Source organism: Streptomyces albicerus, assembly GCF_008905045.1.
Classification (GTDB): domain Bacteria; phylum Actinomycetota; class Actinomycetes; order Streptomycetales; family Streptomycetaceae; genus Streptomyces; species Streptomyces albicerus.
In genome coordinates, this window is record NZ_VWMY01000035.1 from 64,566 (window position 1) to 121,218 (window position 56,653).

Below are 56,653 nucleotides of genomic sequence, written 5' to 3' on the forward strand. Positions count from 1 at the left end.
TGACGGGCATCAGCCCGTCGTCCGGTCCCGCCTACTCGGTCTTGACCTTGATGGTGCCGTCGATGATGGCCGCCTTGGCCTTGGCCACGTCGTCGGTGAGGCCGGCGATCTCCGCCATCTTCGGGTTGCTGTCGGCGAGGCCGACGCCGTTCACCTTCAGGTCGAAGGTCTGCACACCGGCCAGCGGCTTGCCGTCCTCAACCGACTTGGCGAGCGAGTACACCGCACCGCCGACGTCCTTGAGCGCCGAGGTCAGGATGTAGTCCTTGTACGCGGCCAGCGCCTCCTGCTTGTACTGGTCGGAGTCGACGCCGATCGCCCACTTCTTCTCCTTGGCGGCGGCCTCGATCACGCCCTGGCCGGACAGGCCGGCGGCCTGGTAGATGACGTCCGCCTTCTTCTCCAGCTGGCCCTCGGCCGCGGCCTTGCCCTTGTCGGGGCTGGAGAAGCCGCCCTCTTCGGCGGTCTGCGTCAGGTACTGCGACAGGACCTTGACGCTGGGCTTGGTGTCCTTGACGCCCTGCGTGTAACCCGCCTCGAACTTGTGGATCAGCGGGATGTCCACGCCGCCGACGAAGCCGACGGTGTTGGTCTTGGTGGCCTTGGCGGCGGCGACACCGGCGAGGTACGAGGCCTCCTGCTCGGCGAAGACGAGCGACGCCACGTTGTCGCCCTCGACCACGGAGTCCACGATGCCGAAGGTGACCTTCGGGTACTTCTTGGAAGCGGCCTCCAGCGCGGGACCGTAGGCGAAGCCGACACCGATGACCGGGTTGTAACCCTGCTTGGCCAGCGAGACGAGCCGCTGTTCCTTGTCGGCGTCGGTCTCGCCCTCGGTGGGCTCGATGTCGGCGGTCTCGTAGCCGAACTCCTTCTTCGCCTTCTCCAGACCCGAGTACGCGGCGTCGTTGAAGGACTGGTCGCCCTTGCCGCCGACGTCGTAGGCGATGGCAAGACCCTTGCCACCCTCAGTGGTCTCGCTGCTGCCACTGCCCTCGTCACTGGTGCCGCCGCAGGCTGTAGCCGCGAGTGCGAGCGACGCGACCCCCACCGCGACGCGGGTCAGGCTGGATATCCGACGCATCTGAAGTTCCCCATTCTCCAAGCCCCGCAGTGGGTGCTGAGTTCGGCGCACATTAACGCGCGTAGACCCGTGAGGGAACGGGGTTACGCGTTGCCGTTATCCATTCGTGCCGATGGCCGGTTACGTCCTTGTGAACCACGGGACCGAAAGGTGCACTTGGGGATACAGCGCCCACGACGGATGTCACGCTCCGCAGTGAGACGGTGGAGTCTGCGTGACGACACAGGTGGTTGATGACAGGGCACCACGCTACTGGGGAGGGGTGCGCGGCGCGACCCGAGCGGCCTGCCGCGCCCGCCTTCAGACCCCGGCGTCGAGGAGGGCCGCCGCGGTGAAGAGCTCCACCCCCACGGTGATCGCCGACTCGTCCGCGTCGAAGTCGCCCTGATGCAGATCCCGCACGGTCCGCTCCCCCGGCGTACGCACCCCGAGCCGGGCCATGGCACCGGGCACGTGCTCCAGATACCAGGAGAAGTCCTCCCCGCCGAGACTCTGCTCGGTGTCCTCGACGGACTGGACCCCACGCCGAGCGGCCATCGCGTCGCGCAGCAGATCGGTCGTGTCGGGGTCGTTCACAACCGGCGGCACGCCACGTACGTAATTGATCTCGGACTTGGCCCGATAGAGATTGGCGATCTCGTCGATGGCGGCATGCACCAGATCGGGCGCGGCCCGCCAGGAGGCAAGATCCAGACACCGCACGGTCCCGGAGAGCTCGGCATGTTGCGGAATCACGTTGCAGGCATGCCCCGACTCGATCCGCCCCCAGGTCACGGCAAGCCCGCTGCGGGCGTCCACTCGCCGGGCGACCAGCGCGGGTACGTCAATGGCGACCCGGGCGGCGGCCGTGACCAGGTCCGTGGTGAGGTGAGGGCGCGCGGTGTGGCCGCCCGGGCCGTCGAGCGCGACCTCGAGCCGGTCACAGGCAGAGGTGATGGGCCCGTGCCGCAGCCCGATCCGCCCGGCATCGACCTTCGGATCGCAGTGCACGCCCACGATCCGCCCGACGCCCTCCAGCGCCCCGCACTCGATGACATCCGGAGCACCACCGGGCAGCACTTCCTCCGCAGGCTGGAAGATCAGCCGCACGGCCCGCTTGAGCAGCCCTTTCTCATGCAACTGGGCGAGGACGAGCCCGGCCCCCAGCACCACGGTCGTATGCACGTCGTGCCCGCAGGCATGGGCCCGGTCGGGCACGGTCGACCGATAGGCGCACTCGGTCTTGGTGTCCGGGATGGGCAGACCATCGATATCGGCACGCAGGGCGAGCATCGGATGCGCGGGGTCCGGCTCGCCGATGTCACAGATGAGCCCGGTCCCGATGGCGAGCACACGGGGCTGAAGGCCGGCCCGCTCCAACCGCGCCTTGATCGCGGCGGTGGTACGGAACTCCTGGTTGCCCAGCTCAGGGTGCATGTGCATGTCGCGTCGAAACGCAACGAGTTCGGCGCGCAGCGCCTCGGGCAGCGCGCCGGGAAGCACGGCTTCTCCAGGCGTATCGGCCTCGGGCTCTCGGGACATCAGTTGGTTCACCCTCTGAAGGGTAGGGCGACGCGACGGCCAACTGACCCACGATCAACAAAACTTCAACCCGTTTGGGGAAGAAATCCTGGCCGCGTGGCGCATAGTTTTTGACTGTGATGGGTACACTCGCCCGGCTTTCCGACCGACTGGCCCTCAACCCGACGGACTGGACACTGCCCCAGCTTGCCGACCCGAGATCCAGGCTCACTCGAGAGAACCTCGGATCGACGACACCCATTCCCGCCTCACCAAAGACAGGCTCTCTACGCATACCACGCATACGCACCCCCGGCCGGTTCTACTCACCAACCGGACGACCGCGGTCGAGGCGGGGCCGGGCGGGGCGGGGCGGGGCGGCAGCGATTGGAAGGTTTGGGACACCTCCTCAGACCCGGACCTGGCCCTCTCGACCCCACCCCTGTCCCAAACCTTCCACTCACCCCCACAGGCGCCCCCGAGCGACCGCGGCTCACCCGAGCGCGCCCACCCACCGGCCACCACGCACCCACCGTCCGCCAGCCGTCAGCCGTCAGCCGTCAGCCGTCAGCCGTCAGCCGCCAAGCCGACCCGGCGTGCAGGCGAGACGCGACCGCGCCCGCAAGCCCCGGCCCGCCGCCAAACCCACCCCCACCCGCAGGCCCACCCCAGGACCCCACCCTTCCGGGCCGCCCGCTCGCTTCTCACCCGTGCTGGAGCGGGCCGAGTCAAGGGTGGAGCGCAGCGGAATCGGCGTAGCCGACGCGACCGGAGGGAGTGCCCTTTACTCGGCCCGCGGAAGCACGACACTGACCAAGAAGCGGGCGGCCCGAACTCGTACGGGCTGGCGGTCCGAACTCGTACTGAACGGCGGTCCGAACCCATACGGAATAAGGGAGAGGTCAACCTGCAGCCGACAGCGACCGCGACCTCCGTCAGGTCGCCGAAGAAACCGCCGAGAGCCGATGCACATCCCGTGCCGTCCCCGTGACCCCCGACAGGAACCCCTGAGCCCGCGGTGAGGCGCTCGCCGTCAGCCAGGCCGGGTCGATGTCGCAGACGGCGACCTTGACCTCCGTACCGGCCAGGGCCAGCGGCAGCGTGTGTACGACGGTCGACGGGAAGCTCAGGATCGTCCGGCCGATGGGGCCGCGCCGGGCGATCAGCTCGAGAGGAAGATCGGGCCGGACGATTTCCAGCCCGGTCTCGACGGCCAGCCGGTGCAGCTTCTCCGGGCTCTCCCTCCGGTGGGCGAAGTACCGGGTGGCACCGTACGTCCGGGCGAGCCCTTTCACCGCCTCCAGGTACCGGTCGGGGTCCACGACTCCCGTCTCCACCAAGGACGTTCCGACCAGGTCGGCGCCCTTCGTGAGGCGGGGCGGACCGAACCGGGCCCGGGTCCAGGCGAAGTCGTTGGCCGTGATGCGGACGCCCTCGGGCGTCTCGCTTATCGGCATGGAGGAGAAGACCTCCACACGCCGTCCGGCCCCGGGGGTGAGGCGGCGCCGGGCCCGGGCGGAGACCGGCGCGAAGACCAGGTCCCGGGCTCCGGGACGCCCGCCGCGCCGGTGCCAGCGCACCAGCCGTTCACCCTTGGCGAGCTGGGAGACGAACTCCATCGTCGCGGTCCCGTCGTCCACGACGACGAGATCGCGGGCCCGGGTGATGGTGAGCAGCAGTTGTACGTAACGCGAGAACGGGTCGCCCATCACGATCCGCTCGGCCCGCCGCAGCAGCGGCGCGAGCCCGCCGACCGTGTGGAAGGGCGCGGTCGTACCGCCCCGCGCCTCCTCCCACCGCACCTCGTACCCCTCGTCACGGGCCAGCTCGGCCATGCGCCGCAGCTGCCCCCGGGTCATCGGGTCGGTGGGCGAGAGCACGACGAGCGTGAGCCCCGCACCGGCCCTGGACCCACCGGACCCGCCGGGCCTACTGGGCCCAGCGGACATTCCGGTACCAGCGGAGACTCCGGACCCAGCGGACGCTCCGACCCCGCCAGACCCCCCGCCCCCCAGCTCCGGACCCGGTGGTCCGGAGGACTCCCCGGCACCCCCGGCCGTCCTGAGGGCATGGGCATGCGCCCACTCCAGGACGTTGAGGAGCTGCACCGGGCTCTCGACGAAGGCCAGAGTGGCGGGTGCGGGTGACTGGGGGCCGGTGGACCCGGCGCGGGGACTCATCGACGTACGACCGTCGCTTCCCTGGATTCGGAAGGGTTGGAGTGGCTCAGACCGCGACCGGCTCGCCCGCCGCCGCCGCGATCTCGGCCTCGGCGACGACACCCTGAACGCGGCGCAGCTTCTTCATCGGGCCGAGCTCGGACTCGTACACCTTCTTGACGCCGTCGCCGAGCGAGGCCTCGATGGTGCGGATGTCACGGACGAGGCGCGTGAGGCCCTGCGGCTCCACCGACGCGGCCTGGTCCGAACCCCACATCGCGCGGTCCAGCGTGATGTGGCGCTCGACGAACGTCGCGCCGAGGGCGACCGCGGCCAGCGTCGTCTGCAGGCCGGTCTCGTGACCGGAGTAGCCGATCGGGACGTTCGGGTACTCGGCCTGGAGGGTGTTGATGACGCGGAGGTTGAGCTCCTCGGCCTTCGCCGGGTACGTCGAAGTGGCGTGGCAGAGAAGGATGTTGTCCGAGCCGAGGACCTCGACCGCGTGGCGGATCTGCTTCGGCGTCGACATGCCGGTGGAGAGGATGACCGTGCGGCCGGTGGAGCGCAGCGAGCGCAGCAGCTCGTCGTCGGTCAGGGACGCGGAGGCGACCTTGTGGGCCGGGACGTCGAACTTCTCGAGGAAGGCGACGGCCTCGGTGTCCCACGGGGAGGCGAACCAGGCGATGCCCTTTTCCTTGGAGTACTCGTCGATCTGGCGGTACTCGTCCTCGCCGAACTCCACGCGGTGGCGGTAGTCGATGTAGGTCATGCGGCCCCAAGGGGTGTCGCGCTCGATGTCCCACTGGTCGCGCGGGGTGCAGATCTCGGGCGTGCGCTTCTGGAACTTGACCGCGTCGCAGCCGGCCTCGGCGGCCGCGTCGATGAGCTTGAACGCGTTCTCGAGCTCGCCGTTGTGGTTGATGCCGATCTCGCCGACGACGTAGACGGGGTGGCCCGGGCCGGCGGTCTTCGAACCGAAGGTGCGCAGACGGGAGTTGGTGCTCATGGTGGAGAAGTTCCTTACTTGTCGAGGGAGTCGAGAGAAGGACCGAGGATCCAGCTGGCGATCTCTCGGATCGCGCCGTCGCCACCGGGGACGGTGGTGACCGCGCGTGCGGCGCCGCGCACGACGTCGTGGGCGCTCGCGACCGCCACGGGCCAGCCCACGAGGGCGAAGCACGGGAGGTCGTTGACGTCGTTGCCGACGTAGAGCACGCGCTCAGGCGCTATGCCCTGCTCCTCGCACCACTGCTTCAGTGCGAGGTCTTTCCGGTCGATGCCGTGGAGCACCGGGATCTGCAGCTTCCGGGCTCTGGCGGCGACGACCGGGTTCTGTTCCGTGGACAGGATCAGCATCGTGAGGCCGCTCTTGCGGAGGGCCGCGATGCCGAGTCCGTCGCCGCGGTGCACGGAGACGAACTCCCGTCCGTCGGAGTCGATCAGCACCCTGTCGTCGGTCTGGGTGCCGTCGAAGTCGAGGACGACCGCGTCGATGTCGGCGGCGGTCGGGAGGGCGCCGGGGCGGTTCGCGTCGAACAGCGGCGCGAGGGCCCGGGCGCGGGCGAGGTCGTGCGGGTCGTCGATCTCCAACACCCGGGCGGGGTCGGTGCGGACGAGCTCCGTACGGCCGAAGAAGCGGTGCTTGTGCTCGCGCAGGCCGGCGGCGTCCATGGCGTACGCGGCGCCGGTCTCCAGGAGGTCCTGGGGGCGGTCCTGGCGGCGCGGGCGGAAGGACTTGTCGTGGTTGACGCCGTAACCGCCGTCCGTGGCCGTGGTGTTGGCGACGGCCGTGCCACCGCCGACCGCCCGGGTGCGCTCTGTGTCGACCACGGCCGGGTCGTCGTCGGCGTCCCGCCAGATGAAGCCGTGGAAGGGCGCCACGGTCAGCGCGGTGTCCGCACCGTTCTCCACGACCGCGCCCGCGACCCCGTCGATGTCCTCGCGGACGATGAACGGGCTGGTGCACTGCACGAGGAGTACGGCGTCGACGGCGGAGCCGTGCAGCGCCTCGTGGGCGTCCATGGCGTGCAGGACGGCCGCCTCGGAGGTGGCGGTGTCGCCGGCGATGGCGGCGGGGCGGAGCACGACTTCCGCGCCGGCCTCTCGGGCGGCGGCGGCGATCGCCTGGTCGTCGGTGGAGACCACGACGTCCGTCACCAGCCGGGCAGCGCGGCACTCGCGCACGGCGCGGGCGACCAGCGGTACGCCCCCGACGGGGAGGAGGTTCTTGGCGGGGACGCCCTTGGAGCCGCCCCGCGCGGGGATCACCGCGAGCACGCGGCGCACCGGCTTCACCCGGCCCGCTGTCGCTTGGTCCGCTTCCGAGTTGGTCATTGGCTGTACTCCTTGATTAGCGGTCGCGGGGAAGTGCGGGTGTGTTCCCGCGTCGTTCGGTGCGTGCTCTCGGCGTGCCGGACGAAGGTCCTCGTAGCGGAGCTACCTGGGCCTTTGGCCGGTGCGGCGAGAGTGCGTGCCGGGCGGCGTGGGGGCGTGCCTGCACTTCCCCGCGACCGCTCAGGGTTCGGGACGCCCGCGGCTCGCTCGTCCGTCGGGAGGGCACTCACAGCTCGCCCATGCGCCGGATGACGGGCGCCACGCGCTGCACGCCGTGCCGGTAGGCGCCGCGCGCCGCCCGGCGCACGATCTGCCGGACCGGGCCCGGCTCCTTGTCGGCGTCGGGGGCGCCGGGCAGCGGGCTGCCGTCCGGGCCGAGGTGGTGGCGGGCGAGGATGCCGGGCAGATAGCCGGGCGCGGTGGCGGGGGTGTAGTAGGGGGTGAGGGCGGGGAGTTCGCCCCGGCCGAGCAGCTTCGCGATGCGCTCGCGGGCCGCGTCGAAGGCCGTCTCGTACGAACCGTCGGCGGCGACGCCCTGCCGGGCCACCCACTGCTCGTCGGGCAACGGCCGGTGCCCGGCGTCGAGTTGGTCCCAGGAGGCGAGGCACCCGGAGCCGACGAAGTGGTGGTTGCCGAGCGACTCGCGCACACCCAGGTCGGTGAGGACGACGGTGGGGATGCGGCGGTGCAGGGACTCCAGGGCCGCCGTGGAGCTGATGGTGACCAGCAGGTCCGTACGGTCGAGGACCTCGCCCATGTGGCCGTACACGAGGCGGAAGTTGGCGGGCAGCCCGCCCGGGATCCGCTCCGCGAGCCGCTGGTACGGCTGCTCCTCGATGTGCGTGGTGTGCTCGCCCGGCTTGGAGCGCAGCTTCAGCAGGACCTCGCAGTCCGGGTGCAGCCGGGCGTGCTTGACCAGCCGGTTCAGCAGGTAGGTACGGTCCTTGCGGCTCTCCGGCACGGAGGGCTGCGCGGCGAAGACCACCGTGTACGGGTCGTTCTCGGTGTAGGCGTCCCCGCCGAGGAACGGCAGCGCCACCTCCGTCACCGACGAGGCGTCGGCGCCCACTCCCTCGTACACGGCGGTGAACCGCTCCGCGTCCTGGCGGGAGTTGGCGAGGACGAGATCCGCGCCGTGCCGCAGCAGCAGCCCGTCGGCGAGCTTCTCGTAGACGACGCCGACATAGCCGGTGACGACCACGGGCCGCTCCGAACGCCCCGGTCCGAAGCGCTCCCGCCACTGGTACGAGAGTCCGTGCAGCATCGCCTGGACGGCACCGCCGACGAGGGAGAGCACGACCACGTCGTACGTGGTCTCCTCGCGGGACATCTCCCGCAGGAATTCGACCGCGGTGACCTCCCGCAGGGAGTCCGCGCGCACGCCGACTTCTTCGAGCTGACGGGCGGTGGGGGTCGCACGGCCGCGCAGGAGATAGCCGTCGAGCCGGATGTCCGAATCAGCCGGTGCGATACGGTTCGCGGTGAGCGCGCCCCATTTCCACCGGGTATCGGAATCGGCGAGTACGGCAACTCGCAGGGACTTCGTGGTACTTGCTGGCACGTCCAAGACGCTAGGAAGCGATTCGGATGCGCGGCCCAACCAGAAAGCAACAAAGGGTTAACAGCACATCTCCGAATGGCGAATCAGGCTCGGATCGGCGCACAATAAGGCTGGGTTCACGAATCCGCCACGTGTCGTTCACCTGACATCTCACCGGCGGTCAAGACGAATGACGGGCCGCCGCCTAACGTCACGTGGGTGGTCAAGCTCTCCGTCATCGTGCCGTTCTACAACGTGCAGCAATATGCGCCCGACACCCTGAAGAGCCTGCGTGCGAACGCACGCGAGGACTTCGAATTCATTCTCGTCGACGACTGCTCGCGCGACGAGACACCGGACATCCTCGCGCGCGCGGAGCGCGAGCTCCCGGGTGCGGTGCATGTCAGACACGAGACGAACGGGGGGCTGGCCACCGCGCGCAACACGGGCATCGACGCGGCGCGCGGCGAATACCTCACGTTCCTCGACGGGGACGACTGGCTCGCCCCCGGATACTACGAGCAACTTCTGGGCGCCATCGAGGACTTGGGGTGTGACTTCGTGCGCACCGACCATGTCCAGTGCACCGCGCGGGCCCGGTCCATCCACCGAGTGCCGTACGGCAGGCGCGGAGTCGTGCTGAATCCGCGCGAGGCGATCCTGCCCGCCGACCGTTCCACCTCCGTCGACTACGCGTACGCCTGGGCGGGCATCTACCACCGGCGGCTGGTCGACCGGGGTCTGCTGCACTTCACCGACGGGCTGCGCACGGCTGAGGACCGGCCGTGGATCTGGAAGCTGCACCGGGAGGCCGAGTCGTTCGCCACGGTGGGGCTCCTCGGGGTGTTCTACCGGCGCGGCGTCTCGTCCTCGCTGACGCAGATCGGCGACGTACGGCAGCTGGATTTCATTCGCGCGTTCGACCAGGTGGTCAGGGAAACGGCGGAAGACCGGGAGGCCGATAAACTCCTCCCGAAGGCCGTGCGGACTTACTGTGCGATTATTTCCCATCATCTGGGATCCATCGAAAGGTTCGAGCCACCCGTGGCACGGAAACTGAAGTCGATGAGTGCCGTCGCATTGCGGCGTATGCCGCAGGACGTCCTCGATGACGCCCTCGACTCCATGGACATACAGCGCGCGACGCGACTGCGCCGACTGCGCCGCCGTCCGGTCGCCGCGGGGGTGACGGCGTGACCACCCAGATCTTCATGGCGTCGACGCTGTACGGCACGGCCACGCTCGCCGCGGCCGTCGACGCCGACTGCTTCCGGCCGGCCGCCCGGCGCGTCCTGCTGGTCTCCAACAACTCGGCGACTCCCGAGACGACGCCCGCCGTGGACGAGATGCCCGGGTTCGAGCAGCTGCGCGGCCGGTTCGACGACGTGATCTCGTGGAACGACACCATCTCCCCTTTCCACCCGGGCGGTTGGGCCCCGCGGATCGACGACGTACCGCTGTGGGAGCGGCATCTGCGGCTCGCCTGGGGCCTCGGTGACGACGACGTCGAGCTGGCCGTCGAGTCGATCCAGGTCAACCCGGCACTCGGCCTCACCCAGATCTTCACGGGCGCGCCCGTCACGGTCTACGCGGACGGCCTGATGAGCTACGGCCCGACCCGCAGCAAGATCGACCCGCTGGTCGGCACGCGCATCGACCGCCTCCTCCACCTCGACCTGGTGCCGGGCCTGACACCTCTTCTGCTCACCGAGTTCGGCGTCGAGCCGGAGATCGTGCCGACGGACGCCTTCACGAAGGTCCTCGCCGAACTCGTGAAAACGGGCGACGAGTTGCCCGCCATCGACGAACCTGCCCTGCTCCTCGGCCAGTACCTCTCCGCCCTGGGCATCCTCTCCACCGAGGAAGAGGAGGACATGCACGTACGGATGCTCAAGGGTGCTGTCCAACTCGGCCACAACCGCGTGGTGTTCAAGCCCCACCCCAGCGCCCCGGCCCGCTGGTCGCGCGCCCTGGAGAAGGAGGCCGAGAAGATCGGCGCCGACCTCACGGTGCTCGACACACCGGTCCTCGCCGAGGTGCTCTACCAGCGGATGCGTCCCGCGCTGGTCGTCGGCTGCTTCTCCACCGCACTGCTCACCGCCTCCGCGCTGTACGGCCTGCCGGTCGCCCGCATCGGTACGGAGTCGCTCCTCGAACGCCTCACGCCGTACGAGAACAGCAACCGCGTCCCGGTCACGATCGTGGACGCCCTGCTCCCCGAACTGTCGGACCGGGTCGCGGTCACCGAGCAGCGCCAGGGCATGAGCCCGGACGAACTGACCGAGCTGGTACGGGCCGTGGGCTACGCCATGCAGTCCAAGATCTACCCGGACATGCGGCCGGCCGCCGAGCGGTATCTGACGCGGCATCTGAACAACCGCACCTGGCGCTACTTCAAGCGCCGCCGCCTCACCTCGCTGGCCCTGCCCGGCGCGGTGCCGGCACAGCTCTCCTTCATCCCCCGCAATGCGACCGTACGCCGCGTGGCCCGCCGCGCCCGATCCTTCAAGAGGGCCACACTCGGATGAGTTCTGTGCAAACGACGCCCGTTCCGACATCCACACCGGAGGCGGGCGCCGGTGGCACCCCGCCCCGGATAATCCCCCGAGCGCACGCGCCACGCCTGCGTGCGCTCGACGGGCTGCGGCTGATCGCCGCACTCATGGTCGCCGCGTACCACTACGGCGGCCGGGGCGGGGAGGTCACCGGGTCCTGGGGCAGCTCCGCGAAGTTCCAGTTCCCCACACTGCACGAGTGGTTCGCGTACGGCTGCCTGGGTGTGCAGGTCTTCTTCGTCATCAGCGGCTTCGTGATCTGCATGAGCGGGTGGGGGCGAACCCTGCGCTCGTTCTTCGCCTCGCGAGCCTCGCGGCTGCTGCCCTCGTACTGGGCGGCGGTGATCATCGTGACGGCGGTCTTCGCACTGCCGGTGGTCGCCTACAAGGCCGTCTCGCCCAGCGACGCGCTGGTGAACCTGACCATGCTGCAGCAACCGCTGGGCGCGGACCGGGTGTTGGGGGTCTGCTGGACACTCTGGGCGGAGGTCCGCTTCTACGCGCTGTTCGCGCTGTGCATCGTCATGCCGGGCGCGACCCGGCAGCGAGTGATCCTCTTCTGCGCCGGCTGGACGCTGGCCGCGGCGATCGCCCAGGCGGCGAACGAGCCGCTGCTCGACCTCGTCCTGATGCCCGAGTACGCGCCGTTCTTCATCGGCGGCATCGGCCTCTACCTCGTCCACCGGGACCGGAGCGACTCGTACGCCTGGGGCATCGTCGGTGTCAGCTGGCTGATCGGCCAGTACCAGGCGGTGGCGCAGCTGTGGCACGCGCCCAACCCCGACTTCTTCTCGTACCGCACCTCGAGCGGCATCATCCTGGTCGTCACCTTCGGCTTCGTCGCGGTCACCGCGATCGCCCTGGGCTGGCTGAACTGGGCGAACTGGCGCTGGCTGTCGGTGGCCGGAGCGCTGACATACCCCTTCTACCTGGTCCACGAGCACCTGGGCTGGGTCGCCATCGAGGCATACCACCAGGAGCTGGGCCTCTCGGCGTACTCGACGCTCCTGCTGACGGTCGCGACGATGCTGGCTCTGGCGTGGCTGCTGAACCACTACGTCGAGGACCGGCTGGCCCCACGGCTGCGCTCGGCACTATCAAAACCGCGCTGAGCGCTCCGCTGGAAGCACAGTGATGAACCCGCGGGCCGGTGGGGGCTGGTCGCGCAGTTCCCCGCGCCCCTACGGGGCGCGCCGGACCCCGCGTCTGCGGCATGATCCGCCGGACCGGTCCTAACCCCGCTGACCTCGCTGAACGCCTTCCAGGATCTCGCCCAGCGCCTCGCCGGCCTCCTCGATGAGGTCGGCGAGTTCGGTCATGCGGCGGGCGAGTTCGGCGCGGGCGGCGGGGTCGGTGACGAAGCCGGTCAACGGGTCGGCCTGCGCGTCCGCGTCGGCTGATTCCGCGTCGGCTGATGCCGCTCCGGCCGGTTCCGTCTCGGCCGGTTCCGGCTCAGTTGATTCCGGCTCAGTTGATTCCATTCCGGTCTGTTCCGGCTCAGTTGATTCCATAGCGCGCCTCGATTCCGGTCAGCACCACCAGTAGCCCTTCCTCGAAGCGCTCGTCGTAGTCCTCGAAGATCTCCGGTCCGGCGGCCGCCGACAGGGGGAACTCGGCGAGCAGTTCGGCGCGTTCGGCCACGTCGTAGCCCTCGCGGCGCTCCCCCGGCACGGGCTGCACGCCCTGCTCCTCGGTGACGAAGCCGAGCGTGAAGAGGTACGCCGTCGTGGTGGCGCGTACCGCCTGCTGGAGGGTGAACCCGGCGGCCACGAAGGCGCGCAGGTTCTCCTCCATCTGCACGGCGTGCTCGGTGCCGGTGAAGCGGGAGCCGCTGAAGACCTTCGCGCCGTCGCGGTAGCTCAAGAGCGCGGCACGCAGACCGCGGTTGGCCACGAGGAGCCGCTCCCGCCAGGTGGCGTCGGGCTCGATCGGGGCACCTGCGACCATCCGGCGGTACATCTCCGTCGCCATCTCGTCCAGCAGCGCCTGCTTGTCCTTGAAGTGCCAGTACAGGGCGGGCGCCTTGACGTCCAGCTCCTTGGCGATGGCACGGAGGGAGAGGCCTTCGAGGCCGACCTCGTTCAGCAGGCGCAGCGCGGTGTCGGCCACCAGCGCTCGGTCGATCTTCCCTACAGCCACGGTCGCACCCTATCCGGCGGTTTTCCCTTGACAACTTAACACCGTTAAGGAGACTCTCGAGGCATGGAACTTAACGACGTTAAGGAAGCGGTGACCGTGGACACGGATGGCACCGGCACAAGGGCCGACGTCCTGATCGTGGGCGCCGGGGCCACCGGGCTCACCCTCGCCGTCGACCTCGCACGGCGCGGGGTGCGCGGGATGGTCGTCGAGCGGGCCGACGGGCTCTTCCCGGGCTCGCGCGGCAAGGGGATCCAGCCCCGGACCATGGAGGTCTTCGACGACCTCGGCGTGCTGGACGCGATCCGGGCGAAGGGCGGCACGTATCCCGTCGGGATGATCTGGCAGGACGGGCGGCGGCAGGGCGAGCACCGGATGTTCGACGAGACCGAGGCGACGGAGGCCGAGCCGTACGCGGGCGGTCCGTGGATGGTGCCGCAGTGGCGGACGCAGGAGATCCTGTCCGCGCGCCTGGAGGAGCTGGGCGGGAGCGTCGAAATCGGGCGGGAGCTGGTGGGCATCGCGCAGGACGCCGACGGCGTGAAGGCGAGCTTCGCCTCCGGCGCCCCGGTCCGCGCCCGCTACGCCGTCGCCGCGGACGGCGGCCGCTCGGCCGTGCGCCGCGCGCTCGGCATCGGCATGACCGGGGAGACCGTGGACCCGGCTCCGACGCTGGTCGCGGACCTCCGTATCAGCGGGCTCGACCGCGACAACTGGCATGTCTTCCCGCCCACCGACGGCCAGGGCTTCCTGGCGATCTGCCCGCTGCCGCACACGCAGGACTTCCAGCTGGTGGGCAACTTCACGGACCCGGCAGCGGAGCCGGACCTGTCCCTCGACGGCATCCGGAAGCTGGTCGCCACGCGGACGCACCTCACGCCCGACGACGTGACCGAGGTCCGCTGGGCCTCGGACTTCCGGCCACGGGCCGCGATGGCGGACCGCTTCCGGGAAGGTCGGGTCTTCCTCGCGGGTGACGCGGCGCACGTCCATTCACCGGCGGGCGGCCAGGGTCTGAACACCAGCGTCCAGGACGCGTACAACCTGGGCTGGAAGCTCGCGGCCGTGCTGCGGGACGGCAGCCCGGACTCCCTCCTCGACTCGTACGAGGAGGAGCGGCTGCCCGTGGCCGCCGCCATGCTCGGCCTGTCGACCCGGGTCCACCGGGGCGAGGTCCGGCGCGGCACGGCCACGCAGCAGTTGGGCCTCGGCTACCGGGACTCCACGCTCACGGTGGAGACCCGGGAGGACCTGCCGTCCGACGCCCTGCACGCGGGCGACCGCGCCCCGGACGGCACCCGCGGCGGCGTACGCCTCTTCGACGCGTTCCGGGGCCCGCACTGGACACTGCTGACGGTGGGCAGGGACGCGGACCCGGCAGACCTGTCGGATCCGTCGGACCTGGCGGGCTTCTCCGCCGTCCGCACGGTCCGGATTCCGTCGTACGAGGCGTACGGCACCGGGGTCTTCCTCGTACGGCCCGACGGTTACGTGGGCTGGGCGGGCGAGTCGGTGGAGGGGCTGGCGGGGTACGCGGCCAATGCGGGAATCGCTTAGGCCGAACTCGACAGCGACAGCTTCACGGCGAAGCCGAGAAAGAGGGCGCCGGCGGCGGAGGTAGCCCCCGCGGAGAGCCGCCTGCGTCGTCGGAAGGCCGCCGCCAGTTTCGTACCGCTGAATATCAGCGCGCTGAGGTAGAGGAAGCTCGCCAGCTGGGCGAAGGTGCCGAGCACGACGAAGGAGAGGGCGGGATACGCGTACCCCGGGTCCACGAACTGCACGAAGAAGGCGACGAAGAACAGGATCGCCTTGGGGTTGAACAGACTGATGACCAGTGCCCGTCGGAAGGGCCGCTCTTCGGTGACCGACGATGAGGCTTCCTCGGCCTCGGCCCGCTCCCGCCGGGTCCGCCACATCGCCCACGCGGCCCGCAGCATCCCGATCGCGAGCCAGGTCAGATAGCCGGCCCCCGCGTACTTCACGATCCCGAACAGCAGCGCGTTCGCCTGCAGCAGCGAGGCGACTCCGGCCGCGGAGAGCGTCATCAACACGGCGTCACCACACCAGACGCCCGCGGCGGCCTGGTAACCGGTCCGTATGCCTCGCCTTGCGGCAACGGACAGCACGTAGAGGGAGTTCGGCCCGGGCAGCAGGACGATCAGGACCAGGCCGACGAGGTAGGTGGGGAGGTCGGTTATGCCAAGCATGAGGTGGAGTGTCGCACGGGGGTACGACACTCCGCCTCGTGGTTTTCAGAGGGCGGGACGGTCAGTCGTCGTCACCGTCGAGGAGACGGTCTGCCGAGAGTTCCACGGTGACGCCGATGGATGAAGGCAGGGGCACAGTGGTGCCTCGTTTGTACGGCGTGACTGTGGCGTACTTGTCGCCTTCAGGGCCCGAGTGCACCACTACCAGGTCGTGCTTACGATCCACGACGACGTAGGCAGGGATTCCCGAGTTGGCATAGCACTCGACCTTCATGAGAGTGTCATCGGCCCAGTTCGAGGAGGTGACTTCCAGCACCAGGCGGAAGACATTCGGCGCGTAGCAGTTCTTCTGAACGTGGGCATCCATGAAGTCGGCGTCGACCACCGCGAAGTCCGGGACCGCGTAATCATCTGGCCCCGAAGACAGCCACAGCCCGATGGCCTGCCCATACCGGACACCCGCCCGCCGCGCTCCCGCGTCGTGGAACTCACCCATGAGCCAGGTCAGCGACATGGCATGCGCACCATCAGGCGGCGGCGTCACAATCATGCTCCCCTTGAGGATCTCCACGCGGTGCCCGGGCAACCAGCTGGAAACGCGATCTGCAGCGTCGGCAATCGTCATCTCGTCCTGTATCACAGCCACGGCAACCTCCTTTCGGGAGTCCACTGTCCACGAGCGTAACCGCCACCGCCGATGTTTCGCTCGTGATCACTCGTTCGGGGACAAGACCTCAGAACGCATCGCTAGGAACATACGTCCCCCAAACCTCCCGCAGCGCGTTGCACACCTCGCCCACCGTGGCCCGGGCCCGCAGCGCGTCCTTCATCGGGTACAGCACGTTGTCGTCACCCTCGGCGGCCTTCTTCATGGCGGCCAGGGCCGCGTCCACCGCCGGCTGGTCGCGCTCGGCCCGCAGCTTCGCCAGCCGTTCGGCCTGCTGGGCCTCGATGGCCGGGTCGACGCGCAGCGGCTCGTACGGCTCCTCCTCATCCAGCTGGTAGCGGTTGACGCCCACCACCACCCGCTCGCCGGAGTCGGTCTCCTGCGCGATGCGGTACGCGCTGCGCTCGATCTCGCCCTTCTGGAAGCCGTGCTCGATCGCGTTGACCGCGCCGCCCAGGTCCTCGACCTTGGCCATCAGCTCGATGGCGGCCGCCTCGACGTCGTCCGTCATCTTCTCGATGACGTACGAGCCGGCGAACGGGTCGACCGTCGCCGTCACGTCGGTCTCGTAGGCCAGCACCTGCTGGGTGCGGAGGGCCAGGCGGGCGCTCTTGTCCGTCGGGAGCGCGATCGCCTCGTCGAAGGAGTTCGTGTGGAGGGACTGGGTGCCGCCGAGGACCGCGGCCAGGCCCTGTACCGCGACGCGGACCAGGTTCACCTCGGGCTGCTGGGCCGTCAGCTGCACCCCGGCCGTCTGCGTGTGGAAGCGCAGCATCAGCGACTTCGGGTTCTTCGCGCCGAACTCGTCCTTCATCACACGGGCCCAGATCCTGCGCGCCGCCCGGAACTTGGCGACTTCCTCCAGCAGCGTCGTGCGGGACACGAAGAAGAACGACAGCCGCGGCGCGAAGTCGTCCACATCCATCCCCGCGGCCACCGCGGTGCGTACGTACTCGATGCCGTCCGCCAGCGTGAACGCGATCTCCTGCGCCGGCGAGGCACCCGCCTCCGCCATGTGGTAGCCGGATATCGAGATGGTGTTCCACTTCGGGATCTCGGCCTTGCAGTACTTGAAGATGTCCGCGATCAGCCGCAGCGAGGGCTTGGGCGGGAAGATGTAGGTGCCGCGGGCGATGTACTCCTTGAGCACGTCGTTCTGGATCGTGCCGGTCAACTGATCGGCACGCGCGCCCTGTTCCTCGCCGACCAGCTGGTACATCAGCAGCAGCAGTGCCGCCGGCGCGTTGATCGTCATCGATGTGGAGACCTTGTCCAGCGGGATCCCGCCGAACAGGATGCGCATGTCGTCGATCGAGTCGATGGCGACGCCGACCTTGCCGACCTCGCCCGAGGCGATCGGGGCGTCGCTGTCGTGGCCCATCTGGGTGGGCAGGTCGAAGGCGACCGACAGCCCCATCGTGCCGTTCGCGATCAGCTGCTTGTACCGGGCGTTGGACTCCACCGCGGTACCGAACCCGGCGTACTGCCGCATCGTCCACGGCCGGCCCGTGTACATCGACGGGTAAACGCCCCGGGTGAAGGGATATCCGCCGGGCTCCCCCAGCTTCTCCGCCGGGTCCCAGCCCTCCAGGGCGGCCGGCCCGTAGACCGGTTCGATGGGCAGTCCGGACTCCGACTCGCGCGCCATGGTGTTGTTGCCTCCCGCTGAGCTGTTACTCGCCAGTACAGACCGACCCTCGCCACGGACTGTAGCGGCGGCCGTGCGGCCGGTGGAGAGGCCCCGGCTGGGAGCTTGCTCACAACCCGGACGAGACCGCGCTCACAACAATGCCGCGTAGTTCGCAACCAGGCACGTGCGGGAAACATCTCAGGGGCACTACCGGACATCGGGGATCGGTGAGCAACGGGGGATTCGGATGCGTACCACAGCCGTGTGGAGATCAGTCGCAGCGATGGCGGCGCTCGCCGCGGTCAGCGGCTGCACCGTCCAGGTCACGGGTACGGCGCCCGGGAAGGCGCCCGCCCGTACGTCACCGGCGCCGAGCCGTGCCCCCGACGACGCCAAGCCCTCGGCCAAGTCGTCGGCCGAGCCCACGAAGCCCGCCGAGCCGCCCGCACCCGCGCCCGAGGTCCTGTGGTCGAGGGGCGACCGCGGCAAGGACGTACGGGAGCTGCAGGCCCGGTTGCGCCAGGTCCTCTGGCTCTTCGAGGGGCCGACCGGGACGTACGACACCCCGACGGTCACCGCGGTGAAGGGTTTTCAGGGCAAGCGGGGGCTGCCGCAGACCGGGAAGACGGACTCCGTGACCTGGCAGCGGCTGCTGAAGATGACGCGCGAGCCGGGCAAGTGGGAGCTGTACGCGTCGGGCGGCCAGCCGGCCGCGAAGCCGGACCCGCGCTGCATGACGGGCCGGGTGCTGTGCGTCAGCAAGACGAGCCGCACGCTGCGCTGGATGATCGACGGCCGGACGGTCTCGACGATGGACGTGCGCTTCGGCTCGCAGTACACGCCCACTCGGGAAGGTGTCTTCAGCGTCTACTTCAAGTCGCGCCACCATGTGTCGACGCTCTACGACTCGCCCATGCCGTACGCGATGTTCTTCAGCGGCGGCCAGGCGGTCCACTACTCCTCGGACTTCGCGGCCACGGGCTACTACGGAGCCTCGCACGGCTGCGTGAACGTACGGGACGAGGGGAAGATCGCGGCGCTGTTCTCGCAGGTGAGGAACGGCGACAAGGTCGTCGTCTACTGGTGAGTGCCTGACGGCTAGGAGAGTTCACGGGCGCGGGCGGGACCGGGGGAACGTGTCCCGCCCGCGCCTCTGTGCACGGAGCCGTGGGTACGGGGGGAACCCCGGCTCGTGCGACAGCCGATGACCAGTCGGCTCGCTTACTACTGCGTCAGGGCGGCTGAAAATGTCACACCCGGCCGACAAGAGCGTGACAGCGGCACGAAACCGCAGGTCAGGAGGGTTACGAGGGTGAGGGAAGCTGCCGCTGGGCCTGCGGGGCAGAGGCCGCGGGCCGGGGTGGGGCGGACATCGCGGGGGCCACGGAAGCCGTGGTCCGCGCAAGGGCGCTGACGTCGGGCGTCGGCTCCGGGGCCCGCGGCGGAGTCCCGGTCGCCGCAGGCAGGGCGGGGGCGAAGGGCTTGGTCTCGGCCGAGTCGCCGCCGGGGTGGACCGGGCTGTCGCCGCGGTGGACCGGGCCGTCGTCTCCCCGGAACATGCCCGGGCCTATGTGAGGGCCGTCGTCGTCCTCGTCGTCGTGGCCCGTACCCGTGTTGCCTCTGCCCGGCCCGCCCTTGCCGTTCCCGTGACCGTCCCGGTCGTCGCCGGCGTCGCTGCCGTGCCAGTTCTTCAGGATGCCCTTGCAGTACTTCTTCACCTGCTCGGCACCGTTCGCCGCGTCCTCGAGGCTGCGTCTGCGGTCGGAGTCCAGGTGCTTGCCGTCGCGGTGGTCGCGGCAGGCCGAGGCGAGCCCGGGCCACCCATGACCGGGTCGCCTCTCGGGCCGGGCGTCGTCGGAGCCGGGGTGTGTGCCCGCGTCCGCGTCGCCGCGTGCCTCGCCGCGCGGGGCGGAGCCCTCAGCGGTCGGGCCGCCCGTGCTGCCGTCGGGCTTCGGGGTGTCTGCGCCGCCGCCCGGCGTCTTCTCGGGGGACGGCGAGAGGAACGGACGGTCCGGTGTGACGGCGACCGTCGCGGAGGCGGCGGGTTCCGGTTCGTCGCCGCCGAACGGCAGGACGTCGGAGGTCGCTGTCACCGCGACCCCGCCGATCATCCCGGCGGTCAGCGCGGCGGCGAGTCCGTAGCGCATCGGGCGGCCCCAGCCGGAGGGGGCGCGACGGTTCGCGGCGGAGCGGCCGAGACGGATCAGGCCGGCGTCGGTGGAGTTGGCGGTGGGCGAGGTCGAGGGCGCGGAGTGCGTACGGGTGCGGAGGCTTGCCTGCTCGACGTTCTTGCCGGTGTGCGCCTTGCGGAAGGCGGCCAGCGCGGCGGCCTCACCGGGGAGTTCCGTGCTGGTCGGAGCAGGTTCGGCGGTCAGCGCGCCCAGTGCGTCGAGAGCTTCGGCGAGTCGGTCGGCCTGGTCGCGGGTGTCGGCGTCGACGGTTTCGAGCGGCTCTCCGCGCAGCAGTCGTTCCGCCGCGTCGCGGTCCAACCACCTGTACTGCTCGTCGGCCATCACATGTCCTTCTGCGTCCGCGAACGCGTATGCGTCACACCGGCGGACGTCACCGCGCGGGTACGCGGTTCTCCGTGTGGGGGTCTTTGTGGGGGTACGGAACTCAGGGAGCCGACCGATTCCGGATCCGCGCCGAGCAGCTCCGCGAGCCGCTTCAGACCGCGGTGCGCGGCCGTGCGGACGGCGCCCGGCCGCTTGCCCAGCGTGTCGGCGGCGGTCTTCGCGTCGAGGCCGACGACGACGCGCAGCACGACGGCCTCCGCCTGGTCCTGCGGGAGCTGGGCGATGAGGGAGAGGGTGTTGCCGGTGGCGAGGGCCTCGATGGCCTCACCCGCGGTGTCGGACTCGGCGGCCTTGCCGGTGAGCTCGGTCTCGTCGCCGCCGATCGCGGGGCGGCGGCCGCGCATGCGTATGTGGTCGAGCGCGCGGTTGCGGGCGATCCGGGCCGCCCAGCCGCGGAACCGGTCCGCGTCTCCGCTGAACCGTTCGAGATCGCGGGCGATCTGCAGCCAGGCCTCGGATGTGACGTCCTCGGCGTCCGGGTCGCCGACCAGCGTCCGCACGTACCCCAGGAGCCGTGGTTGCACGGCTCGGTACACAGTCCGGAACGCGGTCTCGTCTCCGTCCTGTGCCGCAAGCACCGCGGCGGTCAGCTCCGCGTCGTCCCCCAGCACCGCGCCCCTTTTGCGCCTAAGCCGGCGCCGCTCTCGCGGACCGGGTTCTCGCCGTCGTGGTTCCTCAATTGATGGTTGCGGTCATGGACCTTTGTGGGAGCAGTGGTCCTCCGGTCCTCCGCAGTCCGGCGCGAATGGCACGTTACGGCGTGAAACCGCTCCCCGTCCATGTCCGTACAACGTGCAACCAACTCGATTCGGCGTGGGGTGTGACACAAAACGCACCTCGGACGCTGAAGAGAGTACGGGCCGCCGCGCGGCCCGTGCCGCGCGACGGCCGGGGCCTCTCCTGTGGGGGGTGGCGGCCCCGGCCGTTGCCATCGGCAGAGCCGTGGCATTCGACAGAGCCGCGGTATTCGGCACAGCTGTGGCGCTCGACCCGGCCAGTCGGCTTGATCAGCCGGCCTTGCCCTTTGCCCCGTTTGTACTTTTCGCGCCCGGCGCGTCCTGCACAGAACCTTTACCGGGAGAGCCCCCGGGGGAGTCCCCGGAAGAGTTCCCAGAGGAGTTTCCAGCCGTGGCCGAAGGTACGGGCGATTTGCCCGGCTTGGCCTTGTCGGCACCGTTCCGCTCTTCCGCCTCGGTCAACTGCCGGGCGCAGTACGCCTCGACGTCCTTCTCGCCGCCCGCGGCCTCCACCAGGCGCTGCCAGGCCGCCGAGTCGAGGACCTGACCGCGATCCTTGACGGACTCGTACGCACGGCACTGGGCCTCGGTGTCCTGAGCGGACGAGGGGCGGTCCGAAGGACCGTCGGCGTGACCCGGCGCGGACGAACCGGGCGCCGCAGTGGTCGCGGTGTCCGGAGCGCTGCTCGACGGCCGGGTCCTGCCCCGCTCGTCGTTGTCGTCCCGCGCGCCTCCGCCCGTTCCGATGGCGGCGACCGCTACACCGCCGAGCGTCACACTGGCCGTCAAGGCGACCAGGGCCGCCCGCACCGACCACCGGCGCGACCGCTCGCCCTCCGGCCGCCAGTCGTCCCGCCGCCGGGTACGCGCCACCCCGTGCGCTCCCTCGTCCCGCGCCGCCCTGAAGGCGGCGAGGACCCGCCCCTCGGCTTCGGGGTCGACCGTGTCGACGCGCACGGCAGCGGCCAGCAGGGCACTGAGATCAGGCGGATTCGCCCCACCGCCGGCCCCACCGCCAGGAGGCGCCACGTAACGAGGGGGCCTGCCACCGCTGCCCTCCGGGCGCGCGGAACGATGGTTCGGGCGGCCGTCGGGGTCGTGTCGTTCAGGCATGTCCGAATCCACCCTCGCCGCCCAAGGATTGCTTGCCGTTCATCTCGACTCCCCCAGCGTCCGGGGCCCGTCATCCGTCACACCTTCCGCACTCAGCTGGCGGGCGAGGCTTTTCAGGCCCCGGTACGCGGCGGTACGTACCGCTCCGGGGCGTTTGCCGAGGACGCGCGCGGCGGCGGGGCCGTCGAGGCCGACGACGACGCGCAGCAGTACGGCCTCGGCCTGGTCGCGCGGAAGCCGCGAGACGAGTTCGAGGGCGTACTCCGTCGAGAGGGCCTCCAGGGCCTGCTCGTGCGTGCTGTGCGTGCCGGGCAGGTCGAGCATGTCCTGTTCGAGCGCGGACGCCCGCGGCCGCACCTTCTGCCGCCGCAGGTGATCGAGCGCCCGGTGCCGCGCGATGGTCGCGGTCCAGCCGCGGAAGCCCGCGCCGTCCCCGCGGAACCGCCCCAGATCCCGGGCGATCTCCAGCCACGCGTCCGACGCCACGTCCTCCGCCTCGTCCCCTACAAGACCCCGCAGATATCCCAACAACCCTGGTTGCACGATCCGGTACGCGACCGCGAAGGCGGCCTCGTCCCCCTCCTGGGCCCGCGCGACGGCCATGCCCAGTTCCCCGTCGGACGACTGCCCGCGGCGGGGTTCCCCTCCCTGGCCCAACACTGTCCTCGTTCGCACCGAGTTCGTACCGAATGCGCATCACGCGCCACGGATTGCCGTGCCCGCGCACCCCTCAAGGTCATCAGCGCCGCGCGGCACGGAAGTGTCACATCCCGTCAGCCGCCCCACCCGCCTCGGCGAGCCCGGACAGCCCCGCCCGCGCCCTCCCGTGCAACTGCAGATAGAGCGTCCGCAGCGATTCCCGCTCCCCCGCCTCGAACCGCTTCACGACCTTCCCCAGCGGATTCCACACCCGCCCGTCCGGCATCCGTACGCCCACCGGCTGGCCGAACAACTCCCGCTGCGCCTCGTCGAATTCGACCCACACGGCACCGGCCCGCCGTACGAGCACCTCACCGGCGTACACCCCGAGCCCGAACAGCACATGCCGCACGGCGGAGTGGTCCCGGCCGCTCTTGCGCAGCCCGTCGACGATGAAGTCGACGACGCGCAGGCTCGCGACGGAGTAGTCCAGCGGCAGCCTGTTGCGGGCCGTGACGTCCCGTACGAACTCCGCCGCATGACGCCTCATCCGCAGGTCGGCCGGCAGCCTCACGCCCGTCCCCGCGCGCGTGTGTGCCCGCGCCCCCGCACTCGTCCCCTCCACCGCTTCCGCCCCCTCGTTCGGTCACGTCCGGACCGCGAGTGACACAGCCGGTCCGCAAGACCAAGCGGGGCGGACGCCCGGAACATCACACGTCACCACAGTGACATGGATCACGCACCAAGTCGCCGAAACCCGTACAACCATCCACCCGTCCCAGACGTCTGCGCGGCCCTGAAGTGACGTACCCCACACCCCTGTTGGGTGATGTTTAACCTCGTCTTACCGCTGAATTAAGAGCCACCCCAGTGACGGGTGGGTTTTTTGTGAGGCTTTTCTAGGGGTGGGGTATTTGAGTCGCCGGACGAGCCATGCCTACAAACCGCTGAGTCTGAAGCGGAGAGCGTGGCTGACGATAGGGGCCGTGGTGCTGGGCGGGGCGGGCGCCGTGACGTATGCCGTCGCGGACCCGAGCGCGGACCCGGCCGTGGACGCCGCGCGCGGCAAGCGGCCCGTGAAGGTGCACGAGCTGGCGATGAAGAGCGACGGCTCGGGCCGACGCAAGGTCGAGCGGACGAGCACCCGGCAGTTCTCGCTGCTCGGCCTCACCTGGACCGGTTCGAAGACCGAGCTCGACGGCACCGCCCAGGTGCGGACCCGCGACCTGGCGACGGGCGAGTGGACCGGCTGGCAGAACCTGGACCTGGAGCCGCATCCGGTCGACAAGGCCGAGCCGGACGCCAAGGAGGCGCGTGGCGCGTCCGATCCGCTGTGGGTGGGCCCGAGCGACGGCGTCGAGGCGCGTGTCGTGGCCGCCGACGGTTCGGCGAGTTCCGGTCTGCCGAAGGGACTCGAGGTCACCCTGGTCGACCCGGGCGTGACCTCCGCCGAGGCCAAGAACAAGGCGCTCGGCACGACCGCCGGCACCTCCATGGAGAACGCCGCCTTCGTCGCCGAGGACCCGACCGGCTCCCCGACCCCGACCGACCCGGCCTCGGGGTCCCCGTCCCCGACGGACTCCCCCAGCACGGAGCCCACGACCGGCGCCCCGGCGTCGCCGACGGCGAGCACCACAGAGAGCTCGTCGCCCTCGGCCTCCGCCTCGCCGACGCCCGACCCGGTGCCGTCCCCGCCGCCGTCCACCGTGACGCAGCCGCCGGTCATCTCGCGCGCCCAGTGGGGTGCCGACGAGTCGACGGTCCAGGACCCGCCCGAGTACATCGACAAGGTCAGCGCGGTCTTCGTCCACCACACGGTCGGTACGAACGACTACAGCTGTGCCGAGTCCCCGGCGCTGGCGCGCGGCATCATGGCGTACCACGTGCAGGGCAAGGAGTGGAACGACCTCGGCTACAACTTCCTGGTCGACAAGTGCGGCCGGATCTTCGAGGGCCGCGCGGGCGGCATCGACCTGCCGGTGCGCGGCGCCCACACGTACGGCTTCAACGGCGACTCGGCGGGCATCGCCGTCCTCGGTGACTTCGAGGGCGCGCCCGCCACCGCCACCACTCCGGCGAAGCCCGCGGGCAAGCCGACCCGGGCCACCCTGGAGTCCGTGGCGCGCGTCGCCGCGTGGAAGCTGGGCCAGTACGGCGGCAACCCGAGCGGCCAGGTCACTCTGACCGCCGGCGCCGACACGGGTGTCTACAAGGCGGGCGAGCAGGCCACGCTCAACACGATCTCCGGCCACCGCGACGGCTTCGCCACCGAGTGCCCCGGCAAGAACCTCTACTCGAAGCTGAGCGAGATCCGCCGGTACGCCTCGAGCCCCGGCAAGAACTCCGCGATCCCGACGGCCGACTTCAACCGTGACGGCATCACAGACCTCGCCGCCGGTGTGCCGAAGGCGTCCAGCGACGTCGGCAACGTCGTGATCGTGCCGGGCGGTCTGAACGGCCCGGTCTCCGCGAGCAAGGTGAAGCTCACGCAGTCCAGCGCGGGTGTCCCCGGTGTCTCCGAGAAGGGCGACCTGTGGGGCGCGGCCACCGCCTGGGGCGACATCAACGGCGACGGCCACGCCGACCTCGCGATCGGCGCGCCCGGCGAGGACGACGGCTCCGGCCATGCGGACCGCGGCGCGGTGACGATCCTGTACGGCCCGAAGTTCGACACCGGAGCCGACACCATGGCGCTGGGCGACGACTACGAGGCCAGTGGCGCGAAGTTCGGCGCGACGGTCGCGGTGGGCGACTTCAACGCCGACGGCAAGGCGGACGTCTTCACGGCGGCCACCGGCACGGGCGGCAACTGGGCGGCCCGCTTCAACGACGGCCACGAGGTCGCGGGCGACCTCACCACCGCCTCCGGCGCCCTCGCGTACGCGGACGCCACGACCGGCGACTTCAACCGGGACGGCTACGCGGACGTGGCGCTCAACTACCGCGACGCGTCCGGCATCGGCAAGGTCACCTGGTTCAAGGGCTCCAGGTCGCTGGGCCTGTCGAAGGTGTCCACGCTCTCCGTGAAGGGCGGCCGCTCCATCGCCGCGGGCGACGTGAACGGCAACGGCTACGACGACATCGTCATCGGCCAGCCGTACACGTCCGAGTCCGGCGCCAAGGCCGGCGGCCAGGTCACCATGGTCCCGGGCACGTCGACCGGCTTCACCGCCACCGGCATGACGACCGTCCACCAGAGCACCACGGGTGTCGCGGGCGCCGCCGAGGCGGGCGACGCGATGGGCTGGTCGGTCTCGACCGGCGACCTCAACGCCGACGGCTACGCGGACGTCCTCACCGGCGCCCCGAACGAGGACATCACCCGCAGCGGCACCAACCGCTCCAACGCGGGCGCGGTCTGGCTCTTCAAGGGCACCTCGTCCGGTCTCACCGGCACCGGTTCGCTCTCCTACTCCCAGGACACGACCGGCATCCCCGGCTCCACGGAGAAGGACGACAAGCTGGGCTCGTCCGTCTCGCTGACGGACTACTCCGGCCACGGCCGCGCCCACCTGCTCATCGGCACGGAGGGCGAGGACACGGGCAACGGCACGCTGCTGTACCTGCCGAGCACGGCCTCGGGCGTCTCCGTCACCAAGGCGGCGTACTACGGCCTCACCCAGCTGGGCACGCCGACGGCCGCGCGCCTGGGCCAGGTACTGACCCCATAGCAGGCACGTAACCACCGCACTGCGAACGAAGGCTGGGGCCCTGCGAGAACAGGGCCCCAGCCTTCGTTCGTACCTCCGCGGTGTCATCCTGTGGCGTCCCGGCACAGCAGCCGCAGCGACCCGTCCCCCTCGAAGCACCGCCGCGCCTCCCCCACCGGATCCCAGAGCCGGCCGTCGGGGGTACGCAGCACCGGGCCGCCGTCCGACTCCAGCCACTCGGCGCCCGTGTGACGGGCGATCACCTCACCCGCGTACGCCCCGAAACCGCGCAGCACGGTCTCGACGGCGGCGAACGGCGCTCCGTCCCGGCGTATCTCCTCGATCGTCCGGTCGACGCTCCACAGACTCTGCGCCGAGTGGTCGAGCCGGAGCCGGGCTCCTTCGCGCATGGTCGAGACCGCGTCCGACGCCCACCGAAGGGGCTTCGCCGCAGCTGGGGGCCTGGTTGTCCGCGTTGCGTTCACACTCGGGAGAGCGCTGCCCGTGCGGGATCCGTCACACCGACTCGTGGGGGTACGCCGGACCGCCGCAGGACCATCGCGGGGCCCTCGCAGAGCGCCCCCGGGACGGTCACCGGACGGCCACAGGAACGCCGTGACCTGTCCGGCGGACAGAGTCCTAGACGCGCCCGCGGGCCCGTCGCGACACGACCGCGCGCAGGACGCGCCGGCCCTCGGTCGACAGGTCGAGCGCCTGGCGCAGACCGGCCGGGCCGTGGGTCGACAGCAGCTCCAGGATGGCGATCTGGCGGCGCAGTTCGGCGGCGACGAGGGGCGACATGTCCTGCGTACGGCCCTCGCGGCGGGCCGTCACCGAGGAGGCGCCGTCGGTCGCGGCGTCGAGGAGGCGGTGGATCTGGAGCGCGGCGACCGAGCAGGCGTCGGCCCACTCGCGGAGGTTCGCGGCGGTGCGCTCCACGGGGACGGCGCCGAGCATGCGGTGCGCGAGCACGGCGGCCTCGCCCTCGGCGGGAACGTCGCCCTCCGGGACCTCGGGGACGTCGAGCTTGGCGCGCGCCTGCTCGACACGCTCGCCCCAGTCCTCGCCCCACCGCTCGCCCTCGGCGAGGCTCGCCCACAGCGGCCGCAGGATCTCGTCGTCACCGCCCAACAGGGGCAAGCACCGGTCCAGACACGCCAGACCGCTGGCCGCCAGACCACGCTCGTCGGCCTGAGCGATCAGTTCCACCAGGCTCATTCACGCCTCCCTCGGTGGGGCCGTCTCTGGTAACGGAGCCCGCACTTCCCCTTACTGCGTGCACAGTGGCCGGAACGTCACACTGCGAGATGGCCGAAATCTACATGGGGATGACGCCGAGCCGGTCCAGGAACCGGAAGAAAAGCATCTCCGCGGACGGGTCCGCGTCCGCGGTGAGTACATCGAGGAGGGGTTCCTCGGGGACGGTACGGCCCGACTCGGCGGCCCAGGCGACGGCCCGTCCGACCGCGTCGTGCGGTTCGAGGAAGAAGTCGTCGACGGCAAGACCGTCCTCGTTCCCGCCGAGGTATCCGGCCATCGCCTCCCTGTTCAGGCACGTCGTCCACGCGCCGCTCTCGGGCCCGGCCGCCTCGACGACCACGCAGTCGCTGTCCATGACGTACCCGAAGAGCGCCGGCGCGCCCGTCTCCTCGGCCAGGGCGTTCATGTTCCCGACGTCGCCCTTGGCGGGGTCGTCGGGGGAGTTCGGGTACTCCCACACCTGCCAGCCGTCATCCGCCGTCTGATGCAACGTCATGCCCGACGCGCTCGACAGCGCGTCCGACTCCGCGAGTGGCTGCTCGCTTCTGCCCACGACGAAATATCCCCAGTAGCCCATCCCGCTCCCCCCGGTGTATCGGTTCGACCAGCGTCAAATCCATCACAGACGCACAGCAGTTCGCCACCGAAATGGTCAAGCCGCCGCGAACTACGCCGCGGCAGGCAGCGGTCCGCGGTGGGCCTTTTCGTCCTGCATGCGGGTGAGGCGGAGGACGACGAGGATGGCCAGGACGGCGGCCACCAAGTCGACGATGTCCGCGAACATCACCTGGCCGGCGGCGTCCCGGATCTCCTCGGCCGTCTCGGCCTTGCGGTACGAGTTGTAGCCGGCCCGGCCTGCGACCATCGAGATGATCCACAGCGTCCACCAGCCGTTGACCAGGCCGTGCGGCGCGCGACCGGCGGGGCTGCTCGCATCCCAGATGTCCACCATGATCCGGCGCGGGAACCACAGGTTGACGATGGGCACGAACCAGCTCCAGCAGGTCCAGCCGCGCTTCATCCGGTGCCCGAACGGGTTGAACACCTCGGCGTTGACCCGAGCCCGCTGGAACCAGACCAGGAAGACGACGATGGCCGCGATCAGGGCAGCTGTCTGGACGATCCCGGTCACGGTGTACAGCGAGTCCGCCGCCTCGGCATCCCGCTGAATGGCCTCGCTGTAGTCGCCGCCGGCCAGCCTGTCGGTGACGTCGTACATCGTGAAGTCGGCCCAGACCGCGAACAGGTCGGTGGCGATGACCACCCCGAGCAGCACGGCGGCCGCCTTCCCGAGCCCGACGGGCGAACGCAGCCAGGCGGGGCCGTGCGGCTGGTGCATGGGAGGCGCGCCGTACGCCCCCGGTGCGGGGCCGAAGCCCTGCGCCGGATATGCGGGCGCGGGCGCGGTCCCGGTCCCGGCGGTGAACGGCGGGGCCGTGGGCAAGGCGCCCTGCGGGGCCGTGGGCACGGGACCCGGCGGGGCCGTCTGTGTCATGGCGGTGGCACAGTTCTGGCAGAGCGTGCCGCCGGGCGTCGCGGCGAACTGTCGGCAATGGGTGCAGAGCATGGCTGAGCGGCCCCCCGAAGGTGCGTGAACGGAAAAGCCGCGCGCGCCCCTCCCCAGAGGCCCCGCGCGGCCTCCGGAACATACGGTTCACCGGCCCCGCCCGTCCACTCCGAATCAGCCGCAGCCCGAGTCGACCGCCCGGCACCCGCCGGTCAGCCCAGCTTGTCCGCGAGGCCCTTGAACTCCGCCCAGGACAGCCCCGGCTTCCGCGGATCCCACAGCTTCTGCGTCAGCGCCCGCAGCGGCATGCGGACCCCCGCCGCCACCTGGTCCTGCGTCTGCGAGCCCGCGAGGTCGCACCAGACGGCGAAGGACCCGCCGAGGATCTGGTCGTCGTACTCCCGGGACACCGGCGTGGTGCCGCGCACGACGAGCGGGGTCCACTGCTCGTAGATGCGCTGGCCGGTCGGGTAGACGAAGGCGTTGGGCTGCCCGAGCACGTAGTAGAGGTACTCGTCGTTGTAGTTGACCAGCTCACGCCCGGCCCGCAGATACTCGGCCGGCTGCCGCGCGCCGATCTCCTTGCCCGTCCAGTACGCGACCTGGATGTCGTCGTCGGCCTGCACGACTCCGCCGGAGAAGAACCCGTCGTTCCAGGCCCGCAGTGTCCGGTCGTGGCCCCTCATCGTGCCGGCCCGGTCGTTGAGCCAGCCCGTCGCCAGGTCCGCGATCCCGGCACCCGAGCCGTACTTCTCCTTCGCGGCGGCGGCCAGCTGCGGATACGAGGCCGCCGGGTTCGACACCATCAGCGCCCGGTACTCGTCGGCGCCGAGATGCCAGTACCGCCCGGGGAAGAGATCCGCGTACTCGTTCAGCAGGTCGTCCACGATCTCCGCGGACCCGGGCTTGGAGATGTCGAGCGAGCCCCGGGAGACGACGCCCTGCGTGTTGCGCAGCTGCAGGTCCGGATGGGCGTCGAGCACCGCGCCCAGATGCCCCGGCGAGTCGATCTCGGGCACGACGGTGATGTGCCGGCTCGCCGCGAGGGCGAGGATGCGGCGCACCTCCGCCTTCGTCAGATGCTCCTTCGACACGACCTCGGGATGCGAGTCGGAGGCGATCCGGAAGCCCTGGTCGTCGGAGAAGTGCAGCCCGAGCTGGTTGTACTTCAGGTCCCCCAGCTCACGGATCCGGTCCTCGATCCACGCGGCCGTGAAGTGCTTGCGCGCGATGTCCAGCATGAACCCGCGCTGAGGCTTGGCCGGCGAGTCCCGTACGACGCCCTCCGGCGCCGTACCCTCACCCCGCACCTCCTGCTTGAGCGTGCGCGTCCCGTAGAAGACGCCCGCCTCGGCCGTACCGCTGATCCGCACCCGACCGTCCTTCACGGTCAGCGTGTACGACTCGGCGTTCGCGTCCTCGTCTGTGAGGGCGAGCTGTATGTCCCCGGCGCGCGCACCGCCCGAGCCCGCGTACGTCAGCCCCAGCTCGCCGGCGAGCAGCCGCCCCTCGTCCGCGAGGCCGCCGTCGTTCACGACCACCCGCCCGCCCTTCGCGGGACGCCAGCCGGGCCCGCGGGCGGGGGTGTGCTCCCGTACGGCCGGGATCGTCCGAGGAGTCTTCGACAGCGGATACGTCCGACTGGGTGACGGAGTCGGTGTCGGGGACGGCGTCGGAGCCAGGGCGGTTCTCCCTCCGGAGGGCCGCTCGGTCGAGGGCGCGCCGGAATCTCCGCTCGGCCAGAGCCCGACGGTCAGCGCGGTACCCGCCACGACCGCCACGCTCGCGCCCATCAGCAGGGGCCGCCTGCCGACCGACACCGGTATCGGCGCCCTGCGCCTACGCCCGTTCACCACAGACCACTCACCCTCACCTTCGTACGACCCACCCTCATACAAGCGGACCTCATAAGCCGCGCCTCCGCATACGCTGCACCTCCGTATACGCCGTGCCTGCGCATACGCTGCGCCTCCCATGCGAACCTAAGCCCCGCCACCCCACGCCACTGTCCACCCCAGATTCCGAAACTCTCCCTTGCGGGTGAAATTCGGGCATCCGTCGGACAGCTCACGTCAAGCCTCGATAGCGTGATGACACATCTCTCACTTGACCCCCTGCCGAACCACGCATGGCGCACACCGGAGCGTCACCGAATCGCCGAGGAACCCACGCTGCCCGCGCACCGTCCTTCCCGCCTCCCCGGCCAGGCCGTCGCCATACCGGAGCGTCCCGAGTCGCCGGATCTGCCCGAGCAGATCCGCTCGGCACCGGATTCCACCGGACCCCGTCCCACCCCTCCGACCGGCCTGGAGCGGTTCAACACCGTGCCCGCCGACGAGGCCGAGCGCGCCCTCCTCACCTGCTGCGGCAGCTACCGCTGGGCCCGCCGCGTCGCAGCCCACCGCCCCTACCCCGACCTGGACTCCCTGCTGGCCGCGGCCGACGAGGCGGCGTACGACCTGACCCCCGGCGACCTCGCCGAGGCCCTGGCCTGCGAATCCCTCACCCTCCTCCCGGCCGGCGCGTACTCCGCGGCCCACACCGCCCTGAGCGCCGCCCACGCCGCATACGAAAGCCGCTTCGGCCACGTCTTCGTCATCTGCCTCGACGACACGGCCCCCGAGGAGTCCCTCGACCAGGTCCTGGCCGAAATCCGATCACGATTGACAAACGATCCGGACGAGGAACGAGTCCAGTCAGCGGAGGAACTCCGCCGCCTGGCAAGAGGCCGCTTGTCCCGCCTGTGCTTTTAGGGGCGCGGGTTGTGACATGTGGCAGGCGCGCAGAGCCAAGTCTCTTCAGGGGCGCGGGACTGACTCTTTTAGGGGCGCGGGGAACTGCGCGACCAGCCACAACGAACCCGCACCCGGCAAACCACACAAACCCCACCCCCGTAGCCGCCCTCCCAATAGCCCGTCCGAGCCTCATTGACTGCCGGTTCGATCACATCAGCAGGCCCGCCGTAAGCGCCGCAGGCACACGTCGCTACGATGGCCAGGGCCGGTGGACCGTACCCGGCCGGGCCCGACCGACACAGAAGCCGGCGCGGCCCCAATCCCCGCTCCCGGAGGGTCTTCCGTGCCGGCTGGAACGCTGTACCGCGGCCGGGAAGGAATGTGGTCATGGGTGGCTCACCGAGTCACCGGCGTCCTCATCTTCTTCTTCCTGTTCGTACACGTGCTGGACACCGCTCTCGTCCGTGTCTCCCCCGAGGACTACGACAAGGTCGTAGCCACCTACAAGACGCCGATCGTCGCGCTGCTGGAGTACGGCCTCGTCGCCGCCATCCTCTTCCACGCGCTCAACGGCCTGCGTGTCATCGCCGTCGACTTCTGGTCGAAGGGCCCGCGCTACCAGAAGCAGATGCTCTGGACCGTGGTCGGCATCTGGGTCGTGCTGATGATCGGGGCCCTGTACCCCGTCCTCGGCCACGCCGCTCGTGAAGTCTTCGGGAGCTGACACCAATGTCCACCACTGAGAAGACCGCCGCTTCCGGCATCGGCCCCGTCGAGGGCGAGTCCCTCTACAGCGTCGACAACCCGGCGCCCCTGATCGAGGCCCCGCGCAAGCGCACGAAGAAGACCCCCAAGGCGACCCGCGGCAACTTCGAGATGGCCGCGTGGCTCTTCATGCGCCTGTCCGGCGTGGTCCTCGTCGTCCTCGTCATCGGCCACCTGCTCATCCAGCTCGTCCTCGACGGCGGCGTCTCCAAGATCGGCTTCGCGTTCGTGGCGGGCCGCTGGGCGTCCCCGTTCTGGCAGACCTGGGACCTGCTGATGCTGTGGCTGGCGATGCTGCACGGCGCCAACGGCCTGCGCACGGTCATCAACGACTACGCGGAGCGCGCGAACACCCGGCTGTGGCTCAAGGGCCTGCTCTACACCGCCACGGTGTTCACCATCCTGCTGGGCACGCTGGTGATCTTCACCTTCGACCCGAACATCCGCTAGATCCGGGGCTACGAGAATCATGAAGATCCACAAGTACGACACCGTCATCGTCGGCGCGGGCGGCGCCGGCATGCGCGCCGCGATCGAAGCGACGAAGCGCAGCCGTACCGCCGTGCTCACGAAGCTCTACCCCACCCGCTCCCACACGGGCGCCGCGCAGGGCGGCATGGCCGCCGCGCTGGCCAACGTGGAGGAGGACAACTGGGAGTGGCACACCTTCGACACGGTCAAGGGCGGCGACTACCTGGTCGACCAGGACGCCGCGGAGATCCTGGCGAAGGAGGCCATCGACTCGGTCCTCGACCTGGAGAAGATGGGCCTGCCGTTCAACCGCACGCCCGACGGGACGATCGACCAGCGCCGGTTCGGCGGTCACAGCCGCAACCACGGCGAGGCCCCGGTCCGCCGGTCCTGCTACGCGGCCGACCGCACCGGCCACATGATCCTTCAGACGCTGTACCAGAACTGCGTGAAGGAGGGCGTGGAGTTCTTCAACGAGTTCTACGTCCTCGACCAGCTGATCACCGAGGTCGACGGGGTCAAGCACTCGGCCGGTGTCGTCGCGTACGAACTGGCGACCGGCGAGATCCACGTCTTCCAGTCGAAGGCCGTGATCTACGCGTCCGGCGGCACCGGCAAGTTCTTCAAGGTGACGTCCAACGCGCACACGCTGACCGGTGACGGCCAGGCCGCCGTCTACCGTCGCGGGCTGCCGCTGGAGGACATGGAGTTCTTCCAGTTCCATCCGACCGGCATCTGGCGCATGGGCATCCTGCTGACGGAGGGCGCCCGCGGTGAGGGCGGCATCCTCCGCAACAAGGACGGCGAGCGCTTCATGGAGAAGTACGCGCCGGTCATGAAGGACCTCGCGTCCCGAGACGTCGTGTCGCGCTCCATCTACACGGAGATCCGCGAGGGCCGTGGCTGCGGTCCCGAGGGCGACCACGTCTACCTGGACCTGACGCACCTCCCGCCGGAGCAGCTGGACGCGAAGCTCCCGGACATCACGGAGTTCGCCCGCACCTACCTGGGCATCGAGCCGTACACGGACCCGATCCCGATCCAGCCCACCGCGCACTACGCGATGGGCGGCATCCCGACGAACGTCGAGGGTGAGGTGCTGCGCGACAACACGACCGTGGTGCCGGGCCTGTACGCCGCCGGTGAGGTCGCCTGTGTGTCGGTCCACGGCGCGAACCGGCTGGGCACGAACTCCCTCCTGGACATCAATGTGTTCGGGAAGCGCGCGGGTATCGCGGCGGCGGAGTACTCCGCGAGGACCGCCTCGCACGTCGAGCTGCCCGAGGACCCGGCCTCGCTGGTCGTCGAGCAGATCGAGCGGCTGCGGTCGGGCACGGGCAACGAGCGCGTGGCGGACATCCGCCGCGAGCTGCAGGAGACCATGGACGCCAACGTCATGGTGTTCCGCACCGAGCAGACGATCAAGACGGCGGTGGAGAAGATCGCGGAACTCCGCGAGCGCTACAAGAACGTCTCGATCCAGGACAAGGGCAAGCGGTTCAACACCGACCTCCTGGAGGCCGTCGAGCTGGGCAACCTGCTCGACCTGGCCGAGGTCATGGCGGTGTCGGCCCTGGCTCGCAAGGAGTCCCGCGGCGGTCACTACCGCGAGGACTACCCGAACCGCGACGACGTCAACTTCATGCGCCACACCATGGCGTACCGCGAGGTCGGCGACGACGGCGCCGAGTCCATCCGTCTCGACTACAAGCCGGTCGTCCAGACCCGCTACCAGCCGATGGAGCGTAAGTACTGATGGCTACTCCCACCCTGGACAAGGCGGACGGCGCCGGCAAGCCGGAGGCCGGCTTCGCCGACTCCCCGTACATCACCGCCACGTTCCGCATCCGCCGCTTCAACTCCGAGGTCTCGGCGGAAGCGGCCTGGGAAGACTTCCAGCTGGAGATCGACCCCAAGGAGCGTGTCCTCGACGCGCTGCACAAGATCAAGTGGGACCAGGACGGCACGCTGACGTTCCGCCGGTCCTGCGCGCACGGCATCTGCGGCTCGGACGCCATGCGGATCAACGGCAAGAACCGCCTGGCCTGCAAGACGCTGATCAAGGACCTCAACCCTGAGAAGCCCATCACGGTCGAGCCCATAAAGGGCCTGACGGTCCTGAAGGACCTGGTCGTGGACATGGAGCCGTTCTTCCAGGCGTTCCGCGACGTGATGCCGTTCCTGATCACCAAGGACACGAACGAGCCCACCCGGGAACGCCTCCAGTCGGCGGAGGACCGCGAGCGCTTCGACGACACGACGAAGTGCATCCTCTGCGCCGCCTGCACCTCCTCGTGCCCGGTGTTCTGGAACGACGGCCAGTACTTCGGCCCGGCCGCGATCGTGAACGCCCACCGCTTCATCTTCGACTCGCGCGACGAAGCCGGCGAGCAGCGCCTGGAGATCCTCAACGACAAGGACGGCGTGTGGCGTTGCCGCACCACGTTCAACTGCACGGACGCCTGCCCGCGCGGCATCGAGGTCACGAAGGCGATCCAGGAAGTGAAGAGGGCGCTGATCACGCGTCGCTTCTGATCTTCTTGGCCGTACGTGGACGAGGGCCCCGACTTTCCGGAATTCCGGAGGCGAGGCCCTCGTCGCGTACATGCTGTGCGCACAAGGGAGTTGGCTGCATACTCGTTCCACCTACGTGGGGCGGGGGTGGTCATGGCGCGGGGAAGACCTGGTCGCACCGGGCTGGGGCTGCGGCTGCTTGTTCTGTGGTGGGTTTCGGTGGCCGATCAGAGCCATCCGTCCGGTTCCTACGGCCAACCCACTCCGTCCCCGGGTTGGTTCGTCCACGCATGTCCCAACAGCGCGTGTGAGGAGCCCACACGCCTGCGATCCGGCTCGGCCGGCACGATCCCCGTGTGCGCGTGCGAAACGACCATGGTCACACGGACGATTCTGTCCGGTATGAACCTCAAGGCGCTCCCCATCGGCCAGATCATCTGGGTCTGCGTCAGATGCGAGACCAAGCCCGTCCGTACCGGAGCCACCGCACCGCTCTGTGCTTGTGGACACCTCATGAAACGCTTCTCCAAATAGGAGCCGAGCCACCGATGTTGCGAGGTCTGATCGAGGCGGGTGGCAAGGCCCTCGGCGGGGCGCGGTTCAGCCTGCTGAGTATTCTGCCCAGCGTTCTGGTGATCGCTGTGATTGCCACTCTGATACGCGCGCACCTGTACGAGCCCGGTGCGCGTGTGGACTTCGGTGCGGTGCTGCCGGGGAAGGGGGACGCGGCGGCCTTGGCGCTCGGCACCGTCTTCATCTTCGTGGGCGGGGTGATCCTGCGTCCCTTCGAAGCCGCACTGGTCCAACTCCTCGAAGGCTATTGGACACGTCCCTCCCCGTTGGCGCCTCTGCGCGGTGCCGCGACCGAACGGCACCGGCGCCGCAGAAACCGCGCGATCGCGACGATCGAACTCGCCGAACCGGCTACGCCCGCCAACGTCACCCCGCAGGCGGCCGTGGCCCGTCCGCTGCACACGCTGACCGCGGAAGCCAAAGCGGCGGCAAAACGGCGGCGCCGGGTGAGCCAGGCACGCCGCGTCCGGGGCAGGTATCCGACCGAGGTCCGGGAGCTGGAACTGCCGGGCAATGTCTGGCGGGACAAACACGGCGAGTTGATGGCCACCGAGCTCGGCAACGCCCTGTTGCGGGCCGAGCGTCTCTCGGGGGACCGCTACGGGCTGGACATCATGCGCACGTACCCGCGGATCTATCCCTTCGTGTCCGAGCGGCTCAACAGCGCCGTCACCCAGCAGATGGACCTCATCGCCTCGACAGCCTCCCTCTGCGTCTCGCTGGCGATCTGCACGGTGGCCACCCTGCCGCTGGTCCTTCGGCTCGATGTCTGGTCCTTGCTCCCTCTGCTCCCGGCCGTCATGGCTGTCCTCGCCTACCGCGGCGCTGTCGCCGCCGCTCTGTACCACGCGGAACTGCTGTGCGCGGTCTTCGATCTGCACCGATTCGACCTGGTCAAAGCGTTCCACTACAAGCCGGAAACCAACGCTCTGGAGTTCGTGCAGATGAATGAGCAGATCTCGCAGTTCCTGGCCCAGGACGACAGCCGGTTCGACAACGGCGGCCTCAAGGACGAGCCCATGGACCACTCGGTGGAGCCACCGGGAAGCACCGGGAACTCCGCTTCACAAGGAACGAATGGCAACGGATCCCCCTAGCCCCAGCACGTTGAGCAGAACCCGGCGGGGCACCACCCCGCCCACCGCCGTTCGATAGGTGTCCGTGTCCGCATACACGGCGACGCGGTCGGCGTAGTGAACGGCCAGGGTGTTCTCCACACTGCCGCGCACAACGGCGCAGCGCGGAGGCAGGACGAGTTCGACCCTGCCGAAGCAGACCATGACATCGACCTCAAGCAGCTTGTACCCCCCGTCGGGCGGGAGATCGCTGGTGAACTCTGCTCCTGAGAGATCGATCCGTGCGTCCCCGAACCAGGAGCTCACCGCCACGTTCCGCAGCGGCACCGCATCCGCGGCAACGCGCTTGCGCACAGGGAGCAGCACGCTGCGATAGCGCCTGAACGGCAGTTCATCCTCCACGGCGGCGGGCCGAGGCCGCACGCCGAGCGCGAGCGTGGCCCCCAGGGCGATCACGAGGCCGGGCCACACCTTGCCCGAGGACACCCCTCCCAGATACCCCGCGTCATACGCCGCCCACAGCCCGCCACCGGCGATGAGAACGAGCGGTGCGGCGAGCAGCCCCCTTGGCACCGCCGCCCGGAGCACCAGCAGCAGTCCCAGGGCGACCAGTACGTACGGCAACGCCGACAGCGCCCAGCGACCGCCCGACCGCACGGTCGATCCCCCGCCCGACAGCCAGACCGTGCCGACGACAACCACCAGCAGCCCGAAGGCAACTCGCACACGGCCCACCGGCGTCCCCTCCCCCAATCAGCCTGAAGAGTACTGAAGCCTTCATGACAGGTCCCGTGGAGGGCAGGGGCGGCCGGGAGTGCGGGCGGGGCACGTCCGGGTGGCGCGGTATCCGCACGATCAAGGGCTTTACGCCGGGAGAGTGGGATGATCAGCTGTGCCGGACCAGGAACGAAGCAGCCTCTGGGGAGGGGCTGAGGGAAAGGGAGGGCGCCCGGTGCGCACCACCGTCGGGGACACGACGCAGCCATGCCCGCAGTGCGGGACCGAGGTTCACGCGGACGGCCGGTTCACCACCTGGTGCGCCGCCTGCGACTGGAACGTGGATCCCGAGCAGCCCGAAGAGGAGCCGGGAAGGCTGGAGAGACGGCGGCGAAGACTCGCCCGTCGTCACGGCGAAAGGCTGCTGGCCGAAGTGGCTGCCGGAGGCGTACTGCGTCCGCGGCGTGACGCCGCGGGCGTGGCGGCATACCTGATCTCACTCGCGGTGCACGGTGTCACCGCGACGCTGGCCGTCGGCGCGGTGTGGTTCGTCGTGACGGGGTGGGGCGGCGCGGGGGTGGTGCTCGGCTGCTTCCTTGGGTTGCTGGCGTGGACCCTGCGGCCACGGTTTCCCGGGCTGCCCGACGACAAGCCCCTTCTGCGCCGGACCGATGCGCCAGATCTCTTCGCGCTGATCGACGAGGTCGCCGCCGTCGTGGGCACCCGAGGGGTGGACACAGTGGCCGTCAGCACGGAGGCCAACGCAAGCGTGACGACGTACGGGATACGCGGCCGTCGACTGCTGACGCTCGGCCTTCCGCTCTGGGAGATCCTCACTCCTCAGCAGCGGATCGCCCTCCTCGGCCATGAACTCGGCCACTACAGCAACGGGGACACACGGCACGGACTGGTCATCGGAAACGCGCTCCGTTCCCTCACCACCTGGCGCTATTACATCGCCCCGGCCTCAAACCCCAACCTGGTGGAGGCGTTCATCAATCTGGTGTACGCGTTGCCGCGCTCCCTGATCCAGGGCCTGCTGATGGTTCTCGACCGGCTGACCTTGCGTGCCACGCAGCGCGCCGAGTATCTCGCCGATTCGCTGGCCGCCCGTGCCGGGTCCACCGAGGCGGCCGCAGCGGTCATGAACCGCCTTCTCGTCGTCTCCTCCGCCGTGAGCATGCTGCAACGCGAGGCCAACGCCCAGCAGGTCGGCCGGCACGGCACCACCGACCAGGAGCCCTGGCACGGGCTGTGGGAACGTCTCGGCGCCCACATGGAGTCGATCCCGGAGAGCGAGTACGAGCGTCAGCGACGGATTGCGGCCCTCCGCGGACACAGCGTCGACTCGACTCACCCGCCGACCCACTTGCGACGTCAATGCCTCCTCGCGGGGACACCGCTCTCCGCGGCCGTCGTGGCGGCCAGCGGCAGAGAGTCCGGGATCGCCGCCGAACTGTCCGAACCGCGCAGGGAGTTGGCGCGACGAGTCGTGAAGCACGGGCTCGGCCACTAACCCGGGGCATTCGACCATGCACGCTGGGATGGGTGGCGCGGAGTTCGGCCTCGGCATCCGGATTGTCGCCCACCTCCGAGCGATCGAGACATACTTGAGGACTCAATCAGCCATATCGCCACGTGACTCATGTGACAGATGAGGTTCCGGTCGGAGACTGGCCCCATGGCCCTCCTGAGGAAAGCCGCCGCCGTGCTGTCAGCCGCTGCCGTGCAGCTCGCGATACCCCCCGCCGCTTCTGCGGCGCCCGCCCCACAGGGGACCGCCCCGCAGGGATACGGCACGTTCGTGCGGGAGAGTTTCGACCGGCTGCCTCTCGGGCCGGTCACCGCGGGCCAGGGCTGGACCACTGACACCGCCAGCGGCTCGCTGACCGTCGAGCCGAGCAGTTCCGGCGGGCCAGGCCGCGAGCTCCGCATCCGCACCGAGGGCAACGGCCGCGCCTTCCTCGTCCTCCCCGATCTCGCCCTGCCCGGCAACAGCGTCTGGGCCCGCCTGCGCCTGCGCGTGGCCGAGTTCCCCACCGCCCCCGACTGGGCGCACTGGACCATCGCGGAGGCCTCCGGCTCCGACTCCCCCACGCTGGTCCGTCCGCTGGGCGGCCAGTACGCGCCCACCGACAAGGGCAACTTCTGGGGCGTCGGCTCCGACCTGGGCGACACGGGCGACTGGACCGCCTGGAAGACCTCCGCGCCGGCCGCCGCCGCGAAGTGGCAGTGCGTCGAGTTCCACCTCGACGCCACCGACAACCGCGTGACCGTCTACCTGGACGGCGTCGAGCAGTCCGACCTGACGGTCTCCACGAAACAGCACGGCGGCACGGCGGACGACTTCGTCTTCCCCGCCTTCGACAAGCTCAAGCTGGGCTGGCAGCTCTACCAGGCCGACCCCACCCCGTCGTCGTACGACGTCCGCATGGACGACATCGCGCTCAGCACGCGACGGGTGGGCGGCTGCGCGTCCTGACAGCCCGCTGATCCTCAGAGCTGGCTGAGGATCGTCGGGTCCGTGATCTCCGTGTCCTTGGCCAGCATCGTCGCCTTGCTGAGGATGACGGCGAGCGTGCGGTCGCCCTCGTACGGGAGGTAGCCGCTCTGCGGGGTGGCGGGGTTCGACTTCGGGACGATGCACAGGTACTGGTCGTTCGGGCTCATGAGGATGTTGCCCGAGCCGAGGTGGATCTTGTACGTGTGGCGCTCGCCCTTCACGTGCAGGAAGCGGCCCTCCAGGGTGCAGCGGTCGGCTATCGCCAGGCGGGGGATCAGGCGGTCGAGGAGGGCCCGGCGGGTCTCGGCGCTCTGGTTCAGCTCGCCGAAGCCGTACGACGTCCAGTACTCCCGGAAGCGGCCGCCGGGCCCGCCGTCCTGCCAGGTCGGGTCGTTGCCGACGCTCGCCACGCCCACGAACAGGTCGACGTCGCGCAGGACTTCGGAGAGCACGAGGGGCGGAATCTCGCTGAGGGGCAGGGGCTCGACCGGGTCCGCTCCGTCCCGCAGCCACATGCGGTACTCGCCGCCGCAGCAGTGCGCCGAGTTCTCCGGGGCGTCGATCGGGTAGAAACGGACCTGGTCGGTGCGCAGCCGGAGATAGCTGCCGGACTCGGTGGTGTCCTCGCCGTACGCCTCCCCGTCGCCCTCGATCCAGTACTCGGCGCGCAGCCCCCACTGCGGCAGCTCGCGGCTGGCGGGCGGGGCCTCGTCGTCGACGCACAGGCGGAGCTTGTTGCGCCAGCCCCGGATCGCGGCGAGGGAGTTGAACTGGTGCTGGCGCAGGATGTGCGCCGCGAACCTGTTCGAGTACGTGCCCGTGGCGCGCTCGGCGTCGGTGAGCAGATACACCTCGCGGTGGGCCTGCTTGAACGGCTGGGTGATCGCGTGCCGCTCCAGCCAGTCGCGCCAGGCCACGATCTCGGCGGGTTCCCGTCCGACGGGGTGCCAGAGCTCGACCTCGGCACCCGTGCTGACAGGGCCGTCGGTGAGCGTACGCAGCTCTCCGTCGGCGAACCCCACGGGCGTGCCGTCCACCGTCCAGAGGAGCCGTCGGGCGAGGGTCCCCACCAGGGGATGGTCGAGGTACCGCTCGCGCCAGGCGTCGTACGCCCACGTGCGCCGGGCGAGGAACTGCCGGTCGAGCCGCTCCGCCTGCGCCGACAGCATCTTGTCGATGTCCTTGACGGCCGCCTTGAGGTCTTTGAGCTCGTCGGCATGATCCCGCTTCACGGCGGCGGGCACACTCTTGACGGCCTTGCCGGCCGCGTTGCGCCAGCTGAGCACGGCTCTGGAGCCGTGGATGTCGAGCAGAGCGGTGACGTCCCCGAGTCGGTGCCGCGCCTGGCCGACCTCGGTGAGCCCGTACGCCGGGACGGCGAGCTCCTCGATCTCCTCACGGCTCAGTCCGAGCGCGGTGGCGCGTGCCTCCAGCGCACCGTCCAGCAGCTTCGCCGTGTTCTTGTACGTCACCCGGGTGGCGAGGCGTGCGAGTTCGGCGAGGGCCGCCTCGCTGTCGAGGCGGGAGAGCGCGATGACACCCGCGTTGGCGACCTTCGGGTTGCGCGGGCCGAGTCCGGAGACCTTCTTGAGGGAGGTCTCGACGAGCGTGCCGAGGGATCGGGCCGTGTCCGGGTGCGGCGGGAGGAGGGACAGCAGCCAGGCCAGGCCGCGCAGGGCGTTGGCGTTGTAGGGGTCGTACGCGTTGTTGATGTCCGGCTCGTACGTCTGGCGCTCCAGCGGGAAGGTGCGCGGGCGGCCGACGAGGGTGAGCCAGGCCAACGCTGTTTCCCTGACCCGGTCCGCTCCGATGGCCTCGATGAGGCCGTGGGCCTGCTTGTCCCACTTGGCGGTGGGCTTGGAGGCGGTGGCCGTGGTGACGTGCCGGAGCAGGTCCCGCCAGGACTCGCCCGCCGGCCCGTCGACGCTGTCCATGGCGCACTCGGCCCACTCCTCGCCGACGTTGAGGACGGGGTCGGTGAGCTTCTTGGCCAGGTCGGCGAGGGTGTCCGAGCGATAGGCGTCCAGGGCGGTGCGGCGGAAGACGGCCACGACGGCGGGCGCGAGCTGCCTGCCGGAGGCCAGCTCCGCCTCGGCCAGGACGTCGAGACGGGCCGCGTACCAGAAGGAGTGCCTGGCGCCGAGCTTCTCGAGCTCCGCCAGCCGCTCGGTGGGGAGGAAGAAGTCGTCGGGCAGGTCACGGGCGATGAGGCCGAGCAGCGTCAGCACGCTCTGCCGGGCCTCCGACTCCGGGCCGAGCGACTGGAAGCGCTCGGCGAGCGCGTGGGCAAGACGTCGGCGCTCGTCCAGGGGCAGGTCCCGCAGAATTTCGAGGAGGTCGTGCCAGCCTCCGCCCCAGTAGCCGTTGTTGGCGGCAGCGGCCTTTAGGGCCTCATCGGCGAGCTTGCCCATGTTGCCGGCGGCGACCTGGTTCCGGATCTTCTGCGTGAGTGATCGAGGCGACGTCATCATCCCCCCACCAGCGCGACAAGCTTCAGGAACGTGACCTCCGTGCCGAGCGTCAGCTCGATCTCCTCGTCGAGGTCGGTGATCTGCCGGTCCCCCACGAGCACCAGAAACCCGTTCCCGGCGAAGGCCTTGAGGGCCAGCTCGGTCTGCGCCTCGGGATCTATCCGGCGCGGCGTCCTGAGCGCGTATCCGTTCAGCACCCGCTCGGTGTCCTCCGGCTGCACCAGCCCCTGGAACACCCGCGGCGTGCGCGCGTTGTACTCGGCGACCTCCTGAAAGACCCGTCGCCGGATCAGCTCGCGCAACGCGAGCCTCTCCTCGGCGATCTCCAGCCCCCACCCCGCATCGCGGCGGTCCCCGCTTGTCGTCTCGTCGACGAACGTCACCATTGCCATGCCGACGACATTACGAGCCACCACTGACAATCAGTCATGGGGACGAGACAGGCTGCTCGACGAACGTCAGAGGAGCGAGTCGGCTCCGCAAGCTGCCGGCAGACCCGTATCGCCATCGGGTGACATCCGTCGGCAGAGGCAGTCGCCTCCCCCGGCACTCTCGACCGGCGACCTAATCTGACGCCATGTCAGGTGATGAGTCGTACGAACTGCTCGGTTTCGACAACGTGCTCCTTCTGGTGGGCGATCTCGACGAAGCCGTGGACTTCTACAAGCGGGCCGGGTTCACCCTCGGGTTCCGGCTGGACGAGGCCGGGATCGCGCTGCTGAAGGTCGGGAGCGAGACGCCCGGGGTGCTGCTGCGCCTGGAGGAGGAGCTCGGACATCGGCCGCCGTCATGGGGGGCGCCTCGGGTGTGGCTGGAGGTGCGGGACGCCCGGGGAGTCGCCATCGCCCTCACCGCCGCCGGCGTCCAACCCCTCGACGCCCCCCTCTCCGTGGCCACCGGATGGACCGTCGAAGTCGCGGACCCCTGGGGCAACATCATCGGCTTCACGGACTACAGCAAGCGGCCGGAACTGGGCCGCCCCACCTGACCCGCCTCGCCTGACCCGCGTCGCCCGACCCGCGTCGCCCGGCCCACGTCAGCCGAATGACGGCGCCCGAGCCGCACCCCCGGAGACCCACCTCACACAGGAGACCCTCGACTTCCGGCTTGAACGTGTTCAAAAACAGGTCTACATTCTTCCTCGACAGCGTTTTTGAACGCGTTCAAGAAGTCGAGAAAGGGTGGGGAACATGGACCTCACGGTCGTCGCGTATGTCATCTATCTGCTGGTCAGCGTGGCGCTGACGATCTGGGTGGCACGGACGCTCAGCAAGAACGGGCGGATCTTTCTGGCCGATGTGCTGCACGGGAACGAGAAGCTCGCGGACGCCGTCAACCACCTGCTGGTGGTGGGCTTCTACCTGGTGAACCTGGGCTTCGTGGCGCTCTACCTGAGCCAGGAGGACGAGATCGCCGACGCCCGCGGGGTCTTCGAGGCCCTGTCGACGAAGCTCGGCGTGGTCCTGCTGGTGCTCGGCGCCATGCACCTGGGCAACGTGTACGTGCTGAACAAGATCCGGCGCCGGGGTGTCATGGACCGCGAGCAGCAGCCGCCCGTGCCGCCGCAGGACTGGGTCGCTCCCGCGGTCGGGGCGTGACCGCGATGGCCACCGCCGCCGCCCAGGACCGGGACGCCGCACGCGTCCCGGTTCGCGGGCTGACCGTCCTGTACGACGCGCAGTGCTCGCTCTGCGCCCACCTGCGCGACTGGCTGGTACGACAGCGCCAGTTGGTGCCGCTGGAGCTGATGCCCGCCGGATCGGAGACCGCCCGGCGCCGTTTCCCCGGGATCGACCACGCGGCGACGCTCGACGAGATCACCGTGGTCGGCGACTCCGGCCAGGTCTACCGGGGCACCGCCGCCTGGATCGTCACCCTGTGGGCACTCGCCGAGCACCGCCCGATGGCCCACCGGCTCAGCACTCCGGCCGGGGCGCGTCTCGCGCGGGGCGCGGTCCTCGCCGCGGCCAAGTGGCGTGAAGCGCAGTCAGCGCGGCAGCAGGGGCGTTGGCGTCGGGGTGGGAATGCCTATTACGGAGCTCACGGGTGGACGTACGACCCGGCCGCGGGCTGGACCTACAACGCGCCCGCGTGCGACAGCGGCACCTGCGCGCCTCGTTAGGCTCTTCCCGTGCCAGCAGCGAAAGACAGTTCCCGTAGTCCGGACGGCCCCGCCGAACCCGAGGGGCCCGGGCCGTCGCGTGCGCCGGCCAAGAGCGAGCAGACCCGGGCCCTGATCCTGGAGACGGCGATGCGCCTGTTCCAGGAGCGGGGCTACGAGAAGACGACGATGCGCGCCATCGCCAAGGAGGCCGGGGTCTCCGTAGGGAACGCGTACTACTACTTCGCCGGCAAGGAACACCTGATCCAGGGCTTCTACGACCGGCTCGCCGCCGAGCACCGGGTGGCGGTCCGTGAAGTCCTGGACCGGGAGACGGATCTGGAGGCCCGGATCGCCGGGGTCCTGAAGACGTGGCTGGATGTGGCGACGCCGTACCACGAGTTCGCGGTGCAGTTCTTCAAGAACGCCGCCGATCCGGACAGTCCGCTCAGCCCGTTCTCGGCCGAGTCGGAGCACGCGCGCGTGGAGGCCATCGGCATCTGCGCCGAGGTGCTCGCCGGTTCCAAGGCGAAGATCCCGGAGGAACTCCGGGAGGTGCTCCCCGAGTTGCTGTGGCTCTCCCAGATGGGTCTCGTCCTGTACTGGATCTTCGACCGCACGGAGGGCCGCGAGCGCAGCTACCGTCTCGCCGAGCGCGGCGCCCGCCTCACGTCCCTGGGCGTCTCACTGGCCCGCTTCCGCGTGCTGAGGCCCCTGGTCCGCGAGGTCCACTCGCTGTTCACGGACTTCCTCCCGGGGATGACGAACGCACTGCCCGACCCCAAGAGGAAGCCCGCGAAATAGCACTCGACGTACTCCGCGCGGTCAGTTCACCGCGTCCACCTCGTCCTCCGCCAGCTCCACGTCGTACACCAGCGGCTCCGCGCCGACCGTCACGTGCTTGGCGCGGGACGGGTGCCCGTTGGCCGTCGCGGCCAGCAGGTACGCCCCCGGCGACGGCACCGAGACGATGTACGAGCCGTCGGCGAGGGAGGTCACCCGGTCGAGCTGACGGCCGCCCTTGGAGAGCAGGGTGAGCGCGGCGCCGTCGACGGGTTCGCCGTCCGGGGTGCGGACGAAGCCGTGGATGACCGTGGAGGAGCCGCCGTCCTCGTCGGGCACGCGCGCGTGAGGCTCGGAAACCTCCTCCTCCCGGGGCTCCACCGCCAGATGCGGCAGCCGCTTCTCGAGCCCGGCCGGGAGCCACCAGTTGGAGTTCCCCAGGAGGTGCATCGCGGCCGGCACCAGTGCCGTACGCAGGATGAACGCGTCCAGTGCGACCGCCGCCGCGAGCCCGATGCCCGCCATCGCGCCCTCCATGTCGCCGCTGAGGACGAACGCGGAGAAGACGCAGATCATGATCAGGGCCGCGCAGTTGATGACCCGGCTGGTCTCGGCGAGGCCGACCCGGACCGCCCGCGCGTTGTCCTTCGTGTGCACCCATTCCTCGTGCATACGGCTCACCAGGAACACCTGGTAGTCCATCGAGAGCCCGAAGAGCAGCGACAGCATGATGACCGGCAGGAAGGCGGTGATCGGCCCCTCCTTGCCGATGCCGAGCAGTTCCGTGCCCCAGCCCCACTGGAAGATCGCGACCAGGACGCCGAAGGACGCGGCGGCCGCGATCAGGTTCATCAGGGCGGCCGTCAGCGGCACCACCAGCGAGCGGAACGCCACGAGGAGGAGCAGGAAGCCGAGCGTGATGATCGCCGCGATGAAGTACGGCAGCCGGTCGCCGGTCACGGCCGCGAAGTCCTTGAAGGTGGCGGTCACTCCGCCCACATGGGCCTCGGCCCCGGACTCCGGGATCACGCCGTCCCTCAGCCGGTCGATCAGCTGGTCCGTCTGCTCGGACTGCGGCGACGTGGTCGGCACGACCTGGATCACCGTGATGCCCTGGGCGGGCGGCGCGGCGGCGACCTGGGCGACACCCTCCGTCGACCGGATGGTCGAGACGAGCGCGTCCGCGTCGCCGCGCTCCACGACCACCTGGAGCGGACCGTTGAAGCCGGGCCCGAAGCCCTCGGCGAGCAGGTCGTACGCCTGTCGCGTGGTCGTCGAGTCCTGGTGGTTGCCCTGGTCGGTGGCACCGAGCCGGATCGACAGGACCGGCAGCGCCAGCACCATCATCACGACCAGCGCCATGACGGCGACCGAGCGCGGCCGCCGCTCCACGTACGAGGACCAGCGTGCCGCGAGCCCGCTCGCCTCCGCCGACTCCGGTCCCGTCGCGGCGAGCCGGCGCCGCTGCCGGCGGCTGAGGACGCGCATGCCGAGCAGGCCGAGGAGCGCGGGCAGCAGGGTGATCGCGGCGAGGACGCTCAGGACGACCGTCAGCGAGGTCGCGATGACCACGCCGTCCAGGAAGCGCATGTTCATCACCAGCATTCCGGCGAGCGCGATGCACACCGTGCCGCCTGCGAACAGCACGGCCCGGCCCGAGGTGTTGAGGGCCGTGACGGCTGACTCCTCGGGCTTCATGCCGCGCAGGATGCCCCGCCGGTGCCGCGTCACGATGAACAGCGCGTAGTCGATACCGACGCCGAGACCGATCAACGAGCCGAGCAGCGGGGCGACTTCGGGTACGTCCGTGACATGGCTGAGCAGCGAGGTCGCCATCAGGCCGGTGCCCAGGGCCGCGATCGCCACGACGAGCGGCAGCAGCATCGCGAAGACCGAGCCGAAGGCGAGGAAGAGGACGACGGCCGCGGCCACGATGCCGACCATCTCGGCGATGCCGGTGGGCGGCTCCTGGGTCCGGGTGATCGCCTGCCCGCCCAGCTCCACCTGGAGACCGGCGCGCTCGGCGTCCTGCGCCGTGTCGACGACGTCCTCCACCAGCTCCTTGGGCACACCGTTCGCCTGCTCGGTGAAGGTGACCTGGGCGTACGCGATCCGCCCGTTCTCACTGATCTGCGCGGCCCCCTGCGCGGCGTACGGGCTGCTGACCTCGCCAACGCCCTCCATGCGCCCGATCGACTCGAGCGCGGGCTCGATCCGGGAGCGTACGGACTCGTCCCGCACGGTTCCGTCGTCGACCTTCCACACCACCGTGTCGGTGTCGCCCGACCGCTCCGGGAAGGCCTTCTGCATCAGGTTGTACGCGCGCGTGGAGTCCGTGTTCGGAAGGGTGAAGGTGTCCGCGTAGTTCGTGCCCGCGGCGGATCCCGCGAAGCCCAGCCCCAACAACGTCCCCACCCACAGAAACAGGACCACCAGCCGGTGCCGATAGCACCACCGTGCCAATGTCGTCACGCCTCAACGCTCCTTAGTCGGTCGTCGGTTGGTCCCCCAGGTCCTGCGGCTCAGCATCGGGGCGGCGCGCGGGTGAGGACACGAATCGGCCATGACTCTCAAGGAACTCCAAGGCGCGACCCGGCCCCGTTGTCAGTGCCCGCGCCGATACTGGGGACATGACCGCTCATGAGGGTGCGACCGTCCTGGTCGTCGAGGACGAGCCGAGCATCGTGGACGTCCTGGCCATCGCCCTGCGCTACCACCGCTTCGAGGTGATGACGGCGGGGACCGTCCGCCAGGCGCTGACGCTGGCCGAGCGCACGCGCCCGGACGCCGCGCTCCTCGACGTGATGCTCCCGGACGGCGACGGCCGGGCGCTGGGCCACGAACTGCGCGCGAAGCAACCGGACCTGGCGCTGGTGTTCCTCACCGCGCGGGACGCGCCCACCGAAATCGTGGGCGCGCTCGCCTTCGGCGACGACTACATCACCAAGCCGTTCAACATCGACGAGGTGATCGCCCGGATCACCGCGGTCCTGCGCCGCACCCGCCCGGCCGATGTCCTCCCCGAGCGCCCGCCGCTGCGCTACGGAGACCTGGAGCTGGACGAGACGACGTACTCGGTGCACCGCGCGGGCCGCTCGGTCGAGCTCACACCCACCGAGTACGCGCTCCTGCGCTTCCTCGTGCGCAACGGCGGGCGGATCGTCCCCAAGGAGCAGCTCCTGCGCCATGTCTGGCAGTACGAGCACTCGGCGGAGTCGACCGTCGTGGAGACGTACATCAGCTATCTGCGGCGCAAGCTCGACGCCCTCGGCGCTCCTGTGATCACGACGCGGCGCGGCGTCGGATACGGGCTCGCATGAGCGTGCGCCGCCGCTGCCACAGGGGCATCCACTCGCTGCGCGGCCAGCTGACGCTGGCGAACGTGGCGCTGCTGGCCCTCGGCATCATCGTGGCGACGGCGGTGAGCCTCATGGGCATGCGGTACTACCTGCTCGACCAGATCGACTCGCAGCTCCTCAAGACGCGGGATTCGCTGGGGAGCACGCAGATCACCACCCGGCAGATCGACTCCCTGAGCGCGCTGGCACTCGTCCGCAACGGCCAGGTCCCGGAAACACAGGGCCCGCCGAATTCGGACTCTCTCTTCGCGGCGGTCGACAAGAAGGGGCAGGCCATCACGATCGGCCGCTTCGAGCCGACGAAGAACCAGAACGCCCTGGCCGCCGCGGTGGACGACCCTCGTGCGCTCACCGGTGACACCGAGCCGCGCGACGTGACGGTGGGCGGTGATCCGTACCGGGTCACCGCTGTCTCCCTCACGGACGGCACGACCATCCTGCTGGCCACCTCGACGGACGCGCTGCACAAGGGCATCGCCAAAGCGCTCAAGCTCGACCTGGCCTTCGGAGTACTGCTGTTGGGACTGCTCGCCGTACTCACGATGCTCAGCGTGAGCCGCCGGATGCGCCCCCTTGAGGACATGGTGGAGACCTCGTCGGCGATCGCCGAGGGGGACCTGGCCCGCCGTGTGCCCTCCAACCACCACCCCACCCAGGAGGTCGAGCAGCTGCGGCTCGCCCTCAACTCGATGCTCCACCAGGTCGAGTCGGCGTACCGCACTCGCGAGCACAGCGCCGCCCAGCTGCGCCGCTTCGTCGCGGACGCCTCCCACGAGCTGCGTACTCCGCTGTCGGCGATCCGCGGCTATCTCCAGCTGTACGACAAGGGCATGCTGCGCGAGCCGGCCGAGCGCAAGCGCGCCTGGGACCGGATGACCGGCGAGGCCGACCGCATGGGGCGTCTCGTCGACGAGCTGCTCACCCTGGCCCGCCTCGACCAGCAGCCCGAACTGCGCTTCAAGAACGTCGACCTGAGCCGCCTCGTACGGGACGCGGCCGAGGACCTACGGGCCCAGCAGCCCGAGCGCCCGGTGTCCGTGGGCGCCGACGGTGCCCTCCTCATACACGCCGACGAGTCTGGCCTGCGCCAGATCCTGGGCAACCTCGTGGCGAACCTCCGCACGCACACGCCCCCCGACGTCCCGGTCACCCTCGACCTTGAGCGGGTGGACGGAGTCGTACGCCTCTGCGTCGCCGACGAGGGCCCGGGCCTCGACGAGGAGGACGCCACCCGCATCTTCGACCGCTTCTTCCGAGCCGGCGGCGGCGCGGGCAGCGGCCTGGGCCTGGCCATCGTCCAGGGCGTGGCAACCGCCCACGGCGGCGACGTAACGGTACGCACGTCCCCGGGCAAGGGCTTGGCGATAACGGTGACGCTGCCTGCAGAGGCATGCGGTAGTTGATCTCTTCAAGGGCATGCGGTAGTTGATCTCTTCGCCGGGCGCACGCCTGAGCGCCCCGTAAAGGGCGCGTGGCTGAGCGTCTGGTCATGCCCGCGCCGAAGCGCCCCTTCAGGGGCGCGGGGAACTGCGCGACAAGCCCTCACCCGCCCGCAGCCAACAACACACAGCACCCACCCCACCCGCCCAACCGGCGGAGCTACGGCGCAGAGACCAACGCCCAGACCGTCTTCCCGTGCCTCCCCCGACTCCACACCCCCCAGGCGGTCGTGAGGTTCTCCACCAGACGCAACCCCCGCCCGGACTCCTCGTCGTACTCCCCGACCACCCGCAACCGAGGCTGGACAGGACTCTCGTCGGAAACCTCGATAAGACAGGACCCGTCCGCGAGCGCGGTCACCGCAACCTCGAACTCCCGCTCCAGCAGCGGCCCGTGCCGCACCGCGTTCGTCGCCAGCTCGGACACCAGCAGCACGACGTCCTCGAATGCCGGCTCACCCGCGCTGTGCCCCCAGTTCGACAGATGGTCGCGCACCCGGCGCCGGGCAAGCCCGACCGAAGCCGGATGCCGGGGCAACCGGAAGGAGTTGCGTCTCAACACGTTTGCTCCTCACCCCGCGCACACCTCTGTCACATGGTCTGCGTGAAGTGAGCCCATCGCGTCACTCGCGCGATCGTCAACCCCGCGTGAACGCGTCAGTTCCGCGGGGTTCCGCCTCAGGCCTGCCTGGAGGCGAGCTCCACGACCGTGATGTCGGACGGCGCACCCACCCTGGTCGGCGGCCCCCAGGCACCCGCGCCCCGCGAGACGTACAACTGCGTGTCCCCGTAACGCTCCAGACCGGCCACGGTCGGATTGGCAAGACCCGCGAGGAAGTTCCCGGGCCACAACTGGCCCCCGTGGCTGTGCCCGGAGAGCTGAAGATCCACCCCGTGGTCGACGGCGTCATGAATCTGCACGGGCTGATGAGCGAGCAGCACACACGCCCGCGCCCGGTCCCGGTCCCCGAGCGCCTTCGCGAAGTCGGGCCCCTGCCCCTCGTCCTCGCCCGCGATGTCATTGACGCCAGCGAGGTCGAAATCAGCCAACTCCGTACGGGCGTTCTCCAGCGGCCGCAGCCCCAGTTCCCGTACGTGCGAGACCCACTCCTCGGCCCCGGAGAAGTACTCGTGGTTACCCGTGACGAAGAACGATCCGTGCCGCGCCTTCAGCTGGGCGAGCGGCGCGGCGGCGGGCCCGAGGTCCTTCACGCTGCCGTCGACGAGGTCCCCCACGACGGCAATGAGGTCGGGCTGCGTCGAGTTGATCGTGTCGACGACCTTCTGGGCGAACCCACGCCCGAGCACAGGCCCGAGGTGAATGTCGCTGACGACGGCGATCCGATACCCGTGTGCGGCCCTCGGGAGCTTCGCCAGGGGCACGGTGACCCGTTTCACCTTGGGGCCCCTCAGGACGCCGTACGTCCCGTATCCGACCGTTCCCACCGCGGCAGCCGCGGCGGCCCCACCCACGACGCGGGAGACGAAGAGACGGCGCGAGGGGCCGGTGGCCGCGGGCACCGGCTTCTCGGTGTCCTCGGGCTGGGCTTCGGGGGAGGACTGGGCTTCAGAAGAGGGCTCGGCTTCGGGGGAGGACTCGGCTTCCAGGGCGGGAGCACCCGCGGGTACGGGTGCGACCTCGCGTACGCCCACCGTCGCCGCGTCGGTCGCCGCCCGCCGCTCCAGGATCCGCCTCAGCAGCGGCCGTACGACCTCCCCGACCAGCAGTGCCAGCAGGAGATAGATGGACAGCGCCATCCACAGGAACCCTGGCCAGGTCAGCACCTGCTGCAGCCAGAACGGCGCTCCCGCCCGCTCGGAGGCGACCCCCGCGAACATGAGGACCGGTCCGACGACGACCACGACCGTACCCACACGCCGGGCAAGCCCCGGCCGGGCCGTCGTGTCACGGACCAGCCGACGCCACAGGTACCAGTGCAGCCCGCCGAACACGGCGAGGGCCAGGACCAGAAACACGATGACCACGCGGTGACTCTCCCGTTATGACGTGTGACGCATGGCTCGAACACCGCGCAACCCGATGCCCCCGACGACCGTCCCCAAGACAAAGGAGACAACGGCGAGCGTCAGGTGCACCCAGAAGTACCCGGTCGGATCGCCCGCGTCGTCGAAGGCGAGCCCGCTGCCGTCCTTCCACAGGTTCTTGACGAAAGTGATCCAGATGACCCAGCTCCACACTCCGAAGGCGAGCAGGAACCAGGAGACGGGACGGCTGAGCTTCATACGTTCAGTATCACCGCCGTCGAACGGAACCGGCGCCCGGGGTGGAGAGCACGGCGGCCACGACGGCGGGGAGGGCCGCGGGACTTCCCGCCCACGGCCATGTACGTTCTCGACCGTGTCCGCCATGAAAAAGACCACCAAGTCATCCTTGCTGGTCACCTCCGCCACTCTGTTGTCCTTCTCGCTCGCGCTCACGGCGACCGCCACCGCGCCGGCCTTCGCGGACGACAAGCCGACATCAACCCCGTCGGCGACTCCGTCGACAACTCCGTCGACGTCGGGCTCGCCGTCGACGTCGCCGTCGGGCTCGGCGTCCGCCAGTCCGTCGGCCACACCCCCGGCGGACATGTCGACCGTGGGCGGCGCCCAGCTCGGCCGGCCCGGCACCCAGGCGAACCTCGGGACCGGCGCCCCGGTCCTCCCGAAGGATCTGAGCGCCCGTTCCTGGGTCGTCGCGGACGCCGAGTCCGGCGATGTCCTGGCCGCGCACAACGCGCACTGGCGGCTGCCCCCGGCGAGCACCCTGAAGATGCTGTTCGCCGACACCCTGCTGCCCAAGTTCCCGAAGACGCAGAAGCACAAGGTCGTACCCACCGATCTGGCGGGCATCGGCTCGGGCTCCAGCATGGTGGGCGTCAAGGAGGACGAGACGTACACGGTCCACGATCTGTGGCTCGGTGTCTTCCTTCGCTCCGGCAACGACGCCGTCCACGTGCTGTCCGCGATGAACGGCGGCGTCGACCCGACCGTCAAGGACATGAACGCGCACGCCGAGGAGCTCCAGGCCCTCGACACCAACGTCGTCAGCCCGGACGGCTACGACGAGAAGGGGCAGGTGTCGTCGGCGTACGACCTGACCCTGATCGCCCGCTCCGGCCTGCAGAAGAAGGACTTCCGGGAGTACTGCTCGACGGTCCGCGCGCAGTTCCCGGGCGAGACCAAGAAGAACAAGAAGGGCAAGACGACCCGCAAGTCCTTCGAGATCCAGAACACCAACCGGCTGCTGACCGGCGACTACGGACTCGACTCCTACAAAGGCATCGCGGGTGTGAAGAACGGCAACACCACGAACGCGGGCTCGACCTTCACGGGCGTCGCCGAACGCGACGGCAAGGTGCTGCTCGTCACGGTCATGAACCCGGAGAAGGACGAGCACGACCAGGTCTACAAGGAGACCGCCAAGCTCCTCGACTGGGGCTTCCAGGCGGCCGGCAAGGTCGACCCGGTGGGCGAGCTGGTGCCGCCGAAGAGCGCGGACACGAGCGCGCAGCCGGGCGCGAACGCCTCCGGCGAGGCGGGCGGTTCCGGTGACGGGAAGCCTTCGACGAAGCCCGTGGCCTCCTCTGCGGAGGCGGGTTCGAGCGGCATCGGCATCGCCCTGGCGATCACCGGCGGCGTCCTCGTCCTCCTCGCGGCCGGTGTCTTCGTGATCAACCGCCGCTGGCCGCTGCCCGACCTGATGCGCCGCCGCCGCTGACTCCGGCGGATCTGCTTGCTCCGGCGGACTTGCCCGATCCGGTGGTCTTGCCGGACGCGGCGGACTCGTCGGCGGATCCGGCCGGTTCATCGGACCCGGCCGGTTCATCGGGCCCGGCCGGTCCGTCCGACTCGGCGGACTCGTCGTGCTGCGTCGCCGTCCAGGCGGCGCAGAACAGCAGCAGCTTGGCCGTGAAGTTGATCCACAGCAGCAAGGCGATGGGCACCCCGAACGCCCCGTACATGCTCTTCGACGCGACACCCTGCATATAGCCGCTGAGCAGCAGCTTCAGCAGTTCGAACCCGGCGGCGCCGATCAGTGCGGCGACGACCAGCCGCCGCCGCGCCGGCTGCACGCCGGGCAGCAGCGTCAGGATGTACAGGAGCAGCAGGAAGTCCGCGAGGACGGCCACGGCGAACGCGGCGATCCGCAGCAGCACCCCGCCCCAGCCACCCTCGTCGATACCGAGCTGCCGGGCCGTCCAGCCCACCGCGGTCGACGCGACGGTGGACGCGGCGATCGTGACGAGCACGGCGCCGCCGAGGCCGACGAGTACGCCGCCGTCCTTGAGCTTGCGCAGGACGGGGTTCTCCTCGTCGTCCGGCAGCTCCCAGACCGCACGCAGGCATTCGCGCATCGAACCGACCCAGCCGATGCCGGTGAACAGCAGCAGCGCGCCCGCGATGATGCCGACCGTGCCGGCGTTGTCGACGAGACCGCCGATGTCGAGCTGGTCGGAGATGCCCGGCACCTGCTCGGCGATCTTGTCCTCGAGTGTCCGCTGCCCCTTCTCGTCGAGCGTCGCGGCGGCGATGGCGGCGGCGACGGTGATCAGCGGGAACAGCGCGACGAAGCTGATGAAGGTCATCGCCGCGGCGAGCCGGGTCCACTTCACCCGGTCCAGTCGTTCGTACGAGCGCCACGCGTGCGTGGCCATCAGCCGCGTGACCAACGGGCCCACGCCGGGGAGCTTTTTCAGCCAGTCCATGATCCGACTCTGCCCTCGCCTCGGAAAACCAATGTGCGGGTACCCCAAAAGCGCAGGACAGTGGCGAGCGCCATACCGATTCCGGCGCCCGACACGGTGTCCGCGCGCGGGGAGGTGAACCCGAGGCCGTAGTGGCTGACGAGGATGCACAGCAGCTGCACGAGGGCGCCGGCGATGTTCACTGCGAAGAAGATCCCGTACTGGCGCGGGCCTCGCGTCGTCGTGTGCCGGTAGGTGCCGAGCGCGTTGCCCGCGTACGCGACCGAGCAGCCCGCCACGAACGACAGGGCCTTGGCGGTCAGCGGGTCCAGGCCGACGGGGCCGCGCAGCCACACGAAGAGCGCGAGGTCGGCCGCGTACGCGAGGAGCCCGGCCGTGGCGAAGCCGAGCAGTTCCCGGGCTCCGGGGCGCCGGGTCCGCGGCCGACGGGCCTTCAACTGCTGCACGTGACTCACCAGTCGGCCACCGCCAAGCCGTACATCGCCAGCCACGCCACGCCGATGAGGGCGAGGGCGCGGTCGCGCAGGACCACGTCCTCGGGTTCACCGGCGGTGCCGCGGTCGGCGAAGACCGCGTACCGCAGGACCGCGAGGATGAAGGGGACCATCGACAGCTGCCGCCAGGGCAGCACGCTGGTGTGCGGTACACCGCCCTCCTCCAGGGCCCACAGGCAGTAGCCGAGGACGGCGACTCCGGCCGCGAGCTGCCAGACGAAGCGCAGGTAGCCGGTGGTGTATTCGGTGAGCAACGCGCGCGTGGCGCCCGCTTTCCCGGCCATCTGCACGGCTTCGGAGTAGCGCTTGGCGGAGACCATGAACAGCGCGCCGAAGCCCGTCGTGATGAGGAACCAGCGCGACAGCGGAATCCCCAGCGCGAGCCCGCCGATCATGGCCCGCATCAGGAACCCGGTGGTCACCACGACGAGATCGACGACGAGGACGTGCTTGAGGCTGACGCAGTACGCGAGCTGCATGCCCAGGTAGGCGGTCAGCAGCGCCGAGGTGAGCGGGGAACACAGGAGCGCGGCCGCGGTGGGGGCGACGACGGCGAGCACGATCCCCACGGAGTAGGCGACCGGAACGGGCACCTCGCCGGCGGCGACCGGACGGTGGCGCTTGACCGGGTGGGCGCGGTCGGCTT

The 56,653-nt window shown here is 70.0% G+C and carries 52 protein-coding genes (1 of these 52 running past the window's edge); 21 read left to right on the forward strand and 31 right to left on the reverse strand.

Annotated elements, in window-relative coordinates; genetic code table 11:
• Positions 1 to 31: 31 nt before the first annotated feature.
• The 6 genes from GAS53_RS30100 to GAS53_RS30130 form a co-directional block, all read right to left on the reverse strand.
• Positions 32 to 1,084, reverse strand: a complete 1,053-nt coding sequence (locus GAS53_RS30100) for a BMP family lipoprotein (RefSeq protein WP_151480877.1) — start codon at positions 1,082 to 1,084, stop codon at positions 32 to 34.
• A gap of 300 nt (positions 1,085 to 1,384) precedes the next feature.
• Entirely contained in the window at positions 1,385 to 2,605 is a 1,221-nt protein-coding gene (locus GAS53_RS30105; protein ID WP_151480933.1) for an amidohydrolase, read from the reverse strand.
• Between the two features lie 914 nt (positions 2,606 to 3,519).
• Positions 3,520 to 4,764 carry a hypothetical protein gene (locus GAS53_RS30110; RefSeq protein WP_151480878.1) on the reverse strand — a complete coding sequence of 415 codons (1,245 nt, stop codon included), beginning with the start codon at positions 4,762 to 4,764 and terminating at the stop codon, positions 3,520 to 3,522.
• 46 nt (positions 4,765 to 4,810) lie between these two features.
• On the reverse strand, positions 4,811 to 5,749 hold the full coding sequence (locus tag GAS53_RS30115; RefSeq protein WP_151480879.1) for an N-acetylneuraminate synthase family protein: 939 nt from the start codon (positions 5,747 to 5,749) through the stop codon (positions 4,811 to 4,813).
• A 14-nt stretch (positions 5,750 to 5,763) separates the two neighbouring features.
• Positions 5,764 to 7,077, reverse strand: a complete 1,314-nt coding sequence (locus GAS53_RS30120; RefSeq protein ID WP_151480880.1) for an N-acylneuraminate cytidylyltransferase — start codon at positions 7,075 to 7,077, stop codon at positions 5,764 to 5,766.
• A 226-nt stretch (positions 7,078 to 7,303) separates the two neighbouring features.
• Positions 7,304 to 8,638: a DUF6716 putative glycosyltransferase gene (locus GAS53_RS30130; protein WP_151480882.1), complete on the reverse strand. Its 1,335-nt coding sequence runs from the start codon at positions 8,636 to 8,638 to the stop codon at positions 7,304 to 7,306.
• 198 nt (positions 8,639 to 8,836) lie between these two features.
• Here GAS53_RS30130 and GAS53_RS30135 point away from each other — a divergent pair, with 198 nt between their 5' ends.
• From GAS53_RS30135 to GAS53_RS30145, 3 genes are read left to right on the forward strand one after another with little or no spacing between them, the layout of a single operon-like run.
• Entirely contained in the window at positions 8,837 to 9,814 is a 978-nt protein-coding gene (locus tag GAS53_RS30135; RefSeq protein WP_151480883.1) for a glycosyltransferase family 2 protein, read from the forward strand.
• The gene (locus GAS53_RS30140; protein ID WP_151480884.1) at positions 9,811 to 11,145 is read left to right on the forward strand and encodes an alpha-2,8-polysialyltransferase family protein; all 1,335 of its coding nucleotides are present in this window, start codon (positions 9,811 to 9,813) and stop codon (positions 11,143 to 11,145) included. The genes GAS53_RS30135 and GAS53_RS30140 overlap by 4 nt, the downstream gene beginning before the upstream one ends.
• On the forward strand, positions 11,142 to 12,284 hold the full coding sequence (locus tag GAS53_RS30145) for an acyltransferase family protein (RefSeq protein WP_151480885.1): 1,143 nt from the start codon (positions 11,142 to 11,144) through the stop codon (positions 12,282 to 12,284). The genes GAS53_RS30140 and GAS53_RS30145 overlap by 4 nt, the downstream gene beginning before the upstream one ends.
• A 120-nt stretch (positions 12,285 to 12,404) precedes the next feature.
• On the opposite strand, the gene GAS53_RS30150 is transcribed toward GAS53_RS30145, so the two are convergent.
• Both GAS53_RS30150 and GAS53_RS30155 read right to left on the reverse strand, forming a co-directional pair.
• Complete coding sequence (locus tag GAS53_RS30150; protein WP_151480886.1) at positions 12,405 to 12,653, reverse strand: hypothetical protein; 249 nt, start codon at positions 12,651 to 12,653, stop codon at positions 12,405 to 12,407.
• A gap of 16 nt (positions 12,654 to 12,669) precedes the next feature.
• Positions 12,670 to 13,311: a TetR/AcrR family transcriptional regulator gene (locus tag GAS53_RS30155; RefSeq protein ID WP_151480887.1), complete on the reverse strand. Its 642-nt coding sequence runs from the start codon at positions 13,309 to 13,311 to the stop codon at positions 12,670 to 12,672.
• A 63-nt stretch (positions 13,312 to 13,374) separates the two neighbouring features.
• Here GAS53_RS30155 and GAS53_RS30160 point away from each other — a divergent pair, with 63 nt between their 5' ends.
• A complete protein-coding gene (locus tag GAS53_RS30160) occupies positions 13,375 to 14,868 on the forward strand; it encodes an FAD-dependent oxidoreductase (protein ID WP_151480888.1) in 1,494 nt (497 codons plus the stop codon).
• Here GAS53_RS30160 and leuE read toward each other — a convergent pair.
• From leuE to GAS53_RS30175, 3 genes are all read right to left on the reverse strand, one after another.
• Positions 14,865 to 15,518: a leucine efflux protein LeuE gene (leuE, locus tag GAS53_RS30165; RefSeq protein WP_151480889.1), complete on the reverse strand. Its 654-nt coding sequence runs from the start codon at positions 15,516 to 15,518 to the stop codon at positions 14,865 to 14,867. The genes GAS53_RS30160 and leuE overlap by 4 nt on opposite strands.
• 61 nt (positions 15,519 to 15,579) lie before the next feature.
• Complete coding sequence (locus tag GAS53_RS30170) at positions 15,580 to 16,164, reverse strand: Uma2 family endonuclease (protein WP_225859175.1); 585 nt, start codon at positions 16,162 to 16,164, stop codon at positions 15,580 to 15,582.
• Positions 16,165 to 16,252: 88 nt separating this feature from the next.
• Positions 16,253 to 17,833: an acyl-CoA mutase large subunit family protein gene (locus GAS53_RS30175; RefSeq protein ID WP_151480890.1), complete on the reverse strand. Its 1,581-nt coding sequence runs from the start codon at positions 17,831 to 17,833 to the stop codon at positions 16,253 to 16,255.
• 229 nt (positions 17,834 to 18,062) lie between these two features.
• On the opposite strand from GAS53_RS30175, the gene GAS53_RS30180 reads away from it, so the two are divergent.
• Positions 18,063 to 18,902, forward strand: a complete 840-nt coding sequence (locus GAS53_RS30180; protein ID WP_151480891.1) for a L,D-transpeptidase family protein — start codon at positions 18,063 to 18,065, stop codon at positions 18,900 to 18,902.
• A 217-nt stretch (positions 18,903 to 19,119) separates the two neighbouring features.
• Here GAS53_RS30180 and GAS53_RS30185 read toward each other — a convergent pair whose 3' ends face one another.
• From GAS53_RS30185 to GAS53_RS30205, 5 genes are all read right to left on the reverse strand, one after another.
• Entirely contained in the window at positions 19,120 to 20,328 is a 1,209-nt protein-coding gene (locus GAS53_RS30185) for a hypothetical protein (protein ID WP_192583348.1), read from the reverse strand.
• On the reverse strand, positions 20,328 to 21,002 hold the full coding sequence (locus tag GAS53_RS30190; RefSeq protein ID WP_151480892.1) for an RNA polymerase sigma factor: 675 nt from the start codon (positions 21,000 to 21,002) through the stop codon (positions 20,328 to 20,330). The genes GAS53_RS30185 and GAS53_RS30190 overlap by 1 nt, the downstream gene beginning before the upstream one ends.
• Positions 21,003 to 21,398: 396 nt before the next feature.
• Positions 21,399 to 22,241 carry a hypothetical protein gene (locus tag GAS53_RS30195; protein WP_151480893.1) on the reverse strand — a complete coding sequence of 281 codons (843 nt, stop codon included), beginning with the start codon at positions 22,239 to 22,241 and terminating at the stop codon, positions 21,399 to 21,401.
• Between the two features lie 39 nt (positions 22,242 to 22,280).
• Positions 22,281 to 22,898, reverse strand: coding sequence for an RNA polymerase sigma factor (locus GAS53_RS30200; protein WP_151480894.1), 618 nt, complete (start codon positions 22,896 to 22,898; stop codon positions 22,281 to 22,283).
• Positions 22,899 to 23,004: 106 nt separating this feature from the next.
• Positions 23,005 to 23,430 carry a hypothetical protein gene (locus tag GAS53_RS30205; protein WP_151480935.1) on the reverse strand — a complete coding sequence of 142 codons (426 nt, stop codon included), beginning with the start codon at positions 23,428 to 23,430 and terminating at the stop codon, positions 23,005 to 23,007.
• Positions 23,431 to 23,869: 439 nt separating this feature from the next.
• Between GAS53_RS30205 and GAS53_RS30210 the strand changes: the two genes are divergently transcribed.
• Entirely contained in the window at positions 23,870 to 26,551 is a 2,682-nt protein-coding gene (locus GAS53_RS30210; protein ID WP_404829307.1) for an FG-GAP-like repeat-containing protein, read from the forward strand.
• 83 nt (positions 26,552 to 26,634) lie between these two features.
• Here the strand turns inward: GAS53_RS30210 and GAS53_RS30215 are convergent, their stop codons facing one another.
• The 5 genes from GAS53_RS30215 to GAS53_RS30235 all read right to left on the reverse strand — a co-directional run bounded on the left by GAS53_RS30215 (position 26,635) and on the right by GAS53_RS30235 (position 31,090).
• Entirely contained in the window at positions 26,635 to 27,015 is a 381-nt protein-coding gene (locus GAS53_RS30215; RefSeq protein ID WP_151480896.1) for a hypothetical protein, read from the reverse strand.
• Positions 27,016 to 27,169: 154 nt separating this feature from the next.
• On the reverse strand, positions 27,170 to 27,748 hold the full coding sequence (locus tag GAS53_RS30220) for a hypothetical protein (protein ID WP_151480897.1): 579 nt from the start codon (positions 27,746 to 27,748) through the stop codon (positions 27,170 to 27,172).
• Positions 27,749 to 27,848: 100 nt separating this feature from the next.
• Complete coding sequence (locus tag GAS53_RS30225) at positions 27,849 to 28,367, reverse strand: hypothetical protein (protein WP_151480898.1); 519 nt, start codon at positions 28,365 to 28,367, stop codon at positions 27,849 to 27,851.
• A gap of 90 nt (positions 28,368 to 28,457) precedes the next feature.
• The gene (locus tag GAS53_RS30230) at positions 28,458 to 29,285 is read right to left on the reverse strand and encodes a DUF4328 domain-containing protein (RefSeq protein ID WP_225859177.1); all 828 of its coding nucleotides are present in this window, start codon (positions 29,283 to 29,285) and stop codon (positions 28,458 to 28,460) included.
• A 224-nt stretch (positions 29,286 to 29,509) separates the two neighbouring features.
• Complete coding sequence (locus GAS53_RS30235) at positions 29,510 to 31,090, reverse strand: beta-N-acetylhexosaminidase (protein WP_151480936.1); 1,581 nt, start codon at positions 31,088 to 31,090, stop codon at positions 29,510 to 29,512.
• A gap of 294 nt (positions 31,091 to 31,384) precedes the next feature.
• On the opposite strand from GAS53_RS30235, the gene GAS53_RS30240 reads away from it, so the two are divergent.
• From GAS53_RS30240 to GAS53_RS30265, 6 genes are all read left to right on the forward strand, one after another.
• Positions 31,385 to 32,050: a 2-oxo-4-hydroxy-4-carboxy-5-ureidoimidazoline decarboxylase gene (locus tag GAS53_RS30240; protein ID WP_225859178.1), complete on the forward strand. Its 666-nt coding sequence runs from the start codon at positions 31,385 to 31,387 to the stop codon at positions 32,048 to 32,050.
• A gap of 325 nt (positions 32,051 to 32,375) precedes the next feature.
• Positions 32,376 to 32,756 (forward strand): succinate dehydrogenase, cytochrome b556 subunit, encoded by a 381-nt coding sequence (sdhC, locus tag GAS53_RS30245; protein ID WP_149511863.1) that lies wholly within the window; start codon positions 32,376 to 32,378, stop codon positions 32,754 to 32,756.
• 5 nt (positions 32,757 to 32,761) lie between these two features.
• Entirely contained in the window at positions 32,762 to 33,247 is a 486-nt protein-coding gene (locus GAS53_RS30250) for a succinate dehydrogenase hydrophobic membrane anchor subunit (RefSeq protein ID WP_151480900.1), read from the forward strand.
• Between the two features lie 19 nt (positions 33,248 to 33,266).
• A complete protein-coding gene (gene sdhA, locus GAS53_RS30255) occupies positions 33,267 to 35,024 on the forward strand; it encodes a succinate dehydrogenase flavoprotein subunit (RefSeq protein WP_151480901.1) in 1,758 nt (585 codons plus the stop codon).
• Positions 35,024 to 35,803, forward strand: a complete 780-nt coding sequence (locus GAS53_RS30260) for a succinate dehydrogenase iron-sulfur subunit (RefSeq protein ID WP_151480902.1) — start codon at positions 35,024 to 35,026, stop codon at positions 35,801 to 35,803. Before sdhA ends, GAS53_RS30260 begins: the two co-directional genes overlap by 1 nt.
• A 527-nt stretch (positions 35,804 to 36,330) precedes the next feature.
• A complete protein-coding gene (locus GAS53_RS30265; protein ID WP_151480903.1) occupies positions 36,331 to 37,452 on the forward strand; it encodes a hypothetical protein in 1,122 nt (373 codons plus the stop codon).
• Here GAS53_RS30265 and GAS53_RS30270 read toward each other — a convergent pair.
• A complete protein-coding gene (locus GAS53_RS30270; RefSeq protein WP_151480904.1) occupies positions 37,420 to 38,166 on the reverse strand; it encodes a hypothetical protein in 747 nt (248 codons plus the stop codon). The genes GAS53_RS30265 and GAS53_RS30270 overlap by 33 nt on opposite strands.
• Before the next feature lie 217 nt (positions 38,167 to 38,383).
• Here GAS53_RS30270 and GAS53_RS30275 point away from each other — a divergent pair, with 217 nt between their 5' ends.
• Together GAS53_RS30275 and GAS53_RS30280 are read left to right on the forward strand one after the other, a co-directional pair.
• Complete coding sequence (locus tag GAS53_RS30275) at positions 38,384 to 39,664, forward strand: M48 family metallopeptidase (RefSeq protein WP_151480905.1); 1,281 nt, start codon at positions 38,384 to 38,386, stop codon at positions 39,662 to 39,664.
• A gap of 165 nt (positions 39,665 to 39,829) precedes the next feature.
• Positions 39,830 to 40,630, forward strand: a complete 801-nt coding sequence (locus tag GAS53_RS30280; protein ID WP_151480906.1) for a LamG domain-containing protein — start codon at positions 39,830 to 39,832, stop codon at positions 40,628 to 40,630.
• 14 nt (positions 40,631 to 40,644) lie between these two features.
• On the opposite strand, the gene GAS53_RS30285 is transcribed toward GAS53_RS30280, so the two are convergent.
• Together GAS53_RS30285 and GAS53_RS30290 are read right to left on the reverse strand one after the other, a co-directional pair.
• Positions 40,645 to 43,122: a DUF4132 domain-containing protein gene (locus GAS53_RS30285; protein ID WP_404829305.1), complete on the reverse strand. Its 2,478-nt coding sequence runs from the start codon at positions 43,120 to 43,122 to the stop codon at positions 40,645 to 40,647.
• A complete protein-coding gene (locus GAS53_RS30290) occupies positions 43,119 to 43,514 on the reverse strand; it encodes a hypothetical protein (protein ID WP_151480907.1) in 396 nt (131 codons plus the stop codon). The genes GAS53_RS30285 and GAS53_RS30290 overlap by 4 nt, the downstream gene beginning before the upstream one ends.
• A 185-nt stretch (positions 43,515 to 43,699) precedes the next feature.
• Here GAS53_RS30290 and GAS53_RS30295 point away from each other — a divergent pair, with 185 nt between their 5' ends.
• From GAS53_RS30295 to GAS53_RS30310, 4 genes are all read left to right on the forward strand, one after another.
• Positions 43,700 to 44,110: a VOC family protein gene (locus GAS53_RS30295; RefSeq protein WP_151480908.1), complete on the forward strand. Its 411-nt coding sequence runs from the start codon at positions 43,700 to 43,702 to the stop codon at positions 44,108 to 44,110.
• Between the two features lie 202 nt (positions 44,111 to 44,312).
• Positions 44,313 to 44,720 carry a hypothetical protein gene (locus GAS53_RS30300; protein WP_151480909.1) on the forward strand — a complete coding sequence of 136 codons (408 nt, stop codon included), beginning with the start codon at positions 44,313 to 44,315 and terminating at the stop codon, positions 44,718 to 44,720.
• Positions 44,721 to 44,725: 5 nt separating this feature from the next.
• Positions 44,726 to 45,244, forward strand: coding sequence for a thiol-disulfide oxidoreductase DCC family protein (locus GAS53_RS30305; RefSeq protein WP_151480939.1), 519 nt, complete (start codon positions 44,726 to 44,728; stop codon positions 45,242 to 45,244).
• Between the two features lie 9 nt (positions 45,245 to 45,253).
• Positions 45,254 to 46,027, forward strand: coding sequence for a TetR/AcrR family transcriptional regulator (locus GAS53_RS30310; RefSeq protein ID WP_151480910.1), 774 nt, complete (start codon positions 45,254 to 45,256; stop codon positions 46,025 to 46,027).
• A gap of 21 nt (positions 46,028 to 46,048) precedes the next feature.
• Here GAS53_RS30310 and GAS53_RS30315 read toward each other — a convergent pair whose 3' ends face one another.
• Positions 46,049 to 48,469 (reverse strand): MMPL family transporter, encoded by a 2,421-nt coding sequence (locus GAS53_RS30315; RefSeq protein WP_151480940.1) that lies wholly within the window; start codon positions 48,467 to 48,469, stop codon positions 46,049 to 46,051.
• Between the two features lie 167 nt (positions 48,470 to 48,636).
• Between GAS53_RS30315 and GAS53_RS30320 the strand changes: the two genes are divergently transcribed.
• The gene (locus GAS53_RS30320) at positions 48,637 to 49,326 is read left to right on the forward strand and encodes a response regulator transcription factor (protein ID WP_151480911.1); all 690 of its coding nucleotides are present in this window, start codon (positions 48,637 to 48,639) and stop codon (positions 49,324 to 49,326) included.
• Positions 49,323 to 50,768, forward strand: coding sequence for a sensor histidine kinase (locus tag GAS53_RS30325; RefSeq protein ID WP_151480912.1), 1,446 nt, complete (start codon positions 49,323 to 49,325; stop codon positions 50,766 to 50,768). Before GAS53_RS30320 ends, GAS53_RS30325 begins: the two co-directional genes overlap by 4 nt.
• Before the next feature lie 196 nt (positions 50,769 to 50,964).
• Here GAS53_RS30325 and GAS53_RS30330 read toward each other — a convergent pair whose 3' ends face one another.
• The 3 genes from GAS53_RS30330 to GAS53_RS30340 all read right to left on the reverse strand — a co-directional run bounded on the left by GAS53_RS30330 (position 50,965) and on the right by GAS53_RS30340 (position 53,048).
• Positions 50,965 to 51,366, reverse strand: coding sequence for an ATP-binding protein (locus GAS53_RS30330; RefSeq protein ID WP_151480913.1), 402 nt, complete (start codon positions 51,364 to 51,366; stop codon positions 50,965 to 50,967).
• Positions 51,367 to 51,482: 116 nt separating this feature from the next.
• Entirely contained in the window at positions 51,483 to 52,790 is a 1,308-nt protein-coding gene (locus GAS53_RS30335; RefSeq protein WP_151480914.1) for a metallophosphoesterase, read from the reverse strand.
• A gap of 15 nt (positions 52,791 to 52,805) precedes the next feature.
• Entirely contained in the window at positions 52,806 to 53,048 is a 243-nt protein-coding gene (locus GAS53_RS30340; RefSeq protein ID WP_151480915.1) for an SCO4848 family membrane protein, read from the reverse strand.
• A 124-nt stretch (positions 53,049 to 53,172) separates the two neighbouring features.
• Between GAS53_RS30340 and GAS53_RS30345 the strand changes: the two genes are divergently transcribed.
• Complete coding sequence (locus tag GAS53_RS30345) at positions 53,173 to 54,525, forward strand: D-alanyl-D-alanine carboxypeptidase family protein (RefSeq protein WP_404829308.1); 1,353 nt, start codon at positions 53,173 to 53,175, stop codon at positions 54,523 to 54,525.
• Here GAS53_RS30345 and GAS53_RS30350 read toward each other — a convergent pair.
• The 3 genes in view from GAS53_RS30350 to GAS53_RS30360 are tightly spaced (each overlapping or abutting the next) and all read right to left on the reverse strand, a layout consistent with a single transcriptional unit that may run on beyond the window.
• Positions 54,479 to 55,513 (reverse strand): YihY/virulence factor BrkB family protein, encoded by a 1,035-nt coding sequence (locus GAS53_RS30350; protein WP_151480917.1) that lies wholly within the window; start codon positions 55,511 to 55,513, stop codon positions 54,479 to 54,481. The genes GAS53_RS30345 and GAS53_RS30350 overlap by 47 nt on opposite strands.
• Positions 55,501 to 55,968, reverse strand: coding sequence for a GtrA family protein (locus tag GAS53_RS30355; protein WP_225859179.1), 468 nt, complete (start codon positions 55,966 to 55,968; stop codon positions 55,501 to 55,503). The genes GAS53_RS30350 and GAS53_RS30355 overlap by 13 nt, the downstream gene beginning before the upstream one ends.
• A protein-coding gene (locus GAS53_RS30360) for a decaprenyl-phosphate phosphoribosyltransferase (protein ID WP_151480918.1) crosses the window boundary here: on the reverse strand, positions 55,965 to 56,653 show its 3' portion. Its footprint extends 250 nt past the window's final position; 689 of the gene's 939 nt are visible here — the last part of the coding sequence; its start codon lies beyond the right edge, outside the window; its stop codon occupies positions 55,965 to 55,967. Before GAS53_RS30360 ends, GAS53_RS30355 begins: the two co-directional genes overlap by 4 nt.

Bases quoted from the DNA above. Each gene is read 5' to 3' on its own strand.
- GAS53_RS30150 (WP_151480886.1), bottom strand. From the start codon at position 12,653: ATGGAATCAACTGAGCCGGAATCAACTGAGCCGGAACCGGCCGAGACG.
- leuE (WP_151480889.1), bottom strand. From the start codon at position 15,518: ATGCTTGGCATAACCGACCTCCCCACCTACCTCGTCGGCCTGGTCCTG.
- GAS53_RS30350 (WP_151480917.1), bottom strand. From the start codon at position 55,513: ATGGACTGGCTGAAAAAGCTCCCCGGCGTGGGCCCGTTGGTCACGCGG.
- GAS53_RS30220 (WP_151480897.1), bottom strand. From the start codon at position 27,748: ATGAGCCTGGTGGAACTGATCGCTCAGGCCGACGAGCGTGGTCTGGCG.
- GAS53_RS30250 (WP_151480900.1), top strand. From the start codon at position 32,762: ATGTCCACCACTGAGAAGACCGCCGCTTCCGGCATCGGCCCCGTCGAG.
- GAS53_RS30230 (WP_225859177.1), bottom strand. From the start codon at position 29,285: ATGACACAGACGGCCCCGCCGGGTCCCGTGCCCACGGCCCCGCAGGGC.
- GAS53_RS30205 (WP_151480935.1), bottom strand. From the start codon at position 23,430: ATGAGGCGTCATGCGGCGGAGTTCGTACGGGACGTCACGGCCCGCAAC.
- GAS53_RS30120 (WP_151480880.1), bottom strand. From the start codon at position 7,077: ATGACCAACTCGGAAGCGGACCAAGCGACAGCGGGCCGGGTGAAGCCG.
- GAS53_RS30345 (WP_404829308.1), top strand. From the start codon at position 53,173: ATGAAAAAGACCACCAAGTCATCCTTGCTGGTCACCTCCGCCACTCTG.
- GAS53_RS30280 (WP_151480906.1), top strand. From the start codon at position 39,830: ATGGCCCTCCTGAGGAAAGCCGCCGCCGTGCTGTCAGCCGCTGCCGTG.
- GAS53_RS30305 (WP_151480939.1), top strand. From the start codon at position 44,726: ATGGCCACCGCCGCCGCCCAGGACCGGGACGCCGCACGCGTCCCGGTT.
- GAS53_RS30100 (WP_151480877.1), bottom strand. From the start codon at position 1,084: ATGCGTCGGATATCCAGCCTGACCCGCGTCGCGGTGGGGGTCGCGTCG.
- GAS53_RS30265 (WP_151480903.1), top strand. From the start codon at position 36,331: ATGTTGCGAGGTCTGATCGAGGCGGGTGGCAAGGCCCTCGGCGGGGCG.
- GAS53_RS30175 (WP_151480890.1), bottom strand. From the start codon at position 17,833: ATGGCGCGCGAGTCGGAGTCCGGACTGCCCATCGAACCGGTCTACGGG.
- GAS53_RS30160 (WP_151480888.1), top strand. From the start codon at position 13,375: ATGGAACTTAACGACGTTAAGGAAGCGGTGACCGTGGACACGGATGGC.
- GAS53_RS30320 (WP_151480911.1), top strand. From the start codon at position 48,637: ATGACCGCTCATGAGGGTGCGACCGTCCTGGTCGTCGAGGACGAGCCG.
- GAS53_RS30300 (WP_151480909.1), top strand. From the start codon at position 44,313: ATGGACCTCACGGTCGTCGCGTATGTCATCTATCTGCTGGTCAGCGTG.
- GAS53_RS30115 (WP_151480879.1), bottom strand. From the start codon at position 5,749: ATGAGCACCAACTCCCGTCTGCGCACCTTCGGTTCGAAGACCGCCGGC.
- GAS53_RS30145 (WP_151480885.1), top strand. From the start codon at position 11,142: ATGAGTTCTGTGCAAACGACGCCCGTTCCGACATCCACACCGGAGGCG.
- GAS53_RS30180 (WP_151480891.1), top strand. From the start codon at position 18,063: ATGCGTACCACAGCCGTGTGGAGATCAGTCGCAGCGATGGCGGCGCTC.
- GAS53_RS30295 (WP_151480908.1), top strand. From the start codon at position 43,700: ATGTCAGGTGATGAGTCGTACGAACTGCTCGGTTTCGACAACGTGCTC.
- GAS53_RS30285 (WP_404829305.1), bottom strand. From the start codon at position 43,122: ATGATGACGTCGCCTCGATCACTCACGCAGAAGATCCGGAACCAGGTC.
- sdhA (WP_151480901.1), top strand. From the start codon at position 33,267: ATGAAGATCCACAAGTACGACACCGTCATCGTCGGCGCGGGCGGCGCC.
- GAS53_RS30110 (WP_151480878.1), bottom strand. From the start codon at position 4,764: ATGAGTCCCCGCGCCGGGTCCACCGGCCCCCAGTCACCCGCACCCGCC.
- GAS53_RS30105 (WP_151480933.1), bottom strand. From the start codon at position 2,605: ATGTCCCGAGAGCCCGAGGCCGATACGCCTGGAGAAGCCGTGCTTCCC.
- GAS53_RS30290 (WP_151480907.1), bottom strand. From the start codon at position 43,514: ATGGCAATGGTGACGTTCGTCGACGAGACGACAAGCGGGGACCGCCGC.
- GAS53_RS30235 (WP_151480936.1), bottom strand. From the start codon at position 31,090: ATGGGCGCGAGCGTGGCGGTCGTGGCGGGTACCGCGCTGACCGTCGGG.
- GAS53_RS30325 (WP_151480912.1), top strand. From the start codon at position 49,323: ATGAGCGTGCGCCGCCGCTGCCACAGGGGCATCCACTCGCTGCGCGGC.
- GAS53_RS30195 (WP_151480893.1), bottom strand. From the start codon at position 22,241: ATGCCTGAACGACACGACCCCGACGGCCGCCCGAACCATCGTTCCGCG.
- GAS53_RS30260 (WP_151480902.1), top strand. From the start codon at position 35,024: ATGGCTACTCCCACCCTGGACAAGGCGGACGGCGCCGGCAAGCCGGAG.
- GAS53_RS30185 (WP_192583348.1), bottom strand. From the start codon at position 20,328: ATGGCCGACGAGCAGTACAGGTGGTTGGACCGCGACGCGGCGGAACGA.
- GAS53_RS30340 (WP_151480915.1), bottom strand. From the start codon at position 53,048: ATGAAGCTCAGCCGTCCCGTCTCCTGGTTCCTGCTCGCCTTCGGAGTG.
- GAS53_RS30225 (WP_151480898.1), bottom strand. From the start codon at position 28,367: ATGGGCTACTGGGGATATTTCGTCGTGGGCAGAAGCGAGCAGCCACTC.